Origin of the sequence: Mesorhizobium sp. M0768 (assembly GCF_040320195.1) — a bacterium.
In the GTDB taxonomy this organism is placed as follows: Bacteria; Pseudomonadota; Alphaproteobacteria; order Rhizobiales; family Rhizobiaceae; genus Mesorhizobium.
Genome location: NZ_JAMYPD010000005.1, coordinates 171,932 through 228,398, shown reverse-complemented (window position 1 = coordinate 228,398; position 56,467 = coordinate 171,932). Strand labels below are relative to the sequence as shown.

Here is a 56,467-nt window from a genome sequence, read left to right as displayed (position 1 = left end):
GCGAACGCCTCGTCGTCAAGCACACGCTCTATGGCGCGCAAACGGTCCGGGCGCTCCGGATGACCGGGCGGTGTTATGTGCTCGAGGAAAACCGGGTGGGTGTAAAGTCGCGTGACCATGCCCCGATATAGGCGCGCCTCGCCGCTTTGGCCATGTTTTCGCGCGCTGGTGAGGCGATGTTCAACAGGGTTTAGGCAACCGGCGTCGGCTGAGCCCACCGCGAGCCGCCTCGGATCGGCGAAAGAATGACCTCAGGCCGGTGATCGGTCAATCTGGGGCTGCTTCGCTGACGATCGATCAGGCTTAGGCAGCTTGCCGGTGCGATTGAGCAGCCCTTCCAGAAGAACCTTGAACGCCTTCACTGCCTTCTTCGACGTCGCTTCGGGATCGTTCGAATTTGCGATCCACTGCGCCCCATGCAACGAGGCGCCGCTGACCAGCCTTGCCGCGGCTTCGGGATCGACGGCGAGAATTGTCCCTTCGTCGCTCAGTCTTTGCAGGCTCTCCGTCATAGAGCGGATGCATGTGCTCTGGCTTGGCCACTGCGATGGATCGCCGAGCACCGCCGGCCCGTCACGAAGCACGATACGCTGGATCTCCGGCTCCAGCGCCATCTCGATATAGGCGGTGCATTCGTCGACAAAGCCCTGCCAGAGATTGCCCGGCTTGGCCGAAACGACCTTCAGCCGGGCTGCCATTTCGGCGTCGATCTCGGCGATAACCGCCTGGAGTAGGCCCTTCTTGTCGCCGAAGTGATGATAGAGCGCACCGCGCGTCAGCCCGGCCGATGCCGTGAAGTCATCCATCGAGGCTTCGGCATAGCCGAGCGTGCCGAAGGCCTGGCGCGCCGCTCCGATCAGCTTGGCGCGGGTTTCGGCAATCATCTCCTTGCGTGGTCTATGCATGCTCTGGCCCTATTAACATACGTCTCGTATGCCAATTGACATACGCCGCGTATGATCTATTTAAACTCATACGCCACGTATGTAATCGCCGAACCGGCCGTTGTCGAGGAACCAGACCATGCAAAATCCCTATTCCCAGATCTTTCGGGCGCCGGGCGCCAAGGGCTTTGCCGCCGCCGGCTTCGTTGCCCGGCTGCCGATGGCCATGGCTCCGATCGGGATCGTCGCGATGCTGTCGCAGACCGATGGCGAATACTGGCTGGCCGGTGCCGTCTCCGCGACATATGCGCTTGCCAACGCTTTCGTCGCCCCGCAGGTATCGCGACTCGTGGACCGCCTGGGCCAGACGCGGATTGTGGTGCCGACCACCATGATTTCCACGCTCGCTTTTGCGATCCTGATTGCAGCGGCCAATCAGCATTGGCCGATATGGACGCTATTCGTCTCGGCGCTGCTCGCCGCCGTCATGCCCAGCATAGCGGCAATGGTGCGCGCACGCTGGACCGAGATTTTTCGCAACCGCCCCGAGTTGAACACGGCGTTCGCCTTCGAGTCGGCGGCGGACGAACTGGTGTACATCGCCGGCGCATCGCTGTCGGTCGGACTGAGCGTCGCGCTTTTCCCGGAAGCAGGAGTGCTCGCGAGCACATTGTTCCTCGCCTTCGGTTCGACGGCCTTCATCCTGCAGCGCTCGACCGAACCGCGAGCCCGACCGGTGGAACACGGTTCGGGCGGCTCGGCAATCCGCCTGCGGCCGGTCCAGATCATCACCTTGGCCCTGATCTTCATCGGCGCGACCTTCGCCACCACGGAGGTGAGCACCGTGGCGATTACCAAGGAGCTTGCCCAGCCGGGCGCCGCCAGCTTCGTCATCGGCGTCTACGCGCTCGGATCGTTCGTCGTCGGCATCATCATCGGCGCCCTGAACCTGAAAGTGCCGCTGCAGATTCAGCTTGCCATCGCAATCGCCATCATTGCGCTTACCACGCTGCCGCTGCTCGTCGCCGACACCGTGCCGCTGCTGGCACTGGCCGTCTTCGTCAGCGGCGTGGCAATCTCGCCGACCTTCATCACAGCATTCGGCCTGATCGAGCGGCGCGTGCCCGAGGCGGTGCTGACCGAAGGCGTGACCTGGGTGATGACCGGCATCGGCATCGGCATGGCGCTCGGCTCGTTCGCCGCCGGCTGGGTGGTGGACGCTTTCGGCGCGCAGAACGGGTTCTGGGTATCGGTGGCATCGGGCACAATCGCGCTGGTCATCGTGCTCGCCGGCCAGCGCAGCCTTGTCGCGTCGGACTGCGACATGGCTGCATGCGACACAGCCGCGGTCGCTGCGGAATAGTTTCCGGTGCGTCCGGCCCGAGGCGGGGCCGGACGCATACCAGCATCGTGAGAATGGCCTAAAGAATCTCGGTCTTGGCGATGTGGATGCCAAAACCTTCGAGGCCGACATAATGGCGCTCGCGCGAGGCGATCAGATTGATCGAGGAAATGCCGAGATCCTTGAGGATTTGCGCGCCGAGGCCGATCTCGCGCCATTCGTTCTCGCGCCGGCGCGCCTCTTCATGGTCCTCGCGGTCGCCGGCAGCCGGCCGCTTGCGCTCCTGATGGGCGACGCCGACCGAGCCTTCGCGCAGATAGACGATGACGCCGCGTTGGCGCTCGCCCATTGCCTTCATGATGGCGTCCAGCCTGTGGCTGGTGCCGAAGACGTCGCTGACCACGTCCTCGGAATGAAGGCGCACCGGCACCTCGACGCCGTCGCGGATATCGCCGAAGACGACCGCCACGTGATGCATGGAGTCCCAGGGCAGCGTGTAGGTGAAGACCTGTGCCTTGCCGCCCGGCGTCTCGATGTCGGAACAGGCGACGCGCTCGACCAGCGTTTCCTTGCGTTGCCGGTAGCCGATAAGGTCGGCAACCGAGATCTGCTTCAACCCGTGCTTTTCGGCGAAGGCCTGCACCTGCGGGCCACGCATGACGGTGCCGTCATCGTTGACCAGCTCGGAAATGACGCCGACCGGCGGCAGGCCGGCGAGCTTGCAGAGGTCGACAGCGGCTTCGGTATGGCCCGAACGCATCAGCACGCCGCCTTCACGCGCGATCAGCGGAAAGATGTGGCCGGGGCGAACGAAATCGGAGGCGCCGACATTGCCGTTGGCGAGATTGCGCACCGTCAGCGTGCGGTCGTCGGCCGAAATGCCGGTCGTGGTGCCGTGCTTGAAGTCGACGCTGACGGTGAAGGCAGTGGTGTGGGCGGAATCATTGTCGGCCACCATCGGCGAGAGGTTGAGCCGCTTTGCTTCCTCGCGCGGCATCGGCGTGCAGACGATGCCCGACGTGTTGCGGACGATGAACGCCATCTTTTCCGGCGTGCAATGGACGGCGGCTACGATCAGGTCGCCCTCGTTCTCGCGGCCGTCATCGTCCATGACGACGACGATCTCGCCGCGCTCGAAGGCGCGCAGGGCTTCGACGATCTTCTTCTGGTCGTAAGGCATAAGTGCTCGCTTCGCTCGCGGGAACAGGGGAGTAAGGGAGTAGGGCAGTACGGGAGTAGGGAAAAGGAAAAAATGCAGTCGTGGGAGCTGCGTAACCTACTCCCCTACTCCCCTACTCCCCTACTCCCCTACTCCCCTACTCCCCTACTCCCCTACTCCCTTCCCGTTTGTCCCCGATGACGCAGATAATGATCGGCAATGGCGCAGGCAACCATCGCCTCGCCGATCGGTACTGCGCGGATGCCGACGCATGGATCGTGCCGGCCCTTGGTCATGATCTCGACGTCGTTACCGTCCTTGTCGATCGACTTTCGCGGCGTCAGGATCGACGAGGTCGGCTTGACGGCGAAACGCGCGACGATCGCCTGGCCGGTCGAGATGCCGCCGAGGATGCCGCCGGCATTGTTGGACAGGAAGACCGGCTTGCCGTCATTGCCCATGCGCATCTCATCGGCATTCTCCTCGCCGGTGACGCGGGCGGCCTCGAAACCGTTGCCGATCTCGACGCCCTTGACGGCGTTGATCGACATCAGGCCGGCGGCGATGTCCTGGTCGAGCTTGGCATAGATCGGCGCGCCAAGCCCCGCCGGAACGCCGTCGGCGACGATCTCGATGACCGCACCGACCGAGGAGCCCGCCTTGCGGATGCCGTCCAGATATTTGGTGAAGACGGCGACGGACGCCGGATCAGGCGTGAAGAACGGGTTTTCGGCGTCGCCGATGAAATTCCAGTTCCAATTGGCGCGATCGATCGATTTATCGCCCATCGACACCAGCGCGCCGCGCACCACCATGCCGGGCACGACCTTGCGGGCAAGCGCCCCGGCCGCCACCCGCGCCGCCGTCTCACGCGCCGAGGAGCGACCGCCGCCGCGGTAATCGCGCAGGCCGTATTTGACCTCGTAAGTGTAATCGGCATGGCCCGGCCGGAACTGGCGGGCGATGTCGCCATAGTCCTTGGAGCGCTGGTCGACGTTCTCGATCAGCATCGACACCGGCGTGCCGGTGGTGACCATCGTCTCACCGTCCTCATCGAGGATGAAGCCGGACAGGACCTTGACCTCGTCAGGTTCGCGACGCTGCGTTACAAAACGTGACTGGCCGGGGCGGCGCTTGTCGAGTTCGGCCTGGATCTCGTCGCGAGTGAAGCGGATGCCTGGCGGACAGCCGTCGACGACGCAGCCCAGCGCCGGCCCATGGCTTTCGCCCCAGGTGGTGACGCGGAAAAGATGGCCGAACGTGTTGTGCGACATGGAACCAGCCCTGCCGGCGTCGGAGCCGGCCTAGCGCATGACCCCGAAAATCGGAGCGATTTTCGGAAAGGATCATGCACAAAATCAAAAGTGCTACAGCGTCCCTTGCGCGTCCAGGAGGACGCGCGGCGCTGTCGCCTGCCTTCTATTGGCGTTTTCCACAGTGGTCAAACTGTGATCCCGCGGATGTAGTTTTGACACATTCGATTGGTTTCTGCTCAGTTCCGTTCCGTTGGACGGAGCCGCTGTACCGGCAATGATTAAAGAGGACGATGATGCGTATCCTGATTGGCGCTGTTGCCGCCACGCTGTTGATTTCCACCGCCGCCTTCGCCGGCCAGACCGAGGGCCTGATCAAGAAGGTCGACAAGGATGCGCTGACGCTGACGCTGGACGACGGCAAGTCCTACAAGCTGAACGCCGAAACCGACCTCGATGCGCTGAAGCCAGGCATGGACATCGTCCTCGCCTACGACGTGACGAATGGCGAGAACGTCGTCACCGACATGGAACTGCCGGACACCGGATCGACCGAGTAGGACGCGTCGATATTCAGCTGATGCCGGCCCGACCTGATCTCAACATACGCTACGTCATCGGTCTCAAAGCCACTCCAGGCGCCGGCCATCCAGTCTGAGCACGCGATCCTGCGGCACTTCCATGCTGACCGCATCTTGTTCGGACATCCCAAGTACCAAGCGGAACATTACGCGCATGATGCCACCATGGGTCACGCAGACCGTCTGGCGATCGAGCGCGTCGAACCACGGCTTCACCCGTTCGAGCAGCATCTGGTAGCTTTCGGCGCCCTCGCCGGGCGGCTGGAAATTCCATTTATCGAGGCGGCGGCGCCTGGTCGAACCGGGATTGTTCGCCTCGAGTTCGGCAAAAGTGAAACCCTGCCAGTCGCCAAAGCTCAATTCCACGAGCAGCGGCTCGGTGCGATAGGCGTGCGGATCGAGCTTCATCGCCGCGCGCAGGCGCTCCATCGTCTCGCGCGTGCGCCGCATCGGGCTGGCGACAAAATCGAAATCTTCGGGCTTGTCGATGAGTTCGGCCAGCCTGCGCCCGTTGCGGCTAGCCTGCTCGCGGCCGAGCTCGTTGAGGTCGGTATCGGCCTGCCCCTGCAGCCGGGCCTCGGCGTTCCACGCCGTCTGGCCGTGGCGCACGATATAGACGAGCGGGTACATCAGGTCTTCCGGAAGAGGGCAGGCGGTGGCGTCAGTCCTTGACCGTCGAAATATCCGGCGCGTCGACCGCCTTCATGCCGACGACATGATAGCCGGAATCGACATGATGGATCTCGCCGGTGACGCCACGCGAAAGGTCGGACAGGAAATAGACGCCGGAATCGCCGACCTCCTCCTGCGTGACCGTCTGCTTCAACGGCGAATTGTATTCGTTCCATTTCAGGATATAGCGGAAATCGCCGATGCCGGATGCGGCAAGCGTCTTGATCGGGCCGGCGGAGATCGCGTTGACGCGGATCTTCTTGGCGCCGAGGTCGACGGCGAGATAGCGCACGCTGGCTTCGAGTGCCGCCTTGGCGACACCCATGACGTTATAGTGCGGCATCACCTTTTCCGCACCGTAATAGGTCAGCGTGAGCAGCGAGCCGCCGTCGGTCATCAGCGCCTCGGCACGTTTGGCGATGGTGGTGAAGGAATAGACCGAAATATCCATGGTGCGCAGGAAATTGTCGCGCGTCGTCTCGACATAGCGGCCGGTCAGTTCGTCCTTGTCGGAAAAGGCGATGGCGTGGACGAGGAAATCGAGCTTGCCACCCCAGTGCTTGCTGACATTTTCGAACACCGCATCGAGGCTGGCCGGGTCGGTCACATCACAATGGCCGGCGACATGCGCGCCCAGTTCCGCCGCGAGCGGCTCGACGCGTTTCTTGAACGCCTCGCCCTGATAGGTCAGCGCGATCTCGGCGCCATGGTCGACACAGGCCTTGGCGATGCCGTAAGCGATCGAGCGATTGTTGGCGATGCCAAGGATAAGACCGCGCTTGCCGGCCATAAGGCCCCGTCCACCCGCCATGTCAGCGCTCTCCGCAAGGTTCTCTACTTTGTGGAGTGCCTATCGCACAGCCACAGTGCCCCTTCAAGCGTTCAAAGCGGACAGTTCGGGGGACAAAGCCGCTGGTCTACAGAGCCGCGCGTCCTTTGGGCGGCGCAAAGGACGCTGTAGTGCCTTTACCTTGCGGTCGTGGGCCGGTGGGCAAATCCGACACTTGCTGTCCGTGTGGCACGGCGGAAGATGACCCTTTGGCGGAAGTTTCGTTGGCCAGCGCCCGAAGTCACGCTCATGACCCCAAGCCGACTTCCATACTTTGGGCCGTGGACGACCGCTTTGCGGTGCATAATGGTCGTCTAGCAAACGATGCCGCATCCTAAAAACGGACAGGCCGAGCAAACAGGCCGAGGCGGCACGTTTGCGCCAGAAGCGGTCGCGCGATGTATGCCTCGCACCAGCGCGGACAATTGGCCCGGCTACCGGCGCAAGACTTTTCAATCGCTTTTCCCTTGGCGAGTTCGTCTACGAGTTTGTCGAAATAGCGGATTTCGCGCATCGTGCTTTCCTCGATATCCTGCACACGCAGGCCACAGATCACGCCGGTGATCATCTGCGGCGCCTGCGCGAAGAAATCCTCGAAGTTGGTTTTCTTGGCCAATTCCTTCTCCAGCGTCTCCTGGCTGTGGCAGGTTAGCCAGCGGATGATCTCATCGACCTCAGCCTTCCTGCGCCCCTTCTTCTCCTCTTCTCCGCCTTGGGCACATTAATGTGGATAGACGCTCCCCGCGCTCACCGAATAGATGCGATGGTTGTTGTTCATGCGTCCTCAACTCCAGGCGGTCCACCAGCTTCAGTTCGAGAGGCCGCCGGGTAGCGTCTTCCCACGTTGTAGCTTGCTAGGGTCGCATATACCTAGGATTCGAGTGGGGCATAAGTCGCTGCTCAGATTGCGGGCAAGTCATTGTGCCTGCTAAAATGGGCATCGGCCTAAAAAAGAGCACAAGCCAGGTCGGGCCAGGGTCGTGCCGGCTAGAGGTTTTGGGCTGGGCGGCGCGACCTGTTGAAGTATGGGAACTCATATTTTTCAGGATCGAGGATCACCAGTTGGCGATCCGCCGCGGCGCGGCTTCGTGTAGCCTACATCGGCATTGCGCCCCACTTGCCAGATGTTTCACAGGTTATCGAAATATTGAGAAGCGAAATTAGTGGGTAGAAGTTTTGCAACTTAGAACAGCTATACTTGGGCAGAACAGTGAGCTATTTTGGCTCGGTTTGCTGGACGTCGAAGATCCAGACCCTGTTAACTATCGCAAGTTTCGTCCGAGGTTGGGAGGCTGCTTTGCGCAACCTTTCGCCCGGCGCGCGGAGGGAAAACCATGCGAATCCTCGCTATTTTTGGAGCGATTGCCGTCCTGCTTGCCTGCGGCGCTACGCGGGCTCAGCAACCGACAGATTTCCTGGACTTACAAGGCGAGAAGGTTCCGCTGACGCTTAGTCTCGACAGGCTGGGCATCCTCGTCAAGGACGGGACGACAGCGGATCAAATCAAGGATTTCGCGGGTCGCCGCGGGTACAAGATCGCGCAAGCGCTGCCGGGCGGCGTGTATCTCCTCGACATTGGCCGCGAGGCCGACCGATCCGAACTGGCCCAGCTTCCCCTTGGCATAAAACGTGAAAACGATCCGGTGGTCGCGCAATCGGGATTTGTGGTGACGGGGCCAGGGCTCGACTATCCGCTAATCGTCACGGACGAGATCATCATCCAGTTTAAACCCGGAGTATCGGTCGAGCGGATCAACACGTTGGTCGCCCAGCAGGCGGCCTCGATTGCGAAGGCCAGCGACTATTACCCGAACCAGTTCATCGTGCGGGTGGAGGAGGCCTCGAAGGGCGATGCCTTGCAGCTTAGTTCGCGCTTCCAGTCGATGGCTGATCTCGTCGACTTTGCGCATCCGAACTTCATCATGATTCTCGAGCCCCAACAAATGATCCCGAACGATCCCCTGTTCGGCGATCAGTGGCATCACCAAAACACGGGGCAAGAGAGCGGTACGCACGATGCTGACATCGACGCCCCGCAGGCATGGGCCATCGAGCGCGGCTCGGCCGCGACGACAATCGCCATCATAGATCTCGGGTTCGACGTGATGCATCCCGATCTGCAGCCCAATCTCGTCAATGGCTGGGATTTTGTTGACAACGACAACGACCCTTCTGACCTGACCCAGCAGGGCAGGCACGGGACTTCGGCCGCCGGGGTAGCGGCAGCAAGGGGTAACAACTCGATCGGTGTCAGTGGCAGCTGCCCGGAATGCAGTCTGATGCTTATCCGCATCCCGCCTAGTACTGCGGCGATTGGCGACGCGATCGGCTATGCGGCAAGTAGCGGGGCCGCCATCATATCGAACAGCTGGGCAGCTACCCCCATTCCGGCAATCGTCAATGCGCTGAACAGCGCCGCAACAACGGGCCGTGGTGGACTTGGCAGCGTTGTTCTAATTGCCATGCGCAACAGCACAGGCAACGACTGCGGCCCCACGCGCCTTCCGTCCCTGGGTAGCCTCATTGCCATCGGCCGTTCGACCAACCTCGATCTCGTCGATGATAGTCCCTCGTTCGGCGATTGCATGGATCTCATGGCCCCGACCGCGTGGACGACGACCATTTCTTCCGGCAAAGGCACCTTGTGGATCACGACGACCGATATGCTGGGGCCTGCTGGGTACAACAGCATGCTCCCCGACCCCGATTGCGCGGAAGATCCTTCCGCGCTCGACTACACGCACTGCTTCATCGGCAGCTCGTCATCGACACCGTTGACGGCCGGAGTAGCTGGACTGGTCCTAACAGCGAGTCCTGCACTCACTCGTCTACAAGTTCAGCGGTTGCTACAGGACACGGCGGACAAGATTGACGACGCGGCTGGCGCCTATGCTCCCGGCAACGGCTACAGCGCTCCCGTGTCCGGCGATCCGACACACGCCTGGGGGCGCGTCAACGCATTCGAAGCCGTGCGCGTGGTCGCTGCTGCACCAAACGGTCGTGCCGGGGTGGACATCTTCCTGCGCGACAACCGGCTCGATTGGGGCAACACCGAGCAACCAAGCAACACGCTCTTCGGTGCAGGAAGCGGCACCATCGGTCATTGGGAGAGCATGGATATCAAGGTCGACGCTCCTCCGTATCAGCCGGCGCCGGCTGCGGCGACGTTCGAGGTGTTCTCCGATGAGACCCCGAGTGCGGTCAACGGCGACATTAACAGGGTCTATGTTCGCGTGCGCAATCGCGGCCCGCAGACAGCGACGACTACGACGGTCAAGCTGCACTGGGCGCAGTTCGGCACGGCGCTCCCGCCACTGCCAAACGACTTCTGGTCGCTGTTTCCTGTAGACTCGGCGGATACCTCGCAATGGCATCCTCTCAATTGCGCCGCCACAAATGCTTCGACCTGTGTGGTATCGAACCTTAGTTATTCGGGTGCCTCGGTCGCCATGACGAGTGGCGACGCCGCCCGGATCGCGCAGTTCGACTTTCCGGCGCCCCCTGTTCACCAGGCGCTCTCAAATCATTTCTGCCTACTGGCGATGGTGGATTCGCCGCAGGATCCGATCTCACAGGCTTCGAAGGCGAGCTTCTTCGTTGATGGGATAACGCCGAGCGACAACAACGTGACGCATCGTAACTATGCGAACCTGCGCACGATCCACTCTCTCGTCGAGCGGTTTCTCGTGAGGAATCCTTTCGACAGGCCAATACAGACTGAACTTCGCTTGACGGCACCTGCCGGTTGGAAGGTCTCCAGTGAGCCGTATCCTGTCGGAAAGCCGTTCCAGATGAAGCCGCTGGAGGAGGTCCGTGCTGCGTTGACTATCGACAAGCCAACAGCCGGCGATGGCATTGTGACTTTGTCCCAGGAGGAGCTGACAGGCGAGAAGGCTATTCTCATTGGCGGCTTTAGCCTGCGGTTCCAGGCGGAGAAGTGAATTTTGTCCATGCGCCCATAATGCGAAGATCGAATCTACCACAGGTTGACTCTGTCGGCGACTTTCAACCATGTACTTTTCTGTGTGGCGTTATGCTTGGTTAGGTCTAGACTGGGTCGTCGGCAACTTATTGAGCTGAGGGGATCACCATGAACGACCGCAAGGGATTCTTCGTCCGCCGGTCGCGGGCGGTGGTGAGTTTTGCCGTTGGGATCATTCTGACATGTGCCGGCTCAGCGTGGGCTGCGGACTGCACCATAAAGCAACCGGAGCCCGGATTGGACGCGCCGGCGGAGAGTCAATGGGGCGGCGCGACCGTAGCTGCCGATGATCGGCAAAAGATTGACGACCTGTTCAGCCGCTACGCATGGGCCCTCGACCAGCGCGATGCCGACAGGTTCGAGAATTTGTTCACGGGCGCCGGAAGCTATGAGGTTTGCACCGGCGAGGGCAACATTCAGATATACATCGCACCCAAAGCGGTAATCAAAATGACACTCCAGCAGCAGTTCGACGAGACGAAGGACGTATTCCAGCCTCGACATGTTGTTATCAACACTCTTCTGCGCAGCAGGAAAGATCACGGCAAGACATTCTTGGATTCAAAGAGTACCATGGCGGTCACCGTCCAACGAGCGGAGGGAGATCGCGTGTTGCCCGAACCGGACTACACCGCGGACGTGCGGGCCACGCTCGACAAGGACAAGGATACGGGCGTCTGGAGGTTTGCAACGGTCACGGTTTACGCGGACACGCCGGAGTTCGAGCCCATGGGGCGGTGAGTTGGTGCGTGCGCGGATCGCTTGTCGCTCGCCTGGTTCTCGTTACAACGGTCGTGATTGTCAGTCCGGCGAGCAGTTTTGACGGTTCGGGCGGGTCTGAGTCGCTCTCGGGCGCTGGCCTTGCCGCCATCATGTTGCGGTGGAACGGTGACATATTCTGGCCGCCGGCTTCCGAAAACAACGAGCCTGTAACACGGTTCGGCGATGAGGCTCGCGCGGTTTTCGGCCCAATTCCTGACGCGGATTGCGGCAACGCGAGTGCGAGGGTTCTTCCGCTCGAGGTCGACGGCAACATGGTTGACCTCGTGCCCAATCCCGCCAAGCCCGGTCATCCGCTCGAATTCCAGCACAGGGACTTTGCGGGCAATGTGGTAAAATGGACGGGCCGCATCGAGAAATGCGACAAGCCTTCGCTGGCCGGGACTGTTGCATACTGTGGCTTAAACTCGCGTCTACACCGCGTTGTCCGCGGGAATGTGGAATGGCTGTTCTTGTGTCGGAAGTCGAACAGCAGCCTCGAGGTAGCGAGCGATCCCTACTGGCGGCGCTCCGATCCGCGCTTCGCGCTCCTAGGAACGATCGGCTTTAACAAAAGCACCGGCGAAATCGTGTTCTTCGACGGGAGAAAGGATCGGGCAGAGTTTGACTGGTCAAAACCTTTCGTTCCACCTGGCGGCCGGTCCTACACCGACGCCGCTGCGCGCGCCGAGGCCGCAGCCCTGTATGATACGACGTTCCAGATTCGATGCCATGCGTGCCACGATAACAAGAGCCCCTACGTAGTCGATCCTCACGCAGGGCAGTCCAGGGTAGGCTATCTCCTGGGTGAGAGCGACGACCGGGCACTCGCCTTTAGCCTTGGCGACTATTTGCCCGAAAGGCCCCGCCTCGAAGGCACATCCTTCCGCATAATCGGATCCGGATACACTGACAGATACCAGGGCGACATCGCGCGCGCCATGACGGTGCGAGACCCGACTGGGAATTGCACGAACTGCCATACGCTAACAACCCAGATGACTGGCCGGCGTCTAGCGGCAGATGCCGTTGGGCGCGAGCCGTTCATATCCAACCCGCGCTGGGGGCAAGTCTTGGTGCTGAGGGACGAGAAGCTCACGCTCAGGCGGATTGACAGGCACAGGACGGATTGGGCGCGCCGCACCGGTGGCGGCAAAATCCACCCATGGATGATACCCGGCAGCGGAAACGATTTGTCCGCAACGACCCCGGAAATAGGTGGCTCAGATTGGCGCAGGTTGAGCACCTGCCTATGGGGAGCGGGCGGTGCTGAGTGCGGCTACAAGCCCCTCTACACGCCTTGTCCAGCCCCTGAGTCTCAAGAGGATGGGTCCCTGCTCTCTGGCGCGACGGTCGAGGTTCTTCCGCAGCAAACCGAGGGAAACGGCGGTCGTGTTCTCCGACTCCGCTGGAAGTATCTCAACAACTATGGCGGCGTTCCCGAACGCGACGACATCCGATTCAACATTGCGGTCCGCCAGCGGGCGCTCACAACGGCTGCGGTGCCTTCGTTGGTTAACGACTATCCGAGCCTCGATGAGACCCAGGACACAGAAGCGACCGCTTTCGACACCCCCATCGGCATCTCTGGTTCGGTCATGCTCATCCGCAACGCGTCATATTCGGGTCATATACGGTGGACTGAACCCGCCCCATCCACCTCGCCCAGGTTCTTCGAGCTACTTTTGCCCGCCGCCTGCAATCAGCGGCACCTCATCCGTATCGTCCCGAAGCGGTTCTGTTTCGATAGAAGCAACATAGCCTATAGCTCAAAACACCACCTCCTCTACGCGGACATCCGTTGCCGTCGAGGGTAGTGTCGTGGTTGGACCACCCCTCACCTGCAAGCGGCGGTCGGTTGACAGACGATCTAAGCAGTTACATCGTTTCCAGGTTTATTGTTCGACTGTCAGAGCGACTCGATAGGGCCCAAGCATACGCTTCACGTTGGAGTTCATCCGATGGACGATGTAGCGAGGTGGCTCCGCAGCTTGGGGCTTCAGCAATTTGCTGAGACCTTTGACGCGAACAAGATCGACTTCGATAGTCTGTGCCTTCTGTCGGATCAGGACTTGCAGCAGATGCAGGTCCCGTTGGGACCACGTAGGAAATTGTTGGCCGCCATTAGGGCGTTGACAGAGCCCGACAGGCCCATCGTGCAGTCCCAAGGGCATACCGAGCGGCGACACGTTACAGCCCTGTTTTGTGATCTTGTCGCATCAACTGAGTATTCGGTCCGGCTGGATCCCGAAGATTTTCTCGACTTGACGAACAGGTACATCGAACGCTGCGGCAGCGTCGTTCGGGATCATAGCGGCACCGTGGTGAGCGTCACCGGCGATGCCTTTCTAGCATTGTTCGGATATCCGACAGCAGACGAAGACGATGCTGACCGCGCCCTTAGGGCGGCCTTGGACGTTGTTAGGATAGCACCGAATATCGAGGTACCCGACGGGCTGCCGGTGCGGGTGCGTATTGGAATTGCAACTGGGCTCGTAGTCGCCGGCGGAGTGGACAGCGGCCGAATTTCTGCTTCCGGCCCCATTCCCAATCTCGCTCAGAGGTTGCAGACAGCAGCTGCGCCGCAAACGATCCTCATCGACCAACGCACATACGATGCGACCGCAGGGGCGTTTGAGTTTACCGACGTAGGGCTACATACTCTGAAAGGCTTCGCCGAACCGGTCCAAGCCTGGCGCGTGGAACAGTCTCGCTTTCTCGAGAGTCGGTTTGCCAAGAGGACGAGGCTGTTCAAGCTAGTCGGTCGCCTTCCGCAGTTGCACAGCATCGTCGAGCTTTGGGACGGCGTGGTTCAAGGGCAGGGTCGAATTGTTGTCCTGTCCGGAGAGCCGGGCATCGGAAAATCACGGCTGGCATTCGAGGTTCGACAGCAGATTCCACAATGCATGCATTTGGCCATTCAGTGCTCCGCGAATTTTAGCAACAGCGCCTTGTTCCCTTTTCTCACTCTGCTCAAACGCAATTCCGGCATTCGCGCCGAAGATCCCTCTCGCATCAAGTTAGACAAGCTCGAAGCAATTCTTGCGCCGAGCGAAGCGCCTAAGGCCATATCGCTATCCATCTTTGCCAGACTCCTTGCGATCGACCAAACGGAGTATCCACCCACCGAGTTGAGTTCTTTACGCCAACAGGAAATTTGCAGACGTGTCCTGTTGGACTGGCTGCATCATCTGTGCGCGATCAATCCCGTCCTCATCTTGTTCGAGGATGTGCAGTGGATCGACCCATCGTCTCGCGACGTCCTGGATGCCTTCATCGAGGAGGCGCCGGCACATCGGATGCTCATGCTGATCACCAGCCGCACCAGCGTATCGATACCCGAGGCCAGCACCGAACATGTGCTCGAAATCCCGCTTGCGCGCCTGTCTCGTCGCGAGGCCGAAAAGCTGGCGGATAACGCGGCTGCCGGGGCAGATCTGTCCGGCGAGCTTCGCGAGCACGTTCTGAACAGGGGTGAAGGCGTGCCCTTGTTTATCGAGGAACTCACCCGTGCTGCGATTGAGACTGGGCTGCCGGCTGAACATTGGGAGCAAGAGGCCCGGAAGCCCGTCGCCGGCGTTCCCAGGCTGCTGCGATCGTCTCTCGTGTCCCGTCTGGACAAGTTGGGATCGGCCAAGGCGATCGCCCAGATCGCCTCCGTCATCGGCCGCGAATTCGACCTGAAGCTCTTGTCCCACCTTTGTGGTCTTTCCTCGTCGGCGCTCGAAGCAGCGATGGAGAGCTTAGCTAATTCCGGGCTGGTGGCGCCGCAGCTTTCGCACGACCGATTGCGCTACGCGTTCACTCACTCCTTGCTGCAGGAGGCGGCCCGCAGCACGCTGTTGCGAGAGCGTCGGCAGGAGCTGCACGGACTGGTTGCGCACGCCATCGAAACTCTCGAGCCGAAGACTGCTGCGGAACATCCCGAACTACTAGCCCAGCACTTTGCCGAGGCAGGCATGTTCGGACGCGCGGCCGACTGCTGGCTCGCCGCCGGCCTGAACGTCGCCAAGACCTGGGCGAAGGTCGAAGCAGCGAACATGTTTGCCATGGGACTGGCCTGTCTTGAACGACTACCGCCATCCCGGGAACGCAGTGAAAAGGCTGAGCGGCTTGAGCTGGAGCGTGGGGATGTCCTGTATGCCACGTTCGGATACGTAACGCCTGAGGGAAGTGCAGCGTACCGGAATGCAATGCGTCTTGGCCAGGAACTCGGCGATGCGGAGGCCCTGATCCGGGCGCTCGACGGGCTGTTCGGCACCGCTTTCAACTCCGCGCGCTTTCTCGATGCCGAATGGGCGAGTGATAGGTTGATCGACATAGGCCGGAAGAGCGGAAGCGTAAAGGCGCTCGTTCTGGGGCTACAGTTCAAGGGTATGAGCCTGTTTTGCGGCGGCTCATTCCGGCGTGCTCGCAACTACCTCGAACGGTCGCTGGAATACGAGGCAAAGGCCGACCTAGTGGGCAGCGATTTCCCAAGCATGGCGATGCTCTATCTGTCGTGGACGTTTCACATGCTCGGCTACCCTCAGCGTGCGCGCGATCTATGCGGCAGGGCCGAGCTCATCACTCGCCAGCAATCCGCCTATCGCCGAGCCGCTTGTCTCGGCAATGGGTGTGTCTTGCTCGCGCTCCAGGGCGACCTACACAAGCTTGGGGAATTCACTGCCGAACTGCTGCCTCTGGCACAAGCCAACGGTCTGAATCTCTGGCTGAATATGGCGTCCTTTTTCTTTGGTTGGGTGATGGTCAATTCGAGCCGTGACCTGTCCGGCTTGGGGCGGATGCAGAAGGTGTGCGATGACCTTGGAGAGCAAGAGATCGACAAGTCGTGCTACCTTGCGCTGCTTTCCGAATCATACCTTCAGGCAAATCAGCTCGAAATGGCGGCGGCGACCGTGGAGCAAGGGCTGGAGCACGTGAGGACGACAGGTGAAAGATACCTCGCGGCCGAACTGATCCGGCTTCGCGGGGACGTCGAGTTGCGCCTCAAGAACGACCCAGAGCATGCAGAGGCGCTCTTTCGCGAGGCCATAGCGTTATCCCGCAAGCAGGGTGCGCAAACCTGGGAAATTAAGGCTATCCGAAGTCTGAAGGCCTTGTTGGCTTCACTAGGACGCCAGCGGGAAATCGAGGATGAGTTGGCCCCGATACTTGCAAGGTTCGAGCGGAGCTCGAGGGCTCGGAGGTCTTCGTATCCCGGGCTGTCATGACAACCTGCAAACGGCCGCCGTGACGAACTGGACGCTATGGTTCTGCCGGATCGCCTCGCGCCGGAGAGCCATCGCCAGATGTGTCTTGCCCGTACCCGGAGGTCCAAGCAACAGGACCGTGCCGCCATGAGCAATCCAGCGGCAGGTCGCCAGCTCCCGGATTTGGCGCTGATCCAGCGACGGCTGCGCGTCGAAGTCGAAGCCGTCGAGTTCGCGCACAAACGGGAACTGCGCGATGTTGCCTGCCGTGGAGATGCGCTGCTCGTCGCGCCTCCAGTTCGGCGACAACGCTCCTGGCCCAATCAAGACGTTCGGTGTATAGCAGAGGCGTCCGCAAGCCCGCTTTTCACACACGGCACAAGCGCCGGCCTTTTCGACCGTCAGCCCTTTCTCCGGCGCATCAGCGCCTCGAGATCGGCGTCGCCGCCTTCCGGCAGCATCAGCCGCACGTGTGCGTAGAGGTCGCCGTGACCGCCGGCCTTTTCCGGCAGGCCCCTGCCCTTCAGCCGCAGAACCTTGTCCGAGCTCGACCAAGGGGGGACGTTGACCGCAATCCTGCCGGTCGGGGTTTCGACCGCCACCTTGGCACCATGCACCGCATCGGCCAGTTCCACCGGCAGGTCGACATGCAGGTCGCGGCCCTCGACGCGGTAGCGCGGGTGCCGGCGGAAACGGATTTTAACCAGCGCATCGCCCGGCTGCCCCGGTCCTTGCTCACCCTGGCCTTTCAACCGGATGGTCTGACCGTCCTCGACATAGGCCGGCAACTTGACCGCCATCTTGCGGCCGTCGGGGAACATCGCCGTCACCTTCTCGGCGGTGGCGGCTTCCTCGATGGTGACGTCCAGCGTCACGTTGAGGTCGGCTGCGGTCGGGGCCTGACGGCGGCCGCCCGTGCCGGCGCCGCGCTGCTGGGTGAAGGCATCGCCGAAGATCTGGCTGAAGATGTCGCTGTTGCCGTCGAACGGGTCACCGCCGGGACGGCCCGTGCGGAATTCGAAATGCGCGCCGCCCGGCCCTTGCTGCCGGCGGAAACCGGCGAAAGGATCGGCGCCGCCAGCCGCGCCTTCGAAACCCTGGAAACGCTGTTTGCCATCGGCGTCGATCTCGCCGCGATCGAATGCCGCTCGGTTCTTCTCGTCGCCGACGATCTCGTAAGCCTGGTTGGCGGCGGCAAAACGGTCCTTCGCCTTGGGATCATCCGGATTCTGGTCCGGATGATACTTCTTGGCGAGCTTCCGGTATGCGGATTTTATGTCCTTGGCCGATGCGTTCTTGGCAACGCCCAGCACCTCATAGGGGTCGCGCATGCTTACTGCCCTGGAGAAGGAGTGAGTCCATAATCGCCTCCTATATGCGCTTGCATAGGAAGAAATTCCAGTGGCTTACCGCTATATAGCCGGCGGAAAATCAGAGCGCCTTGAAGTCCTGCATTCGCCAGGCGCTGCCGCCGGCCAGGCATACTTCGCCTTTGAACAGCGCGACGCCGTCGAAGCTCTCGCGCGACGCGGTGAAGCGACGACATGTCTCGCCGTTAGCCCTGAATTCCGCCAGCTCGGTGATGGAGCCGCGCGAGCCGGTGTCAGCATTCGCCCAGCGAACGGCCTGCCCAGCCAGTTGCTCCACGTCGGCGGAGGACACGGCATTGCGGATCGTGGCCTGATCGGAGGCGCGGTCCTGATCGAGCGGCGTGACTGAGGCCGGCGTGCTCGAGGTCAGTATCGAGCGGTCGACCTCCGCCTGCTCCAGGCTGAAGCCGCCGCCGCCACACGCGGCAAGCGGCAGGATGATTATCACTATCATGGCTTTGGCGCTGGCCGAAGCAATAACGCTCCATTGCCCACTGTCAAAAGCTTGCGCGATACGCGACAATCGGCAATCTCCCCAGCCGGCGACAAATTTGGGAAAACTATGAGCGAAACCGGGTTAACAAGCGGTGACTTTACCGAGGCGGCGGAGCCGTTCCGGCTCTTTGCGGCGTGGCTCGACGACGCGACGAAGAGCGAGATCAACGACCCCAACAGCGTGGCGCTGGCGACCGTTGATGCCGAAGGCATGCCGAATGTGCGAATGGTGCTGCTCAAGGGGTTCGATGAGGGCGGCTTTGTCTTCTACACGAACTTCGAGAGCGCCAAGGGCCGCGAGATCCTTGGCAGCATGAAAGCAGCGATGTGCTTCCACTGGAAATCGCTGCGCCGGCAGGTGCGAGCGCGGGGCCCGGTGGAGATCGTCACCGACGCCGAAGCTGACGCCTATTACGCGACGCGTCCGCGCGGCAGCCGCATCGGCGCCTGGGCCTCCAAACAGTCGCGGCCGCTGGAGAGCCGCTTCGCGCTGGAAAAAGCGGTCGCCGAATACACGGCGCGCCATGCGATCGGCGACATCCCGCGGCCAAAACACTGGTCGGGCTTCCGCATCGTGCCGCAGACCATCGAGTTCTGGCACGACCGTCCGTTCCGGCTGCACGACCGTGTCGTGTTTTCGCGCAACGCCGAGGGCGGTTGGGACAAAATGAGGCTTTATCCGTAGGGCACGACGGTGGAGCGCCGATCTCCCCCTTGTGGGCCCTTGTGGGGCAGATCGGCAGCTTCCGCACCGGCGCCCATTTTTTCAGCCCTTCTTCCTGGTCATGAAGGCGGCCAAGGCCGGGCCGCTTCTGGCGGATTTCCAATTCCCACGATCACGATCTCGTGTGCGTGAAACGTTCCAACTTGCCGGAACGAACCAGGAAAGGGCTCAACGCGCCGCTGGCGCAAATTCAGGAGGAAACAATGCATTCACTCAGGTTGGTCACGATGGCCGGTCTTGCCTGCCTTTTCGCTTCGCAAGCCTTTGCGGAGGACGCGATGGGGACAATGACGGTGATGAAGGGTGGGGAGGTCATGGCGATCATGCCCGATGGGCATATGGGCACCATGATGCCCGACGCGAAGATGAGCGCCGAAATGATGAAAATGGCGAAACCGATCAAGCATTGCATGATGTTGATGACCGACGCCAAAGGCAAGACGTTCATGATCGACACGTCTTCGGCAAAGGCCCAGGCCGAATGTAAAAAAATGGCGATGTGACAAAGAGATCATGGCAAGAAAACCCGCCGGTTGCTGCCGGCGGGTCCACGATGCGAGACAAGGCCAGAAGGTCTAGGCCTTGTTCCTGGTCATGAAGGCCGTCAAGGCTGCGCGGGCCTCGTCGGATTTGAGCCGCTCGCGGAAATGCTGGCTTTCCTGGCCGATGCGCTCGACAAGGGCGTCGCGCGAGCCGCGCATCAGGTCGCGCGCGATCTTCAGCGCTTGCGGCGGTTTGGCAGCGATCTGGCCCGCCACCGCCAATACCGATGCTTCGAGTGCCTCTTCCTCGACCACCTCATAGATCAGCCCGGCGGCCTTCGCGCGCTCGGCCGAAAAGCCCTCGCCGAGGCCAAGCAGCGCGAAGGCGCCTTGGCGGCCGAGGATCTGCGGCGCGAGCAGGCTCGATCCTGCCTCCGGCACAAGGCCGAGATCGACGAAGGGCGTTCGGAATAGTGTGCGCCGCGTGGCGAACGTCAGGTCGCAATGCAGGTTGAGCGTGGTGCCGATACCGACGGCAATGCCGTCGACGCCGGAAACCATCGGCTTTTCCACCTTGGCCAGCGCCATCAGGAAATCCCAGACCTCGGAACCGCCTTCGCCGCCCGAGGCGACGACCATGAAATCGGCAAGGTCGTTGCCGGACGAGAAGGCACCGGGGACGCCGAGAAAGACATGGACGCGGATCGCCGGATCCGCGTCGCCGCCGGCAAGAGCCGCCGACATCGTCGCGTACATGGCGCGGGTCAGGGCGTTCTTCTTGTCCGGACGATTGATGCGGATGAACTGGATGGCGCCCTGGCGCTCGACGAGGATGTGGTCTGTCACGGATTCGTCCTTTGTGAATTTCGGGCCTTTGTGAATATCGGCGCGTGCGAACGTCAGGCTGAAATCAGCGCCTTGCCGGCAACGGCAAGGCTGTCGGCGCCGCCGACGACGCGCTCCTTCAGCGCGCCCACTTCGCCAAGCAGGTTCTCGGCGAAGAACCGGCAAAGCGCGATACGGTTTTGGTCGGCAAGCCCGCCGCGCGCCAGATAGGCCCCGCCCGCGGCAAGCGAGATCAGCGTGAGATAGGGTGTGGCGCCGGCCAGCGCCTCGTCCGAACGGCCTTCGGCCTGCAGGTCTTGCAGGAAACGGGTTGCCTGGGAGAGCTCGTCGAGCGCCTGGTCGAGGCGATCGGCGGTGCGGCCGAAGCCTTCAAGGTTCGACGCTCGCACCGCATCGGCGACGGCCTTGAGTTCGGCGATGTAGCCATGCACATGCCGGCCGCCGCCGAGCGGCAGCTTGCGTGTCACCAGATCGATCGCCTGGATGCCATTGGTGCCTTCGTAAATGGGCGCGATGCGCGCGTCGCGATAAAGTGCTGCGGCCCCTGTCTCCTCGATGAACCCCATGCCGCCATGCACCTGCAGCCCAAGCGAGGCGACCTCGACGCCGACGTCGGTCGAAAAGGCCTTGGCCAGCGGCGTCAACAGATTGGCGCGCTCCTGCCAGTGCTTTGCATCTTCGCTCTGCGACGCAAGATCGATGGCGTGGGCGCAGGAATAGCAGATGGCACGGGCAATCTGGGTCAGCGCCTTCATGGTCAGAAGAGTGCGCTGGATGTCGGGGTGATGCACGATCGGCGCCATGCCGGCACCGCCATAGCTTGCCGCCTTGCCTTGGCGGCGATCATTTGCATAGGAGAGCGCCTTCTGCGTCGCCGCCTCGGCGACCGCGACGCCCTGAATGCCGACGGCAAGGCGCGCATTGTTCATCATGGTGAACATGCAGGCGAGGCCCTTGTTCTCCCCGCCGACCAGCCAGCCGATCGCGCCGGGCGCGGTGCCTTCGAAGCCATCGCCATAAATCATCGTGCAGGTCGGCGAAGCGTGGATGCCCAGTTTTTGCTCCAGCCCAGAGCAGAAGACGTCGTTGCGTGCGCCCAGCGCGCCATCGTCGCCGACCAGGAATTTCGGCACCAGGAACAACGACAGGCCGCGCGTGCCGGCCGGCGCGTCCGGCAGCCGCGCCAGCATCAGATGGATGATGTTGTCGGTGAAATCGTGCTCGCCATAGGTGATGAATATCTTTTGCCCGAAGATGCGGTAGGTGCCGTCGCCGGCCGGCTCGGCGCGGGTTCGCATGGCACTCAGGTCCGAGCCTGCCTGCGGCTCGGTCAGGTTCATGGTGCCCATCCATTCGCCGGAGACCAGCTTTTCCAGGTATTTGGCCTTGAGCGCCTGCGAGCCGTGCTTGTCGAGTGCTTCGACCGCGCCCATGGTCAGCGTCGGGGCGATGCCGAACGCCATCGAGGCGGAGTTCCACATTTCGAGCGCGGCGACGCCGAGCATGGCCGGCAGCGCCTGGCCGCCATACGCTTCAGGCGCGGACAGCGCATTCCAGCCGCCGCCGATCCAGCGGCGATAAAGTTCCTTCCAGCCGGGCGGGGTGGTGACGGCAGCGCCGTCGAGCACCGCGCCTTGCTGGTCGCCGATCTTGTAGAGCGGCGCCACCTCCTCACTGGCGAAGCGGCCGGCCTCGGCCAGAATGGCGTCGACGAGGTCCTCGCCGAGTTCGCCAAAGATGCCGGTATCGAGCGCCGGCTTCAAGCCGGCGACATGCTTCAGGGTGAAGGCGATCTCCTCGACCGGTGCCCGATACATGGCGCTCGCTCCTCCTCTGTCCGGCTCTCCTCAGTCCGGCAGGTCAACTCAAGATCCGTGCCGACGCTCCCCGTCCACCTCGTTTTACGTAAACGTCAAACTTTGTCACGCGGATTTTGCAGTTGCTGGCTCGTCTGCAAAATTATTTAGAGCCGGACGACGCACTTGATTTGTACGGCTATTTCCCGTACAAGGCAGTATCAGGGGTGACGATAATGCCAAACCAACAGACCCGCACCGCCCGTCTCGAAGCCCGTATTTCGCCGGATATGCTGGACGTGGTGAAACGTGCCGCCGAAATCCAGGGCCGCAGCGTCAGCGACTTCGTGGTCGCCGCCGCTCAAGAGGCGGCCCAGCGTACTATCGAGAACACCACCATCATGCGTATCTCCATCGAAGATCAGCGCGCCATGATGGAGGCGATTCTCAATCCGCCCGAGCCTAATGAGGCACTGCGCAAAGCTGCCGACGCCCACAAACGGCTGGTCGTCGAAACCCGGTGACTTTCGCCGTCATTATCGAACCGCTCGGCGGATCGCATGATCGCAAGGCGTTCAGCTGCGGGGTACCGGCGCTCGACCGCTACATTCGGGAGCAAGCCAGCCAGGATGTCAAACGCCGAGTCGGCAATTGCTTCGTTGCCGTGGATCGCGATGGCGGCGCGATCGCCGGATATTACACTTTGGCGGCGTCGAGCATACCAATCGCGTCCTTGCCTGACGAACAGACAAAACATCTGCCACGCTACCCGGTTCTGCCCGCGATATTGGTCGGCAGGCTGGCCGTCGATGCCCGATACCAGCGGCGGCGGGTCGGGTCGGCGCTGATCGTGGATGCGCTACGACGTAGCGTTAGCGCTGCCCCAGCAGCCTTCGCGTTGATTGTCGATGCCAAGGATGACCAGGCGGTCGCGTATTATCGCAGGCATGGCTTCACCTCGTTTCAGAGCCGCCCGCTATCACTGTTCCTGCCCATAGCAACAGCGTTGAAGCTATTTGGCTGACAATCGCAACCATCGCTTTGCTCTTGAGGAGCACCAAGGATCGCTTCGCCAGCGCTCCAACTCGCCCACTCGGCACCCGAAGCATTTCCTTAACCATGGCGGTTCAGGATTTGGCTTTGGCCAGCAAGGATCTGCTGTTTGAAAACGCCGGCGCGCCCCCTTGTCCGCTCAGCGCTTCTCGTTGTCGCGGCCGCGATGACCCTGGCACTGACGCCGGCAAAGGCCTCGGATTTCTCCGAACCTTGGAAGGATGCCGACCGGGCGCTGGTCGTCGACGCCTACGAATACAATTCCATCGACTGGACCCGGCTAGCCGCCGACAAGCGTCTTGTCGGCTTCATCAACAAGGCATCCGACGGAATGCCGCCACCCTATTTCTGTTTCGGCGACGAGACCGAGACGCGGCTGTGCAAGACGCTCTGGAAACGCCATGCGATGGCACAGGAACTGTTCCAGACGCGCAAGGTGGTGGCCAAGGCGCTGGGCCTGAAATGGGGTGCCTATCATCTCGCCCGCCCCGGCAACCCCGTGGGACAGGCCAATAATTTCATCAATTTCGTGAAACCCGGCCCGGATGACCTGCTTGCCCTCGACATCGAGGACGATGATCCCACCCAATGGATGTCGCTCGATGATGCCGAGGAATTCGTGCGCCATGTGCATCGTCGGGTTGGCCGCTTTCCAGTGCTCTACACCAACGGCACGACAGCCCGGCATATCGCCGACAACAAGTATAAATACCCGCTCCTGTCCCGGCTGCCGCTGTGGTATGCGCGCTACAAGCCAGACATCGGCGTGCATTTTCCGATGGGCAACTGGCAGGGTTATGCGCTCTGGCAGTTTTCGGCGGGAGCAAATTGCGGCCGGTTCCGCTGCCCTTACAGGGTCGTGGGCACACCCAACGATATCGACGTCAGCGTCGCGCCGATGAACGCCACGGAATTGCGCGCGCAGTGGCCGTTCGGCGGCCTGATCGACGTGCAGCCGGATTATCTCGCCTCGATACCGGTGCCGCTCTCACGCGAGGCGGGGCTCGCCGGCGGCACCATCACTTACGCAAGCGTGACGCCAGCAAGCTTCGAGGAGATGGTCGCGGTATTCAGGGCGCGCCTGGCCAGGTTCAGCAGCGGCTTTCAAATGGCTGCGGTGAAGGCGGCGCCGGCCCTGCCGCGCGGGATTGCCGAATATGTCGCCTGGACGCGAAACGAAAAGCGTGCGGCATCGGTGCCAGGATTTGTCTCCACCGCCGATGCGGTCAGCAGCGTCTCGACCGAATTCGACCACGGCTTGCGCTGAGGCCGAAGGCCGCCCGAGCATCAGTCCGCCTGCTCGCGCGCCACCGCCAGCCAGCCAATGTCGCGGCGGCAAAAGCCTTGCGGCCAGTCGATCCGCTCGAGCGCGGCGTAAGCCTTCTTCTGCGCCTCGCCGACCGTGCGGCCGGTCGCCGTGATGTTGAGCACGCGACCGCCATTGGCGACGAGGGCGCCGCCGTTGATGGCGGTGCCGGCATGAAATATCTCGACGCCCTCACCCGCCGCCGCCTCGACGCCGCGGATGACCGAGCCCCTTTCCGGCGTGCCGGGATAACCCCTGGCTGCCATCACCACGGTGAGCGCCGCCTCGTCGCGCCAGCGCACCGAGGTGTGCGCCAGCTGGCCGTCGGCGGCTGCGTTGAGCAGGACGAGCAGATCGTCCTTCAGCCGCATCATCAGCACCTGGCATTCCGGGTCGCCGAAACGGGTGTTGTATTCGATCAGCTTCGGCCCCTTGTCAGTAATCATCAGCCCGGCAAACAGCACGCCGGAAAACGGAGCGCCTGTTTCAGCCATGCCGCGCATGGTCGGCTCGACGATCTCGCGCATGGTTCGGTCGATCATTTCCGGCGTCATCACCGGCGCCGGCGAATAGGCGCCCATGCCGCCGGTGTTCGGGCCGGTGTCGCCGTCACTGAGGCGCTTGTGGTCCTGCGCGGTGCCGAAGGGCAGCGCGGTGGTGCCGTCGCACAGGCAGAAGAAACTTGCTTCTTCGCCGACGAGAAACTCCTCGACCACCACTTCCGCGCCGGCCTGGCCGAAGGAGCCGTCAAAACAGGCGTCGAGCGCGGCCAGCGCCTCGTCAAGCGTCATGGCGACGGTGACGCCCTTGCCGGCAGCGAGGCCGTCGGCCTTGATGACGATCGGCGCACCCGTCTTCTCGACATAGGTCCTGGCCGAAGCCAGATCGTCGAAGCGGCCATAGGCGGCGGTCGGGATGCCGTATCTGGCGCAGAGGTCCTTGGTGAAACCTTTCGAGCCTTCCAGCCGTGCCGCTGCCTTTGACGGTCCGAAGACACGGATGCCCTCGGCGCGCAGGTCGTCGGCAATGCCGGCGACCAGCGGCCCTTCCGGCCCGACCACGACTAGGCCTATTTCATTCTCGAGGCAAAACCGGGCAACCGCCGTGTGATCCGCAATATCGAGCCTCACCGGCTCGGCTTCGCGGCCGATGCCCGGATTGCCTGGCACCGCGTAGAGTTTGGTCAGCAGCGGCGACGCCGCGATCTTCCAGGCAAGCGCATGCTCTCGTCCGCCGGAGCCGATCAGCAAAACACGCATGCCCAGATTCCTTGCCATTTCACGACCAGGACTGCGCTATTGCGCCGCGCGCGACGGGTCAAGACATTTGGCTGCCGAAGCGCCGATTGCGCGTGGCGAGCGTGCGGGGGCTGCTTGACGCTTGACGGCATTCGCCTCTGCTGCCACTCCAGCAAAATGGAAACCGTCCAGTCGAAAGCGGCCCAGGGCCGCGTCGCCGATGCGCCGAGCGGCCACTGGGTCTATCGCGTGCTGCCGCGGCGGTTGTGGCCCTATGCGCAGCTTGCCCGGTGGGACCGGCCGATCGGCTGGCAATTGCTGCTGTGGCCATGCTGGTGGTCGGCTGCGCTTGCCGCGAGCGCCTATCCGCGTCCGACGGACCCGCTTCTCTCTCTGCTGCCGTCGCCGTGGTATCTGCTGCTGTTTTTTCTTGGCGCGTTCGCCATGCGCGGCGCCGGCTGCACCTACAATGATTTGGTCGACGAGGACATCGACAACCAGGTGGAACGCACGCGCTCGCGGCCGCTGCCGGCCGGCAAGGTCACGCGCCGGCAGGCCTGGATGTTTGTTGTCGTGCAGGCACTGGTCGGCCTTGCCGTGCTTTTGCAGTTCAACAGCTTCGCCATCTTGCTCGGCATCGGCTCGCTGGTCATCGTCGCCGTCTACCCGTTCATGAAGCGGTACACCAATTGGCCGCAACTCGTTCTCGGCCTTGCCTTTTCCTGGGGAGCGCTGATGGGATGGGCGGTCGAGTTCGGCGATCTCGATGGGCCGGCAATCATGCTCTATATCGGCTCGATCCTGTGGGTGATCGGCTATGACACGATCTATGCGCATCAGGACAAGGAAGACGACGCCATCGTCGGCGTGCGCTCGACGGCGCGCCTGTTCGGCGACAATACCAAGGCTTGGCTGGCCGGGCTTTATGGCGGGGCGCTGGTCTGCTTCGCCATCGCCTTTGCCTCGGCACAGGCACCGGTGCCTGCACTTGCCGGGCTGATCGCTGCCGGCGCGCATCTGGCGCGGCAGATCGGCGTGCTCGACATCGACGATCCGGACCAGTGCCTGAGACTGTTCAGATCGAACAACCAGGTCGGCTGGCTGATCTTCCTCGGCCTGATCGGCGGCGCGGTCTGGGTGGCGCTGAAGCCGCTGGTTTAAGAGCCAGCGGTATCGATTCGGCAGCTGCGGAATCGACCTTTCTCCAACTGCTTATGCCGCCCCTCATCGCCCTGCCGGGCACTTCTCCCGGTATAGTGACGAGGAGAAGCACGCCTTCGCAACGGATTTCGCCAATCTCAAGCGTTTGCAGAAAGAGTGCCGAAATTGCGGCCAGTGTCGCTTCTCCCCGTCACTATACGGGGAGAAGGTGGCGGCAGCCGGATGAGGGGCAGCGCCAACTTGCAAGCTGATTTCAATCTACTCCCGCGAAATAAGCTCTTCGCCGCCGATGGCCAGCCTGAGGCCGAGGTCGCCGGCGCGGCGGCGGGCGAGGAAGCGCGGGCGGCGCATGGTCGAGACGCGACCCTTGCGGCGGTCCTGCGCCGGCAGCGCCTTGATGGCGGCGCCGAGCGATTCTTCCAGCGTGCGGGCGATGCCGTCGGCCTCGATCAGCAGCATCGGCAGGCGGTAGGCGTCGGCCCAGGCGCGCCAGTCGGCGGCGACGTCGTCGAGATCGTCGGCGACCAGCAGCGGCACCGACAGCATCGGGTCATTGTGCAGAAGCTCAAGCGTCACTGTGACATTGCCATCCGGATCCTCCATCGCGCGGGCGGCGACGCCGCGAAACGCGTTGGCGGGCAGAGCGATGATCGCCGGCACGCCGCTCATCTCCAGCGTGCGGCGGATAACCGCGCCGCGCTGGTCGATGGTGAAGGTAACGTCGCCATAGTCGTCGCGGGTGGCGTAGCTCACCACCTGCGGCAGGCGGAATGGGTCGAGGCGCATATTGCGGCCGGCCCAGACTGGCTTCAGTCCAGTGTTCATATCGTGCCTTTCCTGTTTCTCCTGAGAGCCGGTGTTTCCGGTTCTCCGGGCCGGTTTTCCCAGCCTCGTTTGTGGAGAAACATTAGCGCGGGCTTCTTATCCTCGCGCTTAAGAAAGTCGGTTAAATTTTGCTGATCCGGGGCGGATGGTTATCGGAATGCCAACCGGCACAGGCCGGCGAAAGGATCAGATAACCTTACCCGGATTCATGATGCCGGCCGGATCGAAGGCGGCCTTCACCCTGCGCATCAGCTCGATCGCCATCGGCGGCGCCGTCGCGATCAATTCGTCCCGCTTCAACTGGCCGATGCCGTGCTCGGCCGAGATCGAGCCATGAAACGCGCGCACGACGTCGTGCACGGCCTTGTTCATGACGTGGTAAAGGCCGAGAAACGCCTCGTCATCGCCGTCGGCCGGCCGGGAGATGTTATAGTGCAGGTTCCCGTCGCCCATGTGGCCGAAGCAGACGACGCGCGCGCCGGGACTGACCGATTGCACGACGACGGCGGCCTTTTCAATGAAGGGCGGGATTGACGCCACCGGCACCGAGATGTCGTGCTTGATCGAGGCACCTTCCGGTTTCTGCGCCTCGGGCAGCACCTCGCGGAAATTCCAGAACGCATCGCCCTGGGCCATGCTTGCCGCGATCACCGCATCGCCGACGATGCCTTGCTCGAGGCCTGCCTCCAGCACCTCCTCGATCAGCGCCCTTGCGTCGTCGGCCGAACGGCCCGACGAGATCTGCATCAGCACATACCACGGCCAATCGCCGGCAAGCGGCCGCACCACGCCTTGTGCGTGGGCAAGCGTGAAGTCGTAGGGCCTCTTGCCGATCAGCTCGAAGGCGGTGAGCGCTGCCCCTGCACGGTCCATCGCCAGGCTGAACAGCGACAATGCCGCCTCCGGCGATGACAGGCCGGCAAACGCCACCTCGCGCCCCTTGGGCTTGGGGAACAGCTTGAGCACGGCGGCGGTGATGATGCCGAGCGTGCCTTCCGCGCCGACGAACAGGTTCTTCAGATCGTAGCCGGTATTGTCCTTTTTCAGCTTGCGCAGATCGTCGAACACTTCACCGGTCGGCAGCACCACTTCGACGCCGAGGCAGAGCTCGCGCGCATTGCCGTAGGCAAGCACGCCGGTGCCGCCGGCGTTGGACGAGAGATTGCCGCCGATCTGGCAGGAGCCTTGCGCGGCAAGCGACAGCGGAAACAGCCGGTCGGCGGCATCGGCCGCTTCCTGCAGCGTCTGCAGGATGACGCCGGTTTCGACCGTCACCGTGTTGGACAGCGTATCGATCTCGCGGATGCGGTTCAGCCGCGACAGCGACAGCACGATCTCGCGGCCGGATGCGTCCGGCACCTGGGCGCCGACCAGCCCGGTGTTGCCGCTTTGCGGCACGATGGGCGTGCCGGTTTCGGTTGCCAGCCGCATGATGCGGCTGACCTCCTCGACGCTCCCCGGCCTCAGCACCAAAGCCGTCCTGCCGTGCCAAAGTCCGCGCCGCTCGGTGAGGAAAGGCGCGATGTCCCGCTGATCGCGCAGCGCATATTTGTCGCCGACGATTGCCGCAAAGCGGGCGACGACGGCGGGGTCGAGATCGGGGGAAATGTCGTTCATGGGCGGAAACTATGGTGCTCAATCCATCTTGTCACGCGGGGCGATCTTGTCACGCGGGGCGGCGGCGCGCGAAAGCCGGTCATTGATCGCCTCGCCCAGCCCGTCGAACGGGATCGGCTCGACGGCGATGGTTTTGGCGCGACTGCTATCGAGATCCTGCAGATGAGCGAAGAGATTGCTTGCCGCCTCGCGCAGGTCGCCGGTCTCCGACAAATTGCGCAGGGCGGCTGCGTCGCGCCAGCCTTCGGCACGGCGGCGGCCGAAGGCCAGCAAGGCTTCGCCCGGTGCGACCTCCGCAGCATTGAGCCGCACCGCCGCACCTGGCGCATAGTGCGAGGCAAGCATGCCAGGTGCCTCGATGACCGAAGCGCCGCGCAGCAACTTTGACCCGGCCACTGCTTCGATCTCTTCGGCGGCAATGCCGCCCGGCCGCAGCAGCCGCAGCTTTCCAGCTTCGACCTTGACAATGGTCGATTCCAGCCCGACCGGCGTCGCGCCGCCATCGACCACAAGCTTGATCCGGGGACCGAGATCGGCGGCCACGGCCTCGGCCGTCGTGGCGCTGATCCTGCCCGAGGAATTGGCGCTTGGCGCCGCCAGCGCGCGGCCGAACCTGGCGATCAGCTCGCCGCCAAAGCCTTTCGGCATGCGCAGCGCGATCGTTTCCAGACCGGCGGTGACCAGCGGATGAATGCCGCTGCCGGGCCGTTGCGGCAGCACCAGCGTCAGCGGCCCCGGCCAGAATGCCTGCGCCAATCTTTCCGACAGCGGATCGAACAGCGCGATGCGCTCGGCCATCGCCGGGTCGGCTATATGGGCGATCAGCGGGTTGAAGCGAGGGCGGCCCTTGGCTTCGAAGATGCGGGCCACGGCAACGCCATTGGTCGCGTCGCCGGCCAGCCCATAGACGGTCTCGGTCGGGATGGCGACGACGTCGCCGCTCTCGAGCAGCGCCAACGCCCTTTCCATCGCCTCGCCGACGGCACGAATTTCAGCCACTGTCGTCACCTCACGGATGCGGGTGCCTAATACGCTGACGCCGACGGAGCAAGTCCGGGCGTAGGCGAATCGCAAATCACTAAAATGCTCCGTTTCCCCGCAAGCCGGCATCAACTGCCCTCGGCTACGGTGCCGTCTTGTTGGGCAAGGGGAATTATCATGCTTTCGATGCGTATCCTTGGAGCGCTTGGTCTGGCGTTTATGGCCGGCACGGCACAGGCCTCGTCGCTCGTTTTTCTCGGGCAAACGACGGCGACGCCTTCGGTTGTAAGTGCCGGCGCGCTCGAACGGGCAAAAACACCGTCGATCGTCGCGCTCGGCGAGAAGTTGCCTGACGTCAATGAAAACGTCACCGATGAAAAGGTCGCGGCGATCCCGAGCCAGCCGAGTCATGGCTTCGACGGAAGCCCGATGATCATTCGCGGCGGTATCGTCGGCGATGCCTTTGCAACGCCGGCGCCCAAGGTCGCGCCGGCCATCGCTGCCGCGCCCGCCGCGGACAGCAAAGGCGACCCAAAGGTCGCCAGCAAAACCCCTGAACCGGCTGCGCAGCAGCCTGCCCCGCTAGCAGCTCCCGACCAGCCGAAATAGCGCCACAAGCGATGATTTTTTTCCGGACGTCAGCCGGCTATCTTGGAGAAATCCGCGACCCGGTCGGTCGCCGCGCGGATGCGGGCGAGCAATGCCAGGCGATTGGCGCGCACCGCCTGGTCCTCATCGTTTACGAGGACTTTCTCAAAGAATGAATCAACCGGCTCGCGCAACACGCTAAGCGCCAGCATGGCGGCGGAAAAGTCTTCGTTTTGAATTGCTTCGCCGGCTTGCCTCTCGGCCTGATTGACCGCGGCGTACAAGGTTTTTTCGGCGCCCTCCCGGAACAGCGCCGGCTCAACACGGTCGGCGATCGTCGTGTTCTTCTTCTCCTCGGCAGCCACGATGTTGGCAGCGCGCTTGGTGCCGGCAAGCAGGTTCCTGCCGTCCTCGCTGTCGAGGAAGGAGCCAAGCGCTTCGACGCGGCGGACGATTTGCAGGAGGTCGTCGTTGGACGATTGGCCGATCTCTCCCCTAGAGGGGGAGATGCCCGGCAGGGCAGAGGGGGGCGCGACAGAATGAGAGGCTGGCGGGACAGCGCCCCCCTCTGTCGGCTTCGCCGACATCTCCCCCTCTAGGGGGGAGATCGGGCGCGAACCTGCCGCCAGAACCGCGTCGATCAGATCATGCCGCGCGCCCTGATCGCGGAGATAGACCTTTAGGCGGTCGTGGAAGAAGGACAGGAGATCGGCAATTATGTCAGACGCGGAACGGTCCGGTAATTCGACGCCGCGTATTTCCGAGGACAGCAAACCTGCCCGTTCACTGATCAAATCGTCGGCTGATCCCACACCGGTCGTGAAATCACCCCCATCGTCCGCTCGCCAGACCACCGAAAACCGATTGCCGCGATTGAAGGTAAGCCCGAACAGCGAGTTTAAAAACTGGCGCTGGAGTGGCAGTCTTACCCCATTCTCGACCAAAATCCTCACAACGCCCAGCGCCGCCCTCCGCAGCGCATAGGGATCTTTCGATCCGGTCGGCTTTTCATCAATAGCCCAGAACCCGACCAGCGTATCGAGCTTGTCGGAAAGCGCCACGGCCACCGAAACCGGATCGGTCGGCACGCGATCGGACGGGCCCTGCGGCTTGTAGTGTTCCTCGATCGCGGCGGCGACTGAAGGATGCTCGCCCTGCAGCAGCGCGTATTTGCGGCCCATGGCGCCTTGCAGTTCCGGGAACTCGCCAACCACTTCGGTGGTGAGGTCGGCCTTGGCGAGGACGGCAGCGCGATGAGCGAGCGCGGTAATCTCCCCCCTCGAGGGGGAGATGTCGCCGAAGGCGACAGAGGGGGTCGGCACGTCCTGACGCGACGCCCTATCGCGGACAGAGGATGCCGGCGCTTCACGCGAGGCGACCCCCTCTGGCCTGCCGGCCATCTCCCCCTCAAGGGGGGAGATTGAACTCGCCACGAGCGGCGCCAATTCTTCGGCCAACCTGGCAATCCGCTCCACCCGCTCGCCCTGCGTGCCGAGCTTGGCATGAAACGTTACATTGAGGTGGTCGAGGCGGGCCATGCGCTGGTCGAGCGGCTTTTTGAGATCAAGTCCGAACTTTTGCGCCGATGCCTGCAGCTGGTCGAGATCCGGCAGGTCGCCCTGGTCGGTTTTCCAGAAATAGAGCGCGTCGGACAGGCGGGCACGCACCACCTTGCCATTGCCGTGGGCGATCTCCTTGCCGCCGTCCTTGGCGTCGATGTTGGCGGTCAGGATGAAGCGGTTGGAGAGCTCTTCGCCCGCGCCATGTGGCCGCGTCACAAAACACTTCTGGTTGGCGCGGATGGTGAGCCTGATCACCTCGGCCGGAATGGCGAGAAAATCCTGTTCGAATTCGCCCATCAGCACGACAGGCCATTCGACCAGGCCCGACACTTCCTCCAGCAGCCCCTCGTCCTCGACGAGGTCGAGCCCGCTGGCGAAGGCGAGGTTCCTGGCATCGGCAAGGATGATCTCTTTGCGCCTGTCGGCATCGAGCACGACCTTGGCCGCCTCAAGCTTGGCGACATAATCATCGAAGCGGCGCACCGTGATGGCGCCAGGCGCATGGAAACGGTGGCCGTAAGTGATATTGCCCGAGCGGATGCCGTCGATCTCGAAATCGACGACCACCGGCTCCTCGGTTTCGGGGCCGAAGGTGCACAGGATCGATTGCAATGGCCGCACCCAGCGCAGCGAGCCGGGCTTGGCCGAAGCCGGCCCCCAGCGCATCGATTTCGGCCAGGGAAAGTTGCGGATGATGCCCGGCACCAGCTCGGCGATGATCTGCTCCGCCGGCCTGCCCGGCTTCGCAATATGGGCGACATAGAAGTCGCCCTTCTTCGGATCGGAATGAACATGCGCCTCGGCAATCGAGGCAAGGCCGGCCTTGCGCAGAAAACCTTGCACCGCGGGCTCGGGCGCCTTGGTCGAGGGCCCCTTGATCTCCTCGCTGATGTCCTTCGAGCGCGCGGTCAGGCCGCGAATGTCGAGCGTCAACCGGCGCGGCGTCCAATATTCGCGCGCCGCCTCATAGGTCAGCCCGGCCTCGACCAGCCCGTCGGTCAAAAGCTTCCTGAGATCGCCGGCAGCCTTGCGCTGCATGCGGGCGGGAATCTCTTCCGAACGGAGTTCTAAAAGCAGGTCGGGCATCGAAGGAACTCATGGACAAAAATAGCCGCCGCTTCGCGGCGACCTCCCCCATCGAGGGGGAGGTAAGCGGGGGCATAGCAACTCGGCTGGCCGCTGTCACCCTTCCCCGCTCGATCGGGACATCTAACGGCGATTTCCGAAAAAATTCAGCCGCCTGTCGGACACGCGCCGGTCCGCCCGTCCTTGGATCAAAGATTTCCCTGAACCGAACGCAGCGCTGAAGCGACCAACGCTCAGGCAGAGAGCTATTGGCTGACCGACCATGAGAACGGCATCGACATTCCTGCAGATCCTCGCGCTCAGCGCCTGCTTCACGGCGCAAGTTCATGGCACGTTCTCGATGCCCGGCGTCAGGCAGGCGCTGCGGACAATAGCCGGTGCAAGCGGCCAAGGCACGTTGCCAATCAGCGCCCCTGCCGAAACCGCCTGGAGCTAAGCCGCCATTCCGCCCGCCTGCGTCAGCAAAAACGCCTCGCCGCAGGCCTTGGCCAGATTGCGCACCCGCAAAATATAACTCTGGCGCTCGGTGACCGAAATGACGCCGCGGGCATCGAGCAGATTGAAGACGTGGCTGGCCTTGATGCACTGGTCGTAGGCGGGGAATACAAGGCGGTGGTATCCCTCCCCCTTGAGCGGAAGGTGGCCAGACAAGGTCTGGCCGGGAGGGGTCGCCCGTGCAGTGCTCGACGTTTTACTTGTGGTGCCTTCTGAGGTGACCCCCTCTGCCCGCTTCGCGGGCATCTCCCCCTCAAGGGGGGAGACAGGCGCGCCGGCTTCGAGCAGCGCCTTGCACTCGGCTTCGGCGTCTTCGAAATGGCGCAGCAACATCGCGGTGTTGGCAAATTCGAAATTGTGGCGCGAATATTCCTGCTCGGCCTGCAGGAAGACGTCGCCATAGGTCACCTTGTCGGCGCCTTCGCGGCCGTTGAAGTTGAGGTCGTAGACATTGTCGACGCCCTGCACATACATGGCCAGCCGTTCCAGCCCGTAAGTGAGCTCGCCCGCCACCGGGGCGCATTCGATGCCGCAGACCTGCTGGAAATAGGTGAACTGCGAGACCTCCATGCCGTCGCACCAGCACTCCCAGCCCAGCCCCCAGGCGCCCAGCGTCGGGCTTTCCCAGTCGTCCTCGACGAAGCGGATGTCATGCAGCAGCGGATCGATGCCGATCGCGGCCAGCGAGCCGAGGTAAAGCTCCTGCAGATTGGGCGGATTGGGCTTCAGGATCACCTGGTATTGGTAATAGTGCTGCAGCCGGTTCGGGTTCTCGCCATAGCGGCCGTCCTTGGGGCGGCGCGAGGGCTGGACATAGGCGGCATTCCAGCGTTTTGGACCGAGCGCGCGCAATGTCGTTGCCGGATGGAATGTGCCGGCGCCGACTTCCATGTCGTAAGGCTGGAGGACGACGCAGCCATAGTCCGCCCAATAATTATGCAACGTCAGGATCAGCCCCTGGAACGAGCGGCTGGGGTGCATGTGGGCAGGAATGGTCACGGCGGCCTCGGCGGGAAAGGCGGGATGCCGGCACGTCCTAGATGCCTGGCCAGCAAGCGTCAAGGCAGAGGGGGTCAGGCCTTTGAAGGTGTTCCCTTCTCCCCTTGTGGGAGAAGGTGGCCGAGCGAAGCTCGGTCGGATGAGGGGTGTTCCAGCTTGGCACCGACGGCAATCCGTCCGACACCCCTCAACCGTCTCGGCGCTGCGCGCCGATCCACCTTCTCCCACAAGGGGAGAAGGAAAGAAGGGTCACCCCTTCGGCGCGGGCGCCGGCAAGGGCTTTACGTTCGGGGTTTCCTGCGCCGTGTTGGATTCGATCGGCGGCAGGCCTTTCATCAGCTTTTGCTGCAAGGCGGCAAGCACGTCCGGGTCCGGCTTCAGGTCGCGGGCCTGATTCCACTGGAAGGTGGCTTCCAGCTTGCGGCCGACGCGCCAGTAGGCGTCGCCGAGGTGATCGTTGAGCACCGGATCCTCCGGCTTCAACGAAACGGCGCGTTCCATTTCGCGCACTGCATCGTCGAACTGGCCAAGGCGGTAATAGGCCCAGCCCAACGAATCGACGATGTAGCCGTCGCTCGGCCTCAGGTCGACGGCCTTCTGGATCATCGCGAGGCCTTCCTTGAGGTTCATGTTCTTGTCGACCCAGGAATAGCCGAGATAGTTCAGAACCTGCGGCTGGTCGGGGTAGAGCTCCAGCGCCTTGCGGAAATTCGGCTCGGCCTTCGGCCATTCCTTCAGCCGCTCATAGGCGATGCCGCGCTGGTAGAAAATGTTCCAGTTGGCGGCGGTCGGCGTCTTCAGCACCTCGACCGCCTTGTCGTAAAGATTGGCGGCGGAGCGGAAATCCTCCTTCGAGGAATAGACGCCGCCGAGCGCCAGGTAGGCGCGCATGTCGTCTGGATGCGCATCGACGATGGCCTTGAGGTGAGCGATCGCCTCGTCGTTGCGGTCGAGATCGGCAAGGTTGAGGCCAAGCTGCAGGTCCGAAAGCTGCTTCAGCGGCGAGCCGGCGGGAATGCGGCGATAGAGCGCGATGGCGCCCTCGCCGTCTTTCAACTGCTCGGCAACGGCGGCAAGCTGAACGAGCGCCGCGTCGTTGTCGGGCCGCAGCGCCAGGGCATATTGCAGATAAAGCCGCACGAACGGCTCGCCGCCGCCGCGGTTGAGCGCGGTGGCGAGATCGAGCAGGATTTCCGAGGCGCCGTCCGACGGACCGGCAACGAAGGGCTCGATCTTTTCGCCCTTGTTGATCTTGTCGCGAAGGGCTGCAATCTCGACCTTGCCGGGCGCAAACGCCTCGGCTTTGTCGAGCACCCACAGCGCCTTGGCCTTGTCGCCTTTGCGGGCGAGGAAAGAGGCGTAGGCCTGCGCGTTGCGCATCCATGTTTCGGGGGCCGCACCGCCGGCGGCGGTGTCCTGCACGGTGGCGGTGTAGAGCGCATCCGCCCTGTCGGGTAGGCCAGAGGCGTCGGCAATCAAGGCGCGGTGGAAGGACTTGAACAGGCTGAACCAGTCGGGGCCTTGCAGCTTGTCGATGGAAGCCATGGCCTCGCCGGCGTCACCCGCACCCTGCTTGGCCCAGCCGGTCATGACGCCGGAGATCAGCCGGTCGAGATCGGACTCGAGCGACAGCTTGAGCCAGTATTCGGCCTTGGAGAAATCCTTCTTGTGGAAGGAATCGATGGCCAGCGCCAGGCGCGAGAAGCGCTCGACATCGGGAACCGCCTTGAGCTTGTCGGCATAGACCAGGGATTCGTCGAAGCGCCCCTGCGCGATCAGCGACAGCATCAGGCTCTGCTGCAGTCCCGTATCGTTCGGATCGAACGCAAGCGCCTGCTTGTAATAGGAAATGGCGCTGTCGAGGTCGTTGTCGCCGTCGGCAATCCTGGCGGCGAGATAGGCCCCCGAGAAGGATGTGATCCTGACCGGCTCGGCGGTCTGTTTGGCATGCGCCGGCAAAGCCGAGATCGCCATGCCCGTCGCGATTGCCAGCCCCGTCAGCCAGCGCGCATATCCTTGCCGCATCATATCCCTTTCAGCCAAACGCCATCTCCGCGTCAGCGGGATCGCCGTAGACTCGATTTTTACAGGTAAAGCATGGCCTTTTTGGGGTCGTGCTTCAACCCGGCCCGAATTCACAATCAGGTCAAGCAATTAATAAACCATGCCGAAAGGGCCTGAACTGCGACTCTTGACCGCGTGGCGTCCGCTTTGGCGGTGCCTGCGCGGTGCTATTTCCCGACGCCGTAAGCGACCCCTAAGCGCCAGCGGTTGAAAGCTTCCGCCATGCAACTTTGCGTGGCAGGATGAGATTTCAATTCTTGCTTCGCCAGCCATGGGGGCGCCGATGCTGGAAGTGCCGCGCGACGAAGAAGCCTTCGCCATCGTCGATCGTATCTACGAAGCAGCGTTCGCCGCCGAGCAGTGGCCGGGAGCGTTGGAAGCGACCAGTGCGATCACGCGCTCGGCAAGCGGCTCGATTTTCATGATCAGCGATCATTCCCCGCTTCGCGCCATCGGCGAGGCGCAGGCCGAGCCCTTGATCGACGCTTTCATGGCAGATTGGAAATTTTCCGAGAGCGTGCAGCGCATGTGCAGCACTCAGCCGGCAAGCTTTGTGCGGGTCGACGACTTCATGACCGGCGATGAGATCGAGCGGGACCCGATCTACGCATGGGCAAGAAATTTCGGCGTCGGATCGCCCGTCTGCACGTCGATTCCCATGCCGAGCGGAGAGCTGGTGCTGTTCGTCTTCCAGCGCTGGCTGAAGGACGGCAAGTACGATCAAGCGGCGATCGACCTGCTGAACGGACTGCGTCCGCATCTGGCGCGGGCCGGCCTTGTTGCCGCGCGTCTTGGCATGGAACGCGCCAGGACCGCCGCATCGGCGCTGGGCGAAATCGGACTGCCGGCCGCTGTCATGAGCGGATCAGGCCGTGTGCTGACGGTCAACCGCCTGCTGGAAGATATGAAGGACGTGTTCATCCCCCAGGCCGGCGGCGGCATGGTGCTTGCGGACCTATCTGCAAACGCGCTTTTCCAGCAAGCCATCATGCACAACGACGACCATCGCGTTGTGCGGTCCATCCCTGTCCCGGCAGTTGAGGGGCGGCCTGCGCTGATCGTTCACCTTTTGCCGTTGCGCCGTGCCGCACATGACATCTTTTCGGGCGCGGATATCCTTGTCGCGGCAACTGCCGTCAGCATCAGCGCGACGGTGCCGTCGCCCGATATCCTTTCGGGCCTGTTCGACTTGACGCCGGCGGAAGCCCGGCTCGCCGTCGTGCTTGCCTCAGGCCGTTCCGTACAGGAAGCCGCCCTCGAAATCGGTATCGCCGTCAAATCGGCCCGTACTTATCTCGAGCGAATTTTTCGGAAAACCGGAACCAGTCGCCAAAGCCAGCTCGTGGCGCTGCTGACGAGCGCGCGGCCGTTTTCGTGATTTCGGTCAGTCAACCGGCCCGACGTTGCAAGATTGCAACAGCCAGGACTGAAAACGCTGCAAGAACAGGAGGAATGCCGCGAAGTGTAGGCATTTGCCGACTGTCCGGCCGTTGCCGGCTTCATGCATGGTCCATCTCATCGGGAGCTTTGCGATCGGCCGGCGCCGTTCTGGAAAGAAGGGGATAATTCGATGAAGAGCCGTGTTGTAGAAGGCTTTGAGTGGTCGGCTGCATTGGGGGCTGCCGGCATCCTGATGTCGTCCCGCGTGCCGGTTCGCGGGGCCGGAGCTTTGGTGATAGCCGCGGCAGCCGGCCTGGTGGCCCTCGCGCCGACTCCGGCGGCTGCGTTTGTGTGTGAAGATATAAATTATGGCGCAGATGGCGCCGGGGCTTCGCCCACCGGTATGGCATGCGGAACTATCGCCCAAGCTGCGGGCGGATCCTCGACGGCGGTCGGCGGTAGAGCCGTTTCTGATGGAGACCTCAGTACCGCTCTTGGCGATGATGCGTGGGCCGGGGGAATCTCGGGTCCCATCAACCATAACAATGCAAGCACGACGGCTATCGGCGCCCGTGCTCAGGCTGGTGCGGGAGGCCCTAACCAGGCCAACGCTACCGCTCTTGGCGCCTCGGCCAAGGCGAATGCGGTGAATGCCACCGCCCTCGGCACCGGTGCGACGGCCAATTTTGCCGATTCAGTCGCCGTAGGCCAAGGTGTGACCACGACACGCGCCAATCAGGTGGCTATCGGCAACAGCAGCGCCACCTACACTCTGTCGGGCATCAACAGCGCAGCCAGCAGGGAGGCCCAGAGCGGACCGAAATACCTGGTGACGTCCGACGCCGCGGGCAATCTGGCGACCGCTTCCGTGAACATCGACGAACTCGAAGGACTGGCCGACGACGTTGCAGCCCATACCACCCAGATCGCCTCGCTCAACACCACGGTAAGCAGCCACACGATGCAGCTTGCCGATCACGAGACGCGCATTGTCAACAACACCAACCAGATCAACGCGCTCAACACGACGGTCGGCAATCATACGATCCAGCTTGCCGATCACGAGGCGCGTATCACCAACAATACCAACACGCTCAACCTGCACACCGCGCAGATTTTCAGCCTCGACAGTCGCACCACGATCAACGAGGCTAACATCGCCCTGCTCGACGGCCGCGTCAGCGCGCTGGAGGGCGGGTTGCAGAACCTTGGCGAGCAGGTCAGCGAAAACCGCTCGGAAGCCCGCGCCGGAACGGCGCTTGCGCTGGCGACGGCGGGATTGCGTTACGACGACAGGCCCGGCAAATTGTCGCTGGCCGGCGGCTTTGGCCATTTCAAGGGCCAGTCGGGCCTGGCGCTCGGCCTTGGCTATAGCACGAGCCTGGATTTCCGCCTCAACGCCGCCGTGTCGGCCTCCACCAACCGTGGCGATGTCGGCGTCAGCGTCGGCGCATCGTGGACACTCAACTGATGCAGCCGGCATGACCTCAATCTTGCCGGGATCGGTGCGGCCGACGGGCAGAATGTTGCTGGCCGCCTTGGTGCTGACGGCAGCCGTTCCGCAGCTTGTCCAGCCTGCCCTGGCGCAAACGTCGAAAACCCAGAAATCGGCCAAGCCGCAGGCGCCGAAGCCGGCCAATATCGACCGCAACGGCGTGCTGATCCTGGTGCGCGGCTCGCTGCTGGCGCTCGACCATGCCAACAAGACGGGGAATTACACGGTGCTGCGCGATCTCGGCGCGCCGGGCTTCCAGACCAACAATGCGGCCAAGCTTGCCGAGATCTTCGCCAGCCACCGCAATGACGGCATCGACCTCGGCGGCGTCGCGGTGCTGGAGCCGCAATTGACGCTGCTGCCGCAGATCGAGTCCAACGGCATGTTGCATATGGCCGGTTTCTTTCCCTCGGTGCCGATGCAGGTCAATTTCGAGCTGTTGTTTGCGCCGGTCGAACGGCAATGGAAGGTGTTCGGCATCTCGGTCGCGCTCAGCAAGGCCGGCCCCGAAGCGCCGGCGACGGAGCCGCAACCGCCAAAGCCTGTCGCCACCGAAATACCCGACCCGCCGACGCCGGCGGTCAATCCCAGAAGGGCCGCCGAACAAGCCGGCAAGTGAGCATCACGGCCCTGAAACTCAGGACGTTTGCGAAAGGCTTGCGTCAAGCGCCTGCATGGCGACGGTGACAAGATCGTGCAGCCGCTTTTTCGGCACGCCGTCGCGTGCCTGCACCGAAAGGCCGTGCAGCAGCGTGGCGTAATAATCCCCCAACGTCTCGGCGTCGGTGTCCGGCTTCAATTCGCCATCGCGCACCGCCTGCTTCAACCGCTCGATGATCGATGCGGTACGCGCCAGCCGATGCTCCACCAGCCATTGCAGCACGGCGTCATTTTCGACGGCGCAATTGGTCGCGGCCGTCACCACCATGCAGCCCTGCGGCCGCCCGGGCCGCGTATAGATTTCGACGGCGTCGCGAAGCATGCGCTCGATGACGCGCCGGACATTTGGTTCTTCCTGCAGTGCGCGTGTGGCGAAGCCGCCCTCATTGGCCTCGTAAAGTGCCACCGCTTCGCGAAACAGATCCTCCTTCGAGCCGAAGGCGGCATAGATGCGCGCCGATGCGAGACCAAGCGCCGATACGAGATCGGCCATCGAGGTGCCCTCGTAGCCGCGTCTCCAGAAAGCGTCGCGGGCTTTCTCCAGCGCCTGGTCGCGGTCGAACTCCCTTGGCCTTCCCGCCATGGCGGTCTCCAATTTTTGTCGATCAACAAATAATCCGCTTGACTTCGGATTGCAAATCTCAATTCTTTGTCGATCATTAAATAATTGTCGACAAGGAGACCGGCATGAGTTCACTGGATCAAGGCGCGCCGCTCGGGGCGATAACGCAGGGAGCAAGCAGGGCGAAACATGGCGCAACGCTGGCGCTGCTCGCCTTCGCGCAGCTCATCATCTCGCTCGACCTCAACATAGTCTTCGTGGCGTTGCCGAAGATCGGCACCGGCCTCGGATTTTCAGGCCAGACCCTGCAGTGGGTGGTCAGCGCCTACACCGTCTTCACCGGCGGCTTCCTGCTGTTCGGCGGCCGGGCCGCCGACCTGATCGGCCAGCGCCGCGTCTTCATCTTCGCGCTCTGGCTCTACGCGCTCTCATCTCTGGTCGGCGGCCTCGCCTGGTCGCCGGAAATCATCATCGCGGCCCGCGCCGTACAAGGCATCGGCGCCGCGTTCCTGTTTCCTGCGACGTTGTCGCTGATCAACCGCCTGTTCGCCGAGGGACCGGAACGCAACCGGGCGCTCGCCGTCTGGGGCGGCGCGGGCGCCAGCGGCCTGACGCTCGGTTCGCTTGCCGGCGGGTTTCTGACCAGCGCCTTCGGCTGGCCGTCGGTCTTCTACGTCAACGTGCTGTTGGCCGGGATCGCCATCATCGCGGCTTTCGCCATCATCCCGCGCGATCGCAAGCGGCACGAGCAGCGCAGCTTCGATCTGCCGGGCGCGCTGACCGTCACCGCCGGCGCGACGCTGCTTGTCTTCACCCTGGTTCAGGGGCCCGAATATGGCTGGGGCTCTGGCGCAATCATCGCCAGCGCAGCACTGGCGGCATTCTTCCTGATCGCCTTCACCGTGATCGAGGCCAACAGCGCCGACCCGCTGATGCCGCCGCGCCTGTTCCACAACCGCAGCCTCGTCGCCGGCATGACGATAACCTTCCTCTACATGGGCACTTTCGGCGCGCTGCCCTACTTCCTCACCGTGCTGCTGCAGAACGTGCACGGCTTCACTGCCTTGCAGACGGGCCTCGCCTTTCTCGTGCCGTCGGTCGCCATCGCCACCGGCACGCAACTCGGCGAGCGTCTGGCAACGCACTTTTCGACGCGCCGAACCCTGGTCGGCGGCATGATCGTCGGCGCGGTCGGCACAGCATTGATGGTATCAGGCGCGACTGCCGACAGCAGCTATCTGCCCCTCGTACCCGGCCTGATCGTCTCCGGCGTCGGACAAGGCATCGTCTGGACCGCAATGTGGATTGCCGCCGGTTCCGGCGTTGCCCATGACCAGCAAGGCGTCGCCTCGGGGATGGCTTCGACGACGCTCAATGTCGGCAACGCCATCGGCATGGCCGTGCTGATTGCGATTGCGAACAGCCAAATCGGCGAATTGTCCGGCGATGCGTTGAAAATTGCCGTCGCCGACGGCATCCAGGTTGCCTTCCGGCTCGCGGCGGCGGGCATCGTCGTCAGTTTGCTGGCAGCAATAGTGCTTCCGGCAAAGGCTCGATGAGAGCAGGCGGCGTCCCGGCCTCGCGCCGCGACGCCTGTCAATTCACCCGGCTGATGCAGAAATCGATGACGTCGATCAGTGCAGACTTCTGCGGCGTCGCCTCGAGCGGCGCCAGCGCGTCGCGGGCTATCTCGCCGAAATGGCGGGCGCGCCCGATGGTGTCGGCAATCGCCCCGTGGCGGAGCATCAGGCCGATGGCCTTTTCCAGCCCGGCATCGTCGGCGGCATTGTCCTCGATGGCGCGTTTCCAGAAGCTGCGCTCGGCCTTGGTGCCGCGCCGATAGGCGAGGATCACCGGCAGCGTCACCTTGCCCTCGCGGAAATCGTCGCCGACATTCTTGCCGAGATCCTTGCTGGTGCCGCCGTAATCCAGCGCGTCATCGATCAGCTGGAAGGCAAGGCCGAGATTCATGCCGTAGGAGCGAAGTGCCGCGCGATCATTGCGCGTCGCCTGGGCGATGACCGGGCCGACCTCGGCGGCAGCCGAGAACAGCGCCGCGGTCTTGGCCTTGATCACCGCGAAATGTTCGTCCTCGGTGGTCTCGAGGTTTTTGGCGGCGGCAAGCTGCATCACCTCGCCTTCGGCGATGATCGAAGCAGCGCTCGACAGGATATCGAGCGCTTCCAGCGAGCCGACATCGACCATCATCCGGAACGCCTGGCCGAGCAGGAAATCGCCGACCAGAACACTGGCCTGGTTGCCCCAGATCATACGCGCCGTCTTCTTGCCGCGCCGCATGCCGCTTTCGTCGACGACGTCGTCGTGGAGAAGTGTCGCGGTATGCATGAATTCGACCGATGTGGCGAGCTTGACATGGCCGTCGCCGGAATAGCCGAACATCTGGGCGGCGGCGAGCGTCAGCATCGGCCGCAGCCGTTTGCCGCCGGACGAGATCAGATGGTTGGCAATCTCCGGGATCATCTCGACATCGGAGCCGGCCTTCGACAGGATCAATTTGTTGACGCGCCCCATGTCGGCCGCGGTCAGGTCGATGAGGTCCTTTATCGAGGCGGCTTCGCGCTTCCCGTTTTCAATGTTGAGAACGACACCCACGGCAAAACTCCCAACCTCGATATGCACGACGGCAACATGGTCCCTGGACAGACTCTAGGGTGTCACCCACTGCTGCGGCAAGAGGCGAATTGGCGCGCCGGCTCTGGTACATGATCACGCCTACGTTTACATCAACGCCGCAAACTGCGAGTTTAGGGCCATGATCTATCGATATGATCGAAATGGTGTGAGGCCATCTGTCCGGATACGCGGAGCGAAGGCGCAGGAAGCCATTCGGCTTTCAAGTCCTTCGCGACAAAGTAGCCGGGCAGATGGACCACATCCTCCGGACGCCGAAACGGCTGCAAGCTGCGTCGTCGAACCGCTCGGCCGGGGGAAAGACCCCGACCTTCACGCTTCTCCTCGCATCTTCTTGCCGTTTCAGGCGCCATTTCGACCATATCGATAGATCATGGCCCTAATCCGATGATAGAGCTCATCCGCACCAACGACGCCGTCATCATTTCGTTTGTCGAATCGCTCATGCGCGATGCCGGCATCGGCTGTTTCGTCGCCGACCAGAACATGAGCGTCCTCGACGGCTCGATCGGCATCCTGCCCCGCCGTGTCATGGTGGACGCCGACAAGGCCGATGCGGCGCGGCGCATCCTGACGGATGCCGGCATCGCTAACGAGATCCGCCAAAAATAATGTCCGCGTCGCCCGCTGCCCTTGTCCCGGACATGCCGGCTCATACGGTCGATGCCTTTCATCGCGGTCGCTTCTGGCTGGTGCAGCCGAGAAAGGCGGGCCACCGCGCCGGCATGGATGCGATGATGCTGGCGGCTGCCGTGCCGTCCTCCTTCGCCGGGCGGCTTGCCGATTTTGGCGCGGGCGCTGGTGCGGCCGGCCTGGCGGTCCTGTCGCGCTGCCCCGGGGCCGCGGCCGTGCTCGTCGAGCGTTCCCCGGAAATGGCGGCCTTCGCCACCACCACGCTTGCCCACCCCGGCAATGCGCATCTCAGCGACCGCGCCTCGGTGCTCGTCGCCGATGTCGCGCTGTCGGGCCGGGCGCGAACGGCCGCCGGACTTGAGGACAACAGCTTCGATTTCGTCATCATGAACCCGCCGTTCAATGCCGCCGAGGATCGCGCGACGCCCGATCCGCTGAGAAAGGCCGCGCATGTCTCGGAGGACGGGCTGTTCGACAGCTGGATCCGCAGCGCGGCCGCGGTGGTCAGGCCGGGCGGCGGGCTGGCCGTCATCGCCCGGCCGGAACAGCTCGGCGCCATCCTCGATGCCATCGCCGGCCGCTTCGGCGATGCCGAGATGCTGGCCGTCCATCCTCGCCCCGAAGCGGCGGCGATCCGCATCGTCGTCCGGGCAGCACTCGGCGCACGCGGCAAACTGTCGATCCAACCACCGCTGATGCTGCATGCCTATTCAGGCAATGGCCCTTCGGAGCGGGCAGAGCTGATCAATAACGGGCTGGCGTCGCTTTTCGGAGACTGATCCATTCTGATTGCCGGGGTGACGGCATTGCCGTTGGCCGGCGAATTCCTACATGCGTCAAGCAAATCGACCGGAGACCGCCCCCTCGTGAAACGCCTTTTCAACCGCCTGCTGCCGAAATCCTGGCGCTCCGCCGTCGTCACCATTCCGGTCATCCGGCTGCACGGCACGATCATGCCCGGCGGCGGCCAGTTCCGGCCGAGCCTGTCGCTCGCTTCCACCGCCGGCCTTCTCGAAAAGCTGTTTTCCTTCGACGCGCCGGCGGTCGCCATCTCGATCAATTCGCCAGGCGGCTCGCCGGTGCAGTCGCGGCTGATCTTCAGGCGCATCCGCGACCTGGCGAGCGAGAAGAACAAGAAGGTCCTGGTTTTCGTCGAGGACGTGGCGGCATCGGGCGGCTACATGATCGCGGTCGCCGGCGACGAGATCTTTGCCGACCCGTCCTCCATCGTCGGCTCGATCGGCGTGGTGTCTGCCTCGTTCGGCTTTCCGGAGCTGTTGAAGAAGATCGGCATCGAGCGCCGCGTCCACACCGCCGGCCAGAACAAGGCGGTGCTCGACCCGTTCAAACCGGAAAAGAAGGAGGACGTCGAGCGCCTGAAGGCGCTGCAGCTGGAGGTCCACGAGACCTTCATCGACCTCGTCAAGGACAGGCGCGGCAGCAAGCTCAAGGACGATCCCGACCTGTTCACCGGCCTGTTCTGGACGGCCAAGAAGGGGCTTGAACTCGGGCTGGTCGATGCGCTCGGCGACATGCGCAGCGTGCTGAAGAGCCGGTTCGGGCCAAAAACCCAGCTCAAGCTGATCACCGCGCCGCGCGGCCTGTTCGGCCGCTTCGGCCTGTTCGGCTCGAGCTTTTCGGCGCCCGATATCGCCGCCGCCGCGGCAAGCGGCGTCATCGATGCGGCGGAAGAGCGCGCGCTGTGGGCGCGCTTCGGGCTTTGAAAAGCCGGTGAAAGCGTCTAGCATAAATCATCAACCGACCCGACCGGCGGCCTTGCCGGCCTTGCGAGGGAGGAGTTTGACATGCCGCAGATCATTTTCTTCGCCGTCGTCGGCATTGCCGCCTATTTCGGCTACCGCTCCTTCGTCAGGGAAGCCGAGCGTGTGACCGCCAAGGTGCGGCGTACCGAAAAGCAGGCCGCCAACGGTACAATGGGAACATTGGTCAAGGACCCGAAGACCGGCGAATACCGTCTGGCCAAGGATTGACCGTCGTCCCCCTCGCGGCCGAGCCAGTGAACGCCGAGGCCAGCATCCGCGCGTCGCATGCGCACGCCAAGATAAATCTCGCGCTGCACGTCACCGGCCAGCGCGCCGACGGCTATCACACGATCGAAAGCCTGGCTGTGTTCACGCGCTTCGGCGACCGCATCGAAACGGAGCTTGCCGACAGCGATGGGTTTTCCGTGTCCGGCAAATACGCCTCCGCGGTGCCGGTCGACGACAATAATCTGGTGGTGAGAGCGCGCGACGCACTGCGGCGCGAGGCCGGTCCCCAGCACGCACCGGCTGTCGCCATCAGGCTCGAAAAGAACCTGCCGGTCGCGTCCGGTGTCGGCGGCGGGTCGAGCGATGCGGCGGCTGTGCTGCGCGCCTTGGTCCAGACCTGGAGCCTCGACATCGGCGATGCCGAACTGGCGCGGATCGGCCTGTCGCTCGGCGCCGACGTGCCGATGTGCCTCGCAGCCAGACCGCTGATAGCCCGCGGCATCGGCGACGAGCTGACGCTCGTGCCGGGTTTCCCGGCGCTGGGTCTGGTGCTCGTCAATCCCGGCACTGCCGTCTCGACGGCCGACGTGTTCGAGGCGCTTGGCCGCCGCGACAATGCGGGGCTGCCGCCGCTGCCGCGCAGCCTCGACTTCCACAGCATCCGCAACTGGCTGGAGATCACCCGCAACGACCTCGAGCCTGCGGCGCGCGCAATCCAGCCCGCCATCGGCAAGGCGCTTTCCGTGCTCAACAAGGCCGGAGCCGGTTTTGCCAGGATGTCCGGTTCAGGCGCCACCTGCTTCGGGCTGTTCGAGACCGGCAATGTGGCCAAGCGCGCGGCCATCGATATCCGCGGCCGCCATCCCGACTGGTTTGTCGCGGCGACGCGAAGCGTGACATCGGAGGCTGACGCCCATGGCCAGGATTGACGAGAGCCGCCCCTTCGTTCCCGTGCGCATCGCGGTACTGACCGTTTCCGATACGCGCAGCCTCGCCGACGACAAATCCGGGCAGACGCTGGCCGACCGCATTGCCGAGGCCGGCCATGTCCTGGCCGCCCGCGACATCGTTACCGACGACCGCGACAAGATCCGCGACAGGGTCCTGGGCTGGTCGAAGGACGATGCGATCGATGTCGTCATCACCACCGGCGGCACCGGCTTCACCGGCCGCGACGTGACGCCGGAAGCGCTGGAGCCGATCTTCGAAAAGCGCATGGACGGCTTTTCCGAAGTGTTCCACCGCATCTCCTACGACAAGATCGGCACTTCGACGATCCAGAGCCGGGCAACCGGCGGCGTCGTCAATGCCACCTTCGTCTTCGTGCTGCCGGGCTCGCCCGGCGCCTGCAAGGACGCCTGGGACGGCATCTTGAAGCCGCAGCTCGACTATCGGCACATGCCCTGCAACTTCGTCGAGATCATGCCGCGGCTGGACGAGCATTTGCGGCGCGGCTGAGAACCGAGGTATCAGCCAAGCGACGTCGGTTTAGCGAATGACCGGCTCGCCGTGAAAACGCCGGCGCGACGGCGGCGAGACGCCAAAGCCGACTTCCATCATCAGTCGTGGCGTGCGCGTCGGCACGGTGCCCATATGGAAGCCGAACGGATCCTCGACAAAGCCGAGGCCGGCCGGCCCAGTCAGCGTGACCGGGCTCTGCTCGCCGTAGACGCCCAGCACCTCTTCCGCCGAATGGCCGACCAGCAGCGTCAGCTGATGCTTCAGGATGCGGCGGTTGTGGGAGCCGCGGACATAGACATGCGGCCCAGTGTCGGCGTCGACCGGCACCAGGTAGAAAAAGAACTTCAGCATGCGCCAGTCGTCGAGGTCGAAATGGTATTTGCCGAGCGAGGCCATGTTCTTGTCGGCGTCCGAGACGCCACCGGTCGGAAAGCTCCACCAGACGCGGGTCGTGATCAGCTTGGCCTGGCTGCCGAGATAGTGCGCTGCGATATCGAGAAGCAGCGGATCGCGCTGCACGGCGACCGCAGCGTTGCAGTCGAGGACCCGTTCGAAATAGTGACCGCTGAGCAGCGGGCGGCCGAAATGCTTTTCGGCATCGGCGTGTTTTTCGGGCAGGAATTCCAGCCGGCGGTCGAAATTGCCGAAGCATGGCGTGAGCTCGGCGAAGCGGGCGATCTCGTCATGGATGGCGACCGGCAGCATCAGGCCCGAACAGAGCCCCTCGGTGCGCAGCGCGCCGACGACGGCATCGCGGTCAACGCCGGCGAACATCGTTTCACCGACATTGCGCGCCGGCGGAACGGGCTTTGCACCGCGCCAGTGCAGGCGCCGCGCCGGCATGGTGCGGGCCAGCATGAACATCGGCAGCCATGCCGGATTCTCGCGAAGGTCGGAAAGATAGGTCGGGATGCGGGCGGCGATGCGGCGCAGCGTGCCGCCGTTTCGTGCGATCGCCTCGAGGCTTGCAGCGCCGGACTTGTCAGGGCTTGAAAGGGTCATCGGGGTCCTCGAAATGTCGATGGAACAGCATCGACGTTAGTCGTCGCCGCTCCGGCACACCCCAAACCCTATTCGCCCATATCGCCGGGAATGGTAACCCCCGGCCAGATTTTGTGCAACGCACAATAAACGACGACCCGCCAGAAAATGTGCTTGGGCGGAGTTCCCATAACCGGGACGGTAAGCCGTCACTTGCGCGGCGCGACCCAGATCTCGGCGTGGAGCCTCCTGGTCGCCAGGCCGCGGGCGATCGCTTCGGCGCTGCGGGCGTTCTTCGACAGCGCCGCGGCCTGACGCTTGCTGATCACCAAGCCTTCGGCGAGAGCGCGATTTCCGGCAAAGACGCGCGACAGGAACGGCGCGCGGCTGCCGCGTGCCCGCGAGAACCGCGCCGCCATGGTTTGCCTGGCGGTATGGGCGACGACCTCGTCGATCCAGCCCTCTCCCAGCCGCGCGCCCGGTTCCAGCAAGAGCAGCCAGTCGCCCTTGGCCTGCCTGATGCCGGCGGCGATGCCGCCGCTGACATAGTGGCAGCCGGCATGTTCGGCGACGCGGTGCGTCTGATCGGTCGAGCCGGTGTCGCAGACGAGAACGTCGCGCACCACGCCTTCGACCGCGCCGCCGATCAGCGAGGCGAGCGTGCGGGCAAGGCCCTCCTCGTCATTCAGGGTTTCGATCAGGACGCTGAGCATGTTTAGCCGAATAGCGGAAAGCGGTGGGCAGCGCCAGTTTTTGCGGCGCGCCGCGAGAAAGTTCTTGCTTTGTTCTCATCAATGCGATAGGAATACATTCATGAGCAGAGCGATTCGACAGCGGGCGGACAGTCCCTGGGAAAGGGCCAAAATGGAACAGATCGTGCGTGCCGATATTGCAGCCTTCGGCGCTGGCAGGGCCGAGATGGCGAATGCGATGATCGAGCAGAGCGGCATGCGCGTTCGTCCCGACCGCAATCGCGGCAGGTCGGCGGGCATCAATCCGTCCGGCCGTTTCGAGCCGGTCAGCCGACACGTGTTTGACGATGGCTGGAATTCGCTGGAGGAGCTGCCGCCGTTCAGGACCGAGGTACAGGTCGAGAAGCCGCGCACCATCATCACGCGCAACGAATCGCCCGACATCTCCTTCGACCGCTCGATCAATCCCTATCGCGGCTGCGAACATGGCTGCGTCTATTGTTTCGCGCGGCCGACGCACAGCTTCATGGGCCTGTCGCCGGGGCTGGATTTCGAATCGAAGCTGTTTGCCAAGCCGGATGCGGCGCGGCTGCTCGACAAGGAATTGTCCAGGGATAATTACCAGCCGCGCACCATCGCCATCGGCACCAATACCGATCCTTATCAGCCGATCGAGAAGCAATACCGGATCATGCGCGAGATCCTCGAAGTGCTGGAGGCGCGCGGGCATCCGGTCGGCATCGTCACCAAATCGGCGCTGGTGACCCGCGATATCGACATTCTGTCACGCATGGCCGAACGCGGGCTGGCCAAGGTGGCATTGTCGGTGACGACATTGGACAGGATGCTGGCCAGAACGATGGAGCCGCGAGCGTCGACGCCGACCAAGCGGCTGGAGGCGATCAGGCAGCTTTCGGATGCCGGCATTCCGGCCTCGGTGATGGTCGCGCCGATCATCCCCGGACTGACCGACCCGGAGATGGAGCGCATCCTCGATTCGGCGCAGGCAGCGGGCGCGCGCGAGGCCGGCTATGTGCTGCTGCGCCTGCCGCTGGAGGTCGCGCCGATCTTCAAGGACTGGCTGCTGCGCCACTATCCCGACCGCTATCGCCACGTCATGTCGCTGATCCGTTCGATGCGCGACGGCAAGGACTACGATTCGGAATGGGGCAAGCGCATGAAAGGCTCCGGTCCCTATGCCTGGCAGATCGGCCGGCGTTTCGAGATAGCTGCCAAACGGCTCGGCCTCAACGCCGAGCGGCGCTCGCTCAGGACCGACCAGTTCGTCCCCGCCGCCAAGGCTACCGAGCAGCTGATGCTGCTGTGACAAAGCGTCTCGCGCCAGCCGCTTGAAGCGGCCGCAGCAGGCGAAAAATCCCGTCCGGCCTGTCCTGTCCCCGGGCTTGCAGACGGTAGCCCCCTCCTGGTCCGGTGCCCCGCCCGACCCGGAGGGGACTTGCGGAGAATCGGAGCCGATGCGAACCTCGCCGCACCATGGCTCGCCCGCGTTCCGATTCTCCGCTTCTCTTCGAAATCGTCGAGAAACCCGACTTCTCGTTCGAGACGAGGGCGATGGCCGAAGGCCTTTGGCCGGTGGCGGGGATGGACGAGGCCGGCCGCGGCCCGCTCGCCGGGCCGGTGGTGGCGGCAGCGGTGGTGCTCGATCCCGCCAACATCCCCGACGGCCTCGACGATTCCAAGCGGCTGACGCATTTGCAGCGTGAGGCGCTGTTCCTGAAAATCCTCGGCTCCGCGCTCGCCGTATCGATGGCCTCGGTCAGCGCCGAAGGCATCGATGCCTCCAACATCCTCAAGGCCAGCCTGGAGGCGATGCGCCGTGCCGTGGCCGCCCTGTCAATCCGGCCGAAGCTGGCACTGGCCGACGGCCGCGACGTGCCGCCCGGGCTGCCCTGCGAGGGCAAAGCACTGATCAAGGGCGACCAGCGCTCGCAGTCGATCGCCGCAGCCTCGATCGTCGCCAAGGTGATGCGCGACCGCATGATGTGCGGCTGCGGCAGCCATCATGCGCGTTACGGCTTCGAACTGCATATGGGCTACGCCACTGTGCGCCATCGCACGGCGATCGATCTGCACGGGCCAGTGGCACGGCTGCACCGCGCCTCCTTCGCGCCGTTCCGGTTCGGCGGCACCGAGGTGCTGGAGGAAGAGGGTTTTTCGGATTTGGATTGACATTGCGAAGGCGGCTAGGCGCGGATCTCCTCCCTCGAGGGGAGATGGCCGGCAGGCCAGAGGGGGTCGCCTCGCGTGAAGCGCCAACGTTCTCTTTCGTTCCATAGGGCGTCGCGCCAGGACGTGCCGACCCCCTCTGTCGCCTTTGGCGACATCTCCCCCTCGAGGGGGGAGATTACGCGCTCAGTCGCTTTCGCCAACAAAAAAGCCGCCAGGTTTCCCGGGCGACTTTCGATGAATTTCTCGTCGAAGTCGCTTAATTCAGCTTCGACTTCAAATCCTGCAGCGAGGCGTTGAACAGGTCGGCGCCGGCCTTGGCGTCGATCTTGCCGGCCAGCAGCGCCCGCGCGGCTTCGACCGCGATGTCGACAGCGCTGGCACGCACTTCGCCGATCGCTTCGCGTTCGGCCTGGCCGATCTTCTGCTCGGCCAAGGCGGTGCGCCGGGCGACATAGTCCTCGGTCTTCTTGTGCGCCTCGGCGGCAAGCATGTCGGCTTCACGCTTGGCGGCGGCGACGATGGCCGCCGCCTCCTGCTCGGCTTCCTTGCGCTTGCGCTGGTATTGGCCAAGCAGCTGCTGGGCTTCTTCGCGCAACCGGCGCGCTTCCTCGAGCTCGGAGCTGATCTTGTCGGCACGCGCATCAAGCGCCTTGGCGATCATGCCCGGCACCTTGATGTAGATGGCGATGCCGAGGAAGATTACGAGGGCAACAGTTGCCCAAAGCGTCGCGAGAGATGTGGCGTCCATGATGCGCTCCTCACCCGGCCACGGATTTGACCGCGGCCGCGATTTCGGCCTTGCTGGCCTTGCCGCCGACAAGCGCCTCGACGATGGCCGAAGCAGTGTCCTCGGCGATCGTGCCGACTTCCTTCATGGCATTGGCCTTGATAGAAGATATACGCGCCTCGGCCTCGCCAAGCTTCTGGTCAAGCGCTGCCTCGATCGTCTTGCGGGCAGCCTCGGCTTCCGCCTTGGCCGCATCGTTGGCCTGCTGGCCGATCGCATTGGCCTTGCCCTTGGCTTCCGCCAATTCCTGCTCATAGGCGGCAACGGCGGCATCGGCCTCGCTTTTCAGCCGGGCAGCATGGTCGAGATCCTGGGTAATGCGGTCGTTGCGCACGTCGATGATGCCGCCAACGCGCGGCATCACCACCCGTTTCAAGAAGAGATAAAACAGCCCGAAGGTGATTGCCAGCCATAGAAGCTGCGAGGGGTACGTCGCCGGATTGAATGGCGGGAACGTGCCGTGCGCCTCGGCAGGCACGCCGGTGCTAGCGCTGCCGCCTTCGACGGCGGGCGCGGACTCTTGCGCAAAGGCAGATGTCACGAACATGGACTATCCCCGAAATTCAGGCCCGCCGCAGGATCGCGGCCGACCTGTTCAATTCTTCCCAATGTTCAGCCGAACAAGCATTCAGCCGAACAAAGCGAGAAGCGCGATGAGAAGCGAGAAAATACCCAGCGCTTCGGTCACGGCGAAGCCGAAGATCAGGCGGCCGAACTGGCCGTCGGCTGCCGACGGGTTGCGCAGCGCGCCCGCCAGATAGCTGCCGAAAATGTTGCCGAGGCCAATGCCCGCGCCGCCCATGCCGAGGCATGCGATGCCGGCACCGATGTACTTTGCTGCTTCTGCGTCCATTTGTTCAACTCCTTTGGATCTAAAATTCCGTTGCAAAATCGATCCGGCGGCAATGCCGGAAACCTTGTCAGTGCCCGGGATGCAGGGCGTCGTTGAGATACATGCAGGTCAGCACCGCAAAGACGTAGGCCTGCAGGAACGCGACCAGCAGCTCCAGCGCCGTCAGCGCCACGGCCATCGCCAGCGGCAGAACCGAACCAGCCACGCCGACCGCGCCGAGCGCGCTCAGGCTGACGACAAACCCCGAGAACACCTTCAGCGTGATGTGACCGGCGAGCATGTTGGCGAACAGACGAACCGACAGGCTGACCGGACGCGAGACGAAGGAAATCACCTCGATCAGCACCACCAGCGGCAGCAGGTAGACCGGCACGCCATGCGGGACGAACAGCTTCAGGAAGCCAAGGCCGTGCTTGGTGAAGCCGTAGACGAGGACCGTTCCGATCACCAGCGCAGCGAGGCCGAAAGTGACGATGATGTGGCTGGTGATGGTGAAGAAATACGGGAACAGGCCAAGCAGGTTGGCGACAAGCACGAACATAAACAGCGAGAACACGAAGGGGAAGAACTTCATGCCTTGCGTGCCCGCGGCGTCCCTCAGCATATTGCCGACAAATTCATAGGCCATTTCCGAGACCGACTGAAGGCGGCCCGGAACCAGGCTGCGGCTCGACGTACTGAGGTAGAGAAACGCCGATGCGACAGCGACCGTCGCAAGCATGAACAGAGCCGAATTGGTGAAGGACAGGTCGTAGCCGCCGATGTGAATCGGAATGATCGGATGGATCTGGAACTGGTGGATCGGATCGACCTTGTCAGCAGCCACTTTAAATCCCCATCAAAGCCGCAGACGGCTTCAGCATTCTGTTCAATGCGCCGGCATGCGGCGCCTCAATTCATTCTTTCGGATCGCGCGGTTTGTCGCCCGTTCCGAATTCCGACACAAGCCCGGCTGAACGCAGGACGTTGAGCACGCCGGCGACAAAACCCAGCAGCAGACCGACTATCAGACCCCATGGCGATGTCCCCGCCACGCGATCGATAAACCAGCCGAGAGCCGCACCGACCACTATCCCGGCGATGAACTCGCTGGACAGCTTGAGCGCCTGGCCGTACCCGGCCACACTGCCCGTTTTCGCGTCGTCTTTCCCCTCGAGCCGGTCCGGCCGCCTTGTCGCAAGTGATGCTTCAAGGTCGCGCCGGCGGCGCTCAAGATCGTCGTCGCGGATGTCGGCTTCATGCTGCTTGCCGCGGCCGGTTTTGCCGGTTCCGTCTGGCCCATTCTTGTCGGCCACGCAACCCCCCTGCCCGGTCAGACCGTCACCGTCCGTCCGCTTCTTAAAGTCGCCGGCAACATAGTTAGAGGGTCCGCGCCCGTCAAGCCACGGGCGGACGTTCAAGCTCAAGTATTTTTTCGTTATAAATCAGCCACTTGCTCGGGTGCGACATCGTGCCCGACGCGGTCTCTGGCGGGCTGCGGCCGAATCCCCGCGGCGATGCGTCTTCGATCGGCCGCTCTCGCGTGAAAGACGCAAGGGCTGCCCGAGCGCTCAGCTCCAGCCGCCACCATAGGTGCGGTAGAAGATGTGCAGGCCGATCCTGGTCATTTTCTGCATCGTCCGCGCCCAGCCCGGATGGACGTAGTTGGCGTAATAATGGGTCGACGAGCCGACTTCCGGAATGAAGATCTTGCCGGCTGTGACTGCCATGGCGACATCCTGGGCGGTCTTGTAGGCAGCGGGGTTGTCGATGCGCTTCTTCCTGCCGTCGCAGGCGAAGGAAAACTGGCAGCGGTTGAACCAGTTGTCGTTCTGGTAGACGACGCCGCAGATCGAGTTCGGATAGGCGGGGTTGCGGACGCGGTTGAGGATGACCTGGGCGACGGCGGCCTGGCCGCGCACGGATTCGCCGCGCGCTTCGAAATAGATGCCGTTGGCGAGACAGGCCTGCTCCGGCTTGGAAAAGACGCTCGCCGGCAGCGGCGTCTGCATCCAGGAATGATCGCCCTTGCTCAGCGGCGGAATGAAGCGGCCGTCGTTCGGGTCCTCGTCCTGCAGCAAGGCCTCGAAGGGCGACGCCTGTGCATAATCGGGAGCGGACGAGGCGTAGGCGGTCGCCAGCACGTCAGGATGATCATTGTTGACCAGCGCGGCAAGCATCGCCGGTACGCCGGAATCCGGCTTCTTGTCGATGCGCGTGTGGAAGGCGGCGGCGATCTGGATTTCCTTGCCTTTGATCTCGGGCTTGGCGAAGGCCATCCTCAGGCCGCTGTCCATGCTTGGGCGGAGCAGCGAAGAGGTGCGCTCGAAGATCGAGCCGGCGTTGAAGTTCTTCGGCGGCGAGACGGGCGAGACCTGGATGATGCGGCCCTTCTTGTCGGCGCGCGTGATGCGGTCCTCGTCCGGCGTCGTGCCGGCGATGCTGCCCTTGCCGCGAAACGAAACGGCGCCGATGCCGGGCAGTTGAACGCCGGAGCCGGAGAGCGAGCCGGTGCTGCTGGAATCGAGGAAGGGCATTTCGGCGGCGTGAACGGAGCCGGCGACGGATTTCTCGACATAGGCGTTCCAGCGGACGCTCGGCGCCTCCAGGCCGGAGACCAGGCTGGTCATGTCCTGATAGGCAGCGACCGTCGGAAAGCCGATCCAGATGCCAAGGCCAATAACGAGGGGAGACAGGAAGGAACGCTTTTTCTCACCGGCGGCGGCGACAAGCCGCGTCAAAACACGTCGATGCACGGAACTCTCCAGAAACGCAACGGACCCCACTGGAGAGCTACAATGATGCATTAA

Annotated in this window: 53 protein-coding genes and 2 pseudogenes (1 of these 55 only partly in view); 26 read left to right on the top strand and 29 right to left on the bottom strand. The window is 63.2% G+C overall.

The annotated features are described in order from the left end of the window. Positions 1–119 carry the beginning of a histone deacetylase family protein gene (locus tag NKI08_RS09880; RefSeq protein ID WP_352768694.1) on the bottom strand. The gene continues 808 nt to the left of window position 1, outside the view, so only the first 119 of its 927 coding nucleotides appear in the window; it begins with the start codon at positions 117–119; its stop codon lies off the left edge, out of view. Positions 120–251: 132 nt separating this feature from the next. Then, positions 252–905: a TetR/AcrR family transcriptional regulator gene (locus tag NKI08_RS09875; protein ID WP_352470664.1), complete on the bottom strand. Its 654-nt coding sequence runs from the start codon at positions 903–905 to the stop codon at positions 252–254. Between the two features lie 118 nt (positions 906–1,023). Between NKI08_RS09875 and NKI08_RS09870 the strand changes: the two genes are divergently transcribed. After that, entirely contained in the window at positions 1,024–2,247 is a 1,224-nt protein-coding gene (locus NKI08_RS09870; protein WP_352768691.1) for an MFS transporter, read from the top strand. Positions 2,248–2,305: 58 nt separating this feature from the next. Here NKI08_RS09870 and ribB read toward each other — a convergent pair whose 3' ends face one another. Beyond that, positions 2,306–3,406, bottom strand: coding sequence for a 3,4-dihydroxy-2-butanone-4-phosphate synthase (gene ribB / locus NKI08_RS09865; RefSeq protein ID WP_352449900.1), 1,101 nt, complete (start codon positions 3,404–3,406; stop codon positions 2,306–2,308). 152 nt (positions 3,407–3,558) lie between these two features. Beyond that, the gene (aroC, locus tag NKI08_RS09860; RefSeq protein WP_352768688.1) at positions 3,559–4,659 is read right to left on the bottom strand and encodes a chorismate synthase; all 1,101 of its coding nucleotides are present in this window, start codon (positions 4,657–4,659) and stop codon (positions 3,559–3,561) included. Positions 4,660–4,934: 275 nt separating this feature from the next. On the opposite strand from aroC, the gene NKI08_RS09855 reads away from it, so the two are divergent. Beyond that, entirely contained in the window at positions 4,935–5,198 is a 264-nt protein-coding gene (locus NKI08_RS09855) for a DUF1344 domain-containing protein (protein WP_023716902.1), read from the top strand. Between the two features lie 63 nt (positions 5,199–5,261). On the opposite strand, the gene NKI08_RS09850 is transcribed toward NKI08_RS09855, so the two are convergent. From NKI08_RS09850 to NKI08_RS09840, 3 genes and pseudogenes are all read right to left on the bottom strand, one after another. After that, positions 5,262–5,849 carry a histidine phosphatase family protein gene (locus NKI08_RS09850; RefSeq protein ID WP_352456876.1) on the bottom strand — a complete coding sequence of 196 codons (588 nt, stop codon included), beginning with the start codon at positions 5,847–5,849 and terminating at the stop codon, positions 5,262–5,264. Between the two features lie 31 nt (positions 5,850–5,880). Next, on the bottom strand, positions 5,881–6,702 hold the full coding sequence (gene fabI, locus NKI08_RS09845; RefSeq protein ID WP_352449903.1) for an enoyl-ACP reductase FabI: 822 nt from the start codon (positions 6,700–6,702) through the stop codon (positions 5,881–5,883). A 466-nt stretch (positions 6,703–7,168) separates the two neighbouring features. Next, positions 7,169–7,498: pseudogene (locus NKI08_RS09840) on the bottom strand (DUF2200 family protein); the annotation flags it as partial. A 556-nt stretch (positions 7,499–8,054) separates the two neighbouring features. On the opposite strand from NKI08_RS09840, the gene NKI08_RS09835 reads away from it, so the two are divergent. From NKI08_RS09835 to NKI08_RS09820, 4 genes are all read left to right on the top strand, one after another. Then, positions 8,055–10,661, top strand: coding sequence for a S8 family serine peptidase (locus NKI08_RS09835; protein ID WP_352768684.1), 2,607 nt, complete (start codon positions 8,055–8,057; stop codon positions 10,659–10,661). A gap of 149 nt (positions 10,662–10,810) precedes the next feature. Then, a complete protein-coding gene (locus NKI08_RS09830) occupies positions 10,811–11,443 on the top strand; it encodes a nuclear transport factor 2 family protein (RefSeq protein ID WP_352768682.1) in 633 nt (210 codons plus the stop codon). A gap of 8 nt (positions 11,444–11,451) precedes the next feature. Beyond that, a complete protein-coding gene (locus tag NKI08_RS09825; protein ID WP_352768678.1) occupies positions 11,452–13,278 on the top strand; it encodes a hypothetical protein in 1,827 nt (608 codons plus the stop codon). A gap of 144 nt (positions 13,279–13,422) precedes the next feature. Next, complete coding sequence (locus NKI08_RS09820) at positions 13,423–16,674, top strand: adenylate/guanylate cyclase domain-containing protein (RefSeq protein WP_352768675.1); 3,252 nt, start codon at positions 13,423–13,425, stop codon at positions 16,672–16,674. A 12-nt stretch (positions 16,675–16,686) separates the two neighbouring features. On the opposite strand, the pseudogene NKI08_RS09815 reads toward NKI08_RS09820, so the two are convergent. The 3 genes and pseudogenes from NKI08_RS09815 to NKI08_RS09805 all read right to left on the bottom strand — a co-directional run. Continuing rightward, a pseudogene (locus tag NKI08_RS09815) lies at positions 16,687–16,947 on the bottom strand (ATP-binding protein); the annotation flags it as partial. A 107-nt stretch (positions 16,948–17,054) separates the two neighbouring features. Beyond that, positions 17,055–17,984 carry a DnaJ C-terminal domain-containing protein gene (locus NKI08_RS09810; RefSeq protein ID WP_352768669.1) on the bottom strand — a complete coding sequence of 310 codons (930 nt, stop codon included), beginning with the start codon at positions 17,982–17,984 and terminating at the stop codon, positions 17,055–17,057. A gap of 100 nt (positions 17,985–18,084) precedes the next feature. Further along, complete coding sequence (locus NKI08_RS09805; protein WP_352768666.1) at positions 18,085–18,546, bottom strand: RT0821/Lpp0805 family surface protein; 462 nt, start codon at positions 18,544–18,546, stop codon at positions 18,085–18,087. Positions 18,547–18,585: 39 nt separating this feature from the next. On the opposite strand from NKI08_RS09805, the gene pdxH reads away from it, so the two are divergent. Together pdxH and NKI08_RS09795 are read left to right on the top strand one after the other, a co-directional pair. After that, a complete protein-coding gene (gene pdxH, locus NKI08_RS09800) occupies positions 18,586–19,203 on the top strand; it encodes a pyridoxamine 5'-phosphate oxidase (RefSeq protein WP_352501971.1) in 618 nt (205 codons plus the stop codon). A gap of 266 nt (positions 19,204–19,469) precedes the next feature. Continuing rightward, on the top strand, positions 19,470–19,745 hold the full coding sequence (locus NKI08_RS09795) for a hypothetical protein (protein ID WP_023674100.1): 276 nt from the start codon (positions 19,470–19,472) through the stop codon (positions 19,743–19,745). A gap of 72 nt (positions 19,746–19,817) precedes the next feature. On the opposite strand, the gene NKI08_RS09790 is transcribed toward NKI08_RS09795, so the two are convergent. Next, positions 19,818–20,570 (bottom strand): crotonase/enoyl-CoA hydratase family protein, encoded by a 753-nt coding sequence (locus NKI08_RS09790; protein ID WP_352768662.1) that lies wholly within the window; start codon positions 20,568–20,570, stop codon positions 19,818–19,820. 53 nt (positions 20,571–20,623) lie between these two features. Beyond that, positions 20,624–22,387: an acyl-CoA dehydrogenase family protein gene (locus NKI08_RS09785; RefSeq protein ID WP_352768659.1), complete on the bottom strand. Its 1,764-nt coding sequence runs from the start codon at positions 22,385–22,387 to the stop codon at positions 20,624–20,626. A gap of 122 nt (positions 22,388–22,509) precedes the next feature. Between NKI08_RS09785 and NKI08_RS09780 the strand changes: the two genes are divergently transcribed. The 3 genes from NKI08_RS09780 (at position 22,510) to NKI08_RS09770 (ending at position 24,686) form a co-directional block, all read left to right on the top strand. Then, complete coding sequence (locus tag NKI08_RS09780; RefSeq protein ID WP_352501975.1) at positions 22,510–22,890, top strand: type II toxin-antitoxin system TacA family antitoxin; 381 nt, start codon at positions 22,510–22,512, stop codon at positions 22,888–22,890. Continuing rightward, positions 22,887–23,390, top strand: a complete 504-nt coding sequence (locus NKI08_RS09775; RefSeq protein WP_352501976.1) for a GNAT family N-acetyltransferase — start codon at positions 22,887–22,889, stop codon at positions 23,388–23,390. The genes NKI08_RS09780 and NKI08_RS09775 overlap by 4 nt, the downstream gene beginning before the upstream one ends. A gap of 138 nt (positions 23,391–23,528) precedes the next feature. Next, entirely contained in the window at positions 23,529–24,686 is a 1,158-nt protein-coding gene (locus tag NKI08_RS09770) for a glycoside hydrolase family 25 protein (protein WP_502899580.1), read from the top strand. 20 nt (positions 24,687–24,706) lie between these two features. On the opposite strand, the gene purD is transcribed toward NKI08_RS09770, so the two are convergent. After that, the gene (gene purD, locus NKI08_RS09765; RefSeq protein ID WP_352768654.1) at positions 24,707–25,984 is read right to left on the bottom strand and encodes a phosphoribosylamine--glycine ligase; all 1,278 of its coding nucleotides are present in this window, start codon (positions 25,982–25,984) and stop codon (positions 24,707–24,709) included. A gap of 156 nt (positions 25,985–26,140) precedes the next feature. Between purD and ubiA the strand changes: the two genes are divergently transcribed. Continuing rightward, entirely contained in the window at positions 26,141–27,124 is a 984-nt protein-coding gene (ubiA, locus tag NKI08_RS09760; RefSeq protein ID WP_352748796.1) for a 4-hydroxybenzoate octaprenyltransferase, read from the top strand. Positions 27,125–27,382: 258 nt separating this feature from the next. Here ubiA and NKI08_RS09755 read toward each other — a convergent pair whose 3' ends face one another. The 3 genes from NKI08_RS09755 to NKI08_RS09745 form a co-directional block, all read right to left on the bottom strand. Continuing rightward, positions 27,383–27,949, bottom strand: a complete 567-nt coding sequence (locus tag NKI08_RS09755) for a DUF6101 family protein (RefSeq protein ID WP_352768651.1) — start codon at positions 27,947–27,949, stop codon at positions 27,383–27,385. A 186-nt stretch (positions 27,950–28,135) separates the two neighbouring features. Further along, a complete protein-coding gene (locus NKI08_RS09750; protein WP_352768648.1) occupies positions 28,136–29,566 on the bottom strand; it encodes an FAD-binding oxidoreductase in 1,431 nt (476 codons plus the stop codon). An 18-nt stretch (positions 29,567–29,584) separates the two neighbouring features. Next, on the bottom strand, positions 29,585–30,565 hold the full coding sequence (locus tag NKI08_RS09745; protein WP_352470681.1) for an L-threonylcarbamoyladenylate synthase: 981 nt from the start codon (positions 30,563–30,565) through the stop codon (positions 29,585–29,587). A 159-nt stretch (positions 30,566–30,724) separates the two neighbouring features. On the opposite strand from NKI08_RS09745, the gene NKI08_RS09740 reads away from it, so the two are divergent. After that, on the top strand, positions 30,725–31,156 hold the full coding sequence (locus tag NKI08_RS09740) for a hypothetical protein (RefSeq protein WP_352768645.1): 432 nt from the start codon (positions 30,725–30,727) through the stop codon (positions 31,154–31,156). Between the two features lie 29 nt (positions 31,157–31,185). Here NKI08_RS09740 and glyS read toward each other — a convergent pair whose 3' ends face one another. Further along, positions 31,186–33,783, bottom strand: coding sequence for a glycine--tRNA ligase subunit beta (gene glyS / locus NKI08_RS09735; protein WP_352768642.1), 2,598 nt, complete (start codon positions 33,781–33,783; stop codon positions 31,186–31,188). Positions 33,784–34,045: 262 nt separating this feature from the next. Between glyS and NKI08_RS09730 the strand changes: the two genes are divergently transcribed. After that, a complete protein-coding gene (locus NKI08_RS09730; protein ID WP_352501982.1) occupies positions 34,046–34,219 on the top strand; it encodes a hypothetical protein in 174 nt (57 codons plus the stop codon). Here NKI08_RS09730 and NKI08_RS09725 read toward each other — a convergent pair. Together NKI08_RS09725 and NKI08_RS09720 are read right to left on the bottom strand one after the other, a co-directional pair. Next, complete coding sequence (locus NKI08_RS09725; protein ID WP_352768791.1) at positions 34,216–35,259, bottom strand: glycine--tRNA ligase subunit alpha; 1,044 nt, start codon at positions 35,257–35,259, stop codon at positions 34,216–34,218. The two genes, NKI08_RS09730 and NKI08_RS09725, sit on opposite strands and share 4 nt — an antisense overlap. 267 nt (positions 35,260–35,526) lie before the next feature. Continuing rightward, the gene (locus NKI08_RS09720; RefSeq protein ID WP_352768788.1) at positions 35,527–37,302 is read right to left on the bottom strand and encodes a tetratricopeptide repeat protein; all 1,776 of its coding nucleotides are present in this window, start codon (positions 37,300–37,302) and stop codon (positions 35,527–35,529) included. A gap of 322 nt (positions 37,303–37,624) precedes the next feature. Between NKI08_RS09720 and NKI08_RS09715 the strand changes: the two genes are divergently transcribed. From NKI08_RS09715 to NKI08_RS09705, 3 genes are all read left to right on the top strand, one after another. Further along, positions 37,625–38,719: a helix-turn-helix transcriptional regulator gene (locus NKI08_RS09715; RefSeq protein ID WP_352768639.1), complete on the top strand. Its 1,095-nt coding sequence runs from the start codon at positions 37,625–37,627 to the stop codon at positions 38,717–38,719. Positions 38,720–38,842: 123 nt separating this feature from the next. Beyond that, entirely contained in the window at positions 38,843–40,192 is a 1,350-nt protein-coding gene (locus NKI08_RS09710) for a YadA-like family protein (RefSeq protein WP_352768636.1), read from the top strand. 10 nt (positions 40,193–40,202) lie between these two features. Continuing rightward, positions 40,203–40,835 carry a hypothetical protein gene (locus tag NKI08_RS09705; RefSeq protein ID WP_352768633.1) on the top strand — a complete coding sequence of 211 codons (633 nt, stop codon included), beginning with the start codon at positions 40,203–40,205 and terminating at the stop codon, positions 40,833–40,835. An 18-nt stretch (positions 40,836–40,853) separates the two neighbouring features. Here the strand turns inward: NKI08_RS09705 and NKI08_RS09700 are convergent, their stop codons facing one another. Beyond that, complete coding sequence (locus tag NKI08_RS09700) at positions 40,854–41,459, bottom strand: TetR/AcrR family transcriptional regulator (protein ID WP_352681124.1); 606 nt, start codon at positions 41,457–41,459, stop codon at positions 40,854–40,856. 104 nt (positions 41,460–41,563) lie between these two features. On the opposite strand from NKI08_RS09700, the gene NKI08_RS09695 reads away from it, so the two are divergent. After that, positions 41,564–42,997 carry an MFS transporter gene (locus NKI08_RS09695; RefSeq protein ID WP_352681122.1) on the top strand — a complete coding sequence of 478 codons (1,434 nt, stop codon included), beginning with the start codon at positions 41,564–41,566 and terminating at the stop codon, positions 42,995–42,997. 37 nt (positions 42,998–43,034) lie between these two features. Here the strand turns inward: NKI08_RS09695 and NKI08_RS09690 are convergent, their stop codons facing one another. After that, positions 43,035–44,051: a polyprenyl synthetase family protein gene (locus NKI08_RS09690; RefSeq protein WP_352540118.1), complete on the bottom strand. Its 1,017-nt coding sequence runs from the start codon at positions 44,049–44,051 to the stop codon at positions 43,035–43,037. Positions 44,052–44,477: 426 nt separating this feature from the next. Between NKI08_RS09690 and NKI08_RS09685 the strand changes: the two genes are divergently transcribed. From NKI08_RS09685 to moaB, 6 genes are all read left to right on the top strand, one after another. Further along, positions 44,478–44,702 carry a putative signal transducing protein gene (locus tag NKI08_RS09685; protein WP_023674082.1) on the top strand — a complete coding sequence of 75 codons (225 nt, stop codon included), beginning with the start codon at positions 44,478–44,480 and terminating at the stop codon, positions 44,700–44,702. Then, entirely contained in the window at positions 44,702–45,502 is an 801-nt protein-coding gene (locus tag NKI08_RS09680; protein WP_352681120.1) for a tRNA1(Val) (adenine(37)-N6)-methyltransferase, read from the top strand. Before NKI08_RS09685 ends, NKI08_RS09680 begins: the two co-directional genes overlap by 1 nt. An 87-nt stretch (positions 45,503–45,589) precedes the next feature. Then, positions 45,590–46,447 (top strand): S49 family peptidase, encoded by an 858-nt coding sequence (locus NKI08_RS09675; protein WP_352501988.1) that lies wholly within the window; start codon positions 45,590–45,592, stop codon positions 46,445–46,447. A gap of 81 nt (positions 46,448–46,528) precedes the next feature. Further along, positions 46,529–46,714, top strand: coding sequence for a membrane protein (locus tag NKI08_RS09670; protein WP_023674078.1), 186 nt, complete (start codon positions 46,529–46,531; stop codon positions 46,712–46,714). 26 nt (positions 46,715–46,740) lie between these two features. Further along, positions 46,741–47,643 (top strand): 4-(cytidine 5'-diphospho)-2-C-methyl-D-erythritol kinase, encoded by a 903-nt coding sequence (locus NKI08_RS09665; protein WP_352681215.1) that lies wholly within the window; start codon positions 46,741–46,743, stop codon positions 47,641–47,643. Further along, positions 47,630–48,172: a molybdenum cofactor biosynthesis protein B gene (gene moaB, locus NKI08_RS09660; RefSeq protein WP_352681118.1), complete on the top strand. Its 543-nt coding sequence runs from the start codon at positions 47,630–47,632 to the stop codon at positions 48,170–48,172. Before NKI08_RS09665 ends, moaB begins: the two co-directional genes overlap by 14 nt. Positions 48,173–48,202: 30 nt before the next feature. Here moaB and NKI08_RS09655 read toward each other — a convergent pair whose 3' ends face one another. Both NKI08_RS09655 and NKI08_RS09650 read right to left on the bottom strand, forming a co-directional pair. Then, entirely contained in the window at positions 48,203–49,177 is a 975-nt protein-coding gene (locus NKI08_RS09655) for a phytanoyl-CoA dioxygenase family protein (protein ID WP_352681116.1), read from the bottom strand. Between the two features lie 188 nt (positions 49,178–49,365). After that, the gene (locus NKI08_RS09650; RefSeq protein WP_292664385.1) at positions 49,366–49,869 is read right to left on the bottom strand and encodes a glycosyltransferase; all 504 of its coding nucleotides are present in this window, start codon (positions 49,867–49,869) and stop codon (positions 49,366–49,368) included. Positions 49,870–50,020: 151 nt separating this feature from the next. Here NKI08_RS09650 and NKI08_RS09645 point away from each other — a divergent pair, with 151 nt between their 5' ends. Together NKI08_RS09645 and rnhB are read left to right on the top strand one after the other, a co-directional pair. After that, positions 50,021–51,175 carry a PA0069 family radical SAM protein gene (locus NKI08_RS09645; protein WP_352540123.1) on the top strand — a complete coding sequence of 385 codons (1,155 nt, stop codon included), beginning with the start codon at positions 50,021–50,023 and terminating at the stop codon, positions 51,173–51,175. 167 nt (positions 51,176–51,342) lie between these two features. After that, positions 51,343–52,038 carry a ribonuclease HII gene (gene rnhB, locus NKI08_RS09640; protein WP_352681114.1) on the top strand — a complete coding sequence of 232 codons (696 nt, stop codon included), beginning with the start codon at positions 51,343–51,345 and terminating at the stop codon, positions 52,036–52,038. Positions 52,039–52,294: 256 nt separating this feature from the next. Here the strand turns inward: rnhB and NKI08_RS09635 are convergent, their stop codons facing one another. The 6 genes from NKI08_RS09635 to NKI08_RS09610 form a co-directional block, all read right to left on the bottom strand. Then, entirely contained in the window at positions 52,295–52,786 is a 492-nt protein-coding gene (locus NKI08_RS09635) for a F0F1 ATP synthase subunit B (RefSeq protein ID WP_023674071.1), read from the bottom strand. 10 nt (positions 52,787–52,796) lie between these two features. Then, positions 52,797–53,372, bottom strand: a complete 576-nt coding sequence (locus tag NKI08_RS09630; RefSeq protein ID WP_352501992.1) for a F0F1 ATP synthase subunit B — start codon at positions 53,370–53,372, stop codon at positions 52,797–52,799. An 81-nt stretch (positions 53,373–53,453) separates the two neighbouring features. Next, complete coding sequence (locus tag NKI08_RS09625) at positions 53,454–53,678, bottom strand: F0F1 ATP synthase subunit C (RefSeq protein ID WP_006206606.1); 225 nt, start codon at positions 53,676–53,678, stop codon at positions 53,454–53,456. A 67-nt stretch (positions 53,679–53,745) separates the two neighbouring features. Beyond that, positions 53,746–54,504 (bottom strand): F0F1 ATP synthase subunit A, encoded by a 759-nt coding sequence (locus NKI08_RS09620; protein ID WP_352501993.1) that lies wholly within the window; start codon positions 54,502–54,504, stop codon positions 53,746–53,748. Positions 54,505–54,574: 70 nt separating this feature from the next. Then, positions 54,575–54,973 carry an AtpZ/AtpI family protein gene (locus NKI08_RS09615; RefSeq protein ID WP_352501994.1) on the bottom strand — a complete coding sequence of 133 codons (399 nt, stop codon included), beginning with the start codon at positions 54,971–54,973 and terminating at the stop codon, positions 54,575–54,577. A 255-nt stretch (positions 54,974–55,228) separates the two neighbouring features. Continuing rightward, a complete protein-coding gene (locus NKI08_RS09610; RefSeq protein WP_352540125.1) occupies positions 55,229–56,413 on the bottom strand; it encodes a cell wall hydrolase in 1,185 nt (394 codons plus the stop codon). Between the last annotated feature and the right edge of the window lie 54 nt (positions 56,414–56,467).

Coding starts and splice junctions, on each gene's coding strand:
- NKI08_RS09875 (WP_352470664.1), bottom strand. CDS start 905: ATGCATAGACCACGCAAGGAGATGATTGCCGAAACCCGCGCCAAGCTG.
- NKI08_RS09870 (WP_352768691.1), top strand. CDS start 1,024: ATGCAAAATCCCTATTCCCAGATCTTTCGGGCGCCGGGCGCCAAGGGC.
- ribB (WP_352449900.1), bottom strand. CDS start 3,406: ATGCCTTACGACCAGAAGAAGATCGTCGAAGCCCTGCGCGCCTTCGAG.
- aroC (WP_352768688.1), bottom strand. CDS start 4,659: ATGTCGCACAACACGTTCGGCCATCTTTTCCGCGTCACCACCTGGGGC.
- NKI08_RS09855 (WP_023716902.1), top strand. CDS start 4,935: ATGCGTATCCTGATTGGCGCTGTTGCCGCCACGCTGTTGATTTCCACC.
- NKI08_RS09850 (WP_352456876.1), bottom strand. CDS start 5,849: ATGTACCCGCTCGTCTATATCGTGCGCCACGGCCAGACGGCGTGGAAC.
- fabI (WP_352449903.1), bottom strand. CDS start 6,702: ATGGCGGGTGGACGGGGCCTTATGGCCGGCAAGCGCGGTCTTATCCTT.
- NKI08_RS09835 (WP_352768684.1), top strand. CDS start 8,055: ATGCGAATCCTCGCTATTTTTGGAGCGATTGCCGTCCTGCTTGCCTGC.
- NKI08_RS09830 (WP_352768682.1), top strand. CDS start 10,811: ATGAACGACCGCAAGGGATTCTTCGTCCGCCGGTCGCGGGCGGTGGTG.
- NKI08_RS09820 (WP_352768675.1), top strand. CDS start 13,423: ATGGACGATGTAGCGAGGTGGCTCCGCAGCTTGGGGCTTCAGCAATTT.
- NKI08_RS09810 (WP_352768669.1), bottom strand. CDS start 17,984: ATGCGCGACCCCTATGAGGTGCTGGGCGTTGCCAAGAACGCATCGGCC.
- pdxH (WP_352501971.1), top strand. CDS start 18,586: ATGAGCGAAACCGGGTTAACAAGCGGTGACTTTACCGAGGCGGCGGAG.
- NKI08_RS09795 (WP_023674100.1), top strand. CDS start 19,470: ATGGCCGGTCTTGCCTGCCTTTTCGCTTCGCAAGCCTTTGCGGAGGAC.
- NKI08_RS09785 (WP_352768659.1), bottom strand. CDS start 22,387: ATGTATCGGGCACCGGTCGAGGAGATCGCCTTCACCCTGAAGCATGTC.
- purD (WP_352768654.1), bottom strand. CDS start 25,984: ATGCGTGTTTTGCTGATCGGCTCCGGCGGACGAGAGCATGCGCTTGCC.
- ubiA (WP_352748796.1), top strand. CDS start 26,141: ATGGAAACCGTCCAGTCGAAAGCGGCCCAGGGCCGCGTCGCCGATGCG.
- NKI08_RS09755 (WP_352768651.1), bottom strand. CDS start 27,949: ATGAACACTGGACTGAAGCCAGTCTGGGCCGGCCGCAATATGCGCCTC.
- NKI08_RS09750 (WP_352768648.1), bottom strand. CDS start 29,566: ATGAACGACATTTCCCCCGATCTCGACCCCGCCGTCGTCGCCCGCTTT.
- NKI08_RS09740 (WP_352768645.1), top strand. CDS start 30,725: ATGCTTTCGATGCGTATCCTTGGAGCGCTTGGTCTGGCGTTTATGGCC.
- glyS (WP_352768642.1), bottom strand. CDS start 33,783: ATGCCCGACCTGCTTTTAGAACTCCGTTCGGAAGAGATTCCCGCCCGC.
- NKI08_RS09730 (WP_352501982.1), top strand. CDS start 34,046: ATGAGAACGGCATCGACATTCCTGCAGATCCTCGCGCTCAGCGCCTGC.
- NKI08_RS09725 (WP_352768791.1), bottom strand. CDS start 35,259: ATGCACCCCAGCCGCTCGTTCCAGGGGCTGATCCTGACGTTGCATAAT.
- NKI08_RS09720 (WP_352768788.1), bottom strand. CDS start 37,302: ATGCGGCAAGGATATGCGCGCTGGCTGACGGGGCTGGCAATCGCGACG.
- NKI08_RS09715 (WP_352768639.1), top strand. CDS start 37,625: ATGCTGGAAGTGCCGCGCGACGAAGAAGCCTTCGCCATCGTCGATCGT.
- NKI08_RS09710 (WP_352768636.1), top strand. CDS start 38,843: ATGCATGGTCCATCTCATCGGGAGCTTTGCGATCGGCCGGCGCCGTTC.
- NKI08_RS09705 (WP_352768633.1), top strand. CDS start 40,203: ATGACCTCAATCTTGCCGGGATCGGTGCGGCCGACGGGCAGAATGTTG.
- NKI08_RS09700 (WP_352681124.1), bottom strand. CDS start 41,459: ATGGCGGGAAGGCCAAGGGAGTTCGACCGCGACCAGGCGCTGGAGAAA.
- NKI08_RS09695 (WP_352681122.1), top strand. CDS start 41,564: ATGAGTTCACTGGATCAAGGCGCGCCGCTCGGGGCGATAACGCAGGGA.
- NKI08_RS09685 (WP_023674082.1), top strand. CDS start 44,478: ATGATAGAGCTCATCCGCACCAACGACGCCGTCATCATTTCGTTTGTC.
- NKI08_RS09680 (WP_352681120.1), top strand. CDS start 44,702: ATGTCCGCGTCGCCCGCTGCCCTTGTCCCGGACATGCCGGCTCATACG.
- NKI08_RS09670 (WP_023674078.1), top strand. CDS start 46,529: ATGCCGCAGATCATTTTCTTCGCCGTCGTCGGCATTGCCGCCTATTTC.
- moaB (WP_352681118.1), top strand. CDS start 47,630: ATGGCCAGGATTGACGAGAGCCGCCCCTTCGTTCCCGTGCGCATCGCG.
- NKI08_RS09655 (WP_352681116.1), bottom strand. CDS start 49,177: ATGACCCTTTCAAGCCCTGACAAGTCCGGCGCTGCAAGCCTCGAGGCG.
- NKI08_RS09650 (WP_292664385.1), bottom strand. CDS start 49,869: ATGCTCAGCGTCCTGATCGAAACCCTGAATGACGAGGAGGGCCTTGCC.
- NKI08_RS09645 (WP_352540123.1), top strand. CDS start 50,021: ATGGAACAGATCGTGCGTGCCGATATTGCAGCCTTCGGCGCTGGCAGG.
- rnhB (WP_352681114.1), top strand. CDS start 51,343: ATGGCTCGCCCGCGTTCCGATTCTCCGCTTCTCTTCGAAATCGTCGAG.
- NKI08_RS09635 (WP_023674071.1), bottom strand. CDS start 52,786: ATGGACGCCACATCTCTCGCGACGCTTTGGGCAACTGTTGCCCTCGTA.
- NKI08_RS09630 (WP_352501992.1), bottom strand. CDS start 53,372: ATGTTCGTGACATCTGCCTTTGCGCAAGAGTCCGCGCCCGCCGTCGAA.
- NKI08_RS09625 (WP_006206606.1), bottom strand. CDS start 53,678: ATGGACGCAGAAGCAGCAAAGTACATCGGTGCCGGCATCGCATGCCTC.